Origin of the sequence: Kitasatospora sp. NPDC094016, from assembly GCF_040304045.1 — a bacterium.
Lineage (GTDB): Bacteria > Actinomycetota > Actinomycetes > Streptomycetales > Streptomycetaceae > Kitasatospora.
Genome location: NZ_JBEOUK010000049.1, coordinates 1 through 57,671, shown reverse-complemented (window position 1 = coordinate 57,671; position 57,671 = coordinate 1). Strand labels below are relative to the sequence as shown.

General features: G+C 71.8%; 48 protein-coding genes and 4 pseudogenes (1 of these 52 running past the window's edge). 34 read left to right on the top strand and 18 right to left on the bottom strand.

Annotated features, from left to right (window positions below):
* The 3 genes and pseudogenes from ABT015_RS32035 to ABT015_RS32025 form a co-directional block, all read right to left on the bottom strand.
* On the bottom strand, nt 1-1,736 hold the 5' portion of the coding sequence (locus ABT015_RS32035) for a hypothetical protein (protein ID WP_350885403.1). The gene continues 496 nt to the left of window position 1, outside the view; 1,736 of the gene's 2,232 nt are visible here — the first part of the coding sequence; it begins with the start codon at nt 1,734-1,736; the stop codon falls past the left edge of the window.
* 53 nt (nt 1,737-1,789) lie between these two features.
* Entirely contained in the window at nt 1,790-2,074 is a 285-nt protein-coding gene (locus tag ABT015_RS32030) for a hypothetical protein (RefSeq protein ID WP_350885411.1), read from the bottom strand.
* Between the two features lie 76 nt (nt 2,075-2,150).
* Nucleotides 2,151-2,264 (bottom strand): annotated as a pseudogene (locus tag ABT015_RS32025) (restriction endonuclease); the annotation flags it as partial.
* A gap of 225 nt (nt 2,265-2,489) precedes the next feature.
* Between ABT015_RS32025 and ABT015_RS32020 the strand changes: the two are divergent.
* A complete protein-coding gene (locus tag ABT015_RS32020) occupies nt 2,490-4,091 on the top strand; it encodes a restriction endonuclease (protein WP_350885401.1) in 1,602 nt (533 codons plus the stop codon).
* 116 nt (nt 4,092-4,207) lie between these two features.
* Here ABT015_RS32020 and ABT015_RS32015 read toward each other — a convergent pair whose 3' ends face one another.
* The 5 genes and pseudogenes from ABT015_RS32015 to ABT015_RS31995 form a co-directional block, all read right to left on the bottom strand.
* A complete protein-coding gene (locus ABT015_RS32015) occupies nt 4,208-5,050 on the bottom strand; it encodes an SDR family oxidoreductase (RefSeq protein ID WP_350885399.1) in 843 nt (280 codons plus the stop codon).
* 93 nt (nt 5,051-5,143) lie between these two features.
* A complete protein-coding gene (locus ABT015_RS32010) occupies nt 5,144-5,563 on the bottom strand; it encodes a (R)-mandelonitrile lyase (protein WP_350885397.1) in 420 nt (139 codons plus the stop codon).
* A 50-nt stretch (nt 5,564-5,613) separates the two neighbouring features.
* A pseudogene (locus tag ABT015_RS32005) lies at nt 5,614-6,213 on the bottom strand (zinc-binding dehydrogenase); the annotation flags it as partial.
* A 285-nt stretch (nt 6,214-6,498) separates the two neighbouring features.
* Nucleotides 6,499-7,242, bottom strand: coding sequence for an anti-sigma factor (locus ABT015_RS32000; protein WP_350885395.1), 744 nt, complete (start codon nt 7,240-7,242; stop codon nt 6,499-6,501).
* Nucleotides 7,239-7,823 (bottom strand): sigma-70 family RNA polymerase sigma factor, encoded by a 585-nt coding sequence (locus ABT015_RS31995; RefSeq protein WP_350885393.1) that lies wholly within the window; start codon nt 7,821-7,823, stop codon nt 7,239-7,241. The genes ABT015_RS32000 and ABT015_RS31995 overlap by 4 nt, the downstream gene beginning before the upstream one ends.
* 453 nt (nt 7,824-8,276) lie before the next feature.
* On the opposite strand from ABT015_RS31995, the gene ABT015_RS31990 reads away from it, so the two are divergent.
* From ABT015_RS31990 to ABT015_RS31935, 12 genes are all read left to right on the top strand, one after another.
* Nucleotides 8,277-8,516 (top strand): hypothetical protein, encoded by a 240-nt coding sequence (locus ABT015_RS31990; RefSeq protein WP_350885391.1) that lies wholly within the window; start codon nt 8,277-8,279, stop codon nt 8,514-8,516.
* Between the two features lie 181 nt (nt 8,517-8,697).
* Complete coding sequence (locus tag ABT015_RS31985; protein ID WP_350885389.1) at nt 8,698-10,032, top strand: NAD(P)/FAD-dependent oxidoreductase; 1,335 nt, start codon at nt 8,698-8,700, stop codon at nt 10,030-10,032.
* Nucleotides 10,029-10,808, top strand: a complete 780-nt coding sequence (locus ABT015_RS31980) for a DUF1365 domain-containing protein (RefSeq protein WP_350885387.1) — start codon at nt 10,029-10,031, stop codon at nt 10,806-10,808. Before ABT015_RS31985 ends, ABT015_RS31980 begins: the two co-directional genes overlap by 4 nt.
* Nucleotides 10,805-12,094 carry a class I SAM-dependent methyltransferase gene (locus ABT015_RS31975; RefSeq protein ID WP_350885385.1) on the top strand — a complete coding sequence of 430 codons (1,290 nt, stop codon included), beginning with the start codon at nt 10,805-10,807 and terminating at the stop codon, nt 12,092-12,094. The genes ABT015_RS31980 and ABT015_RS31975 overlap by 4 nt, the downstream gene beginning before the upstream one ends.
* Entirely contained in the window at nt 12,091-13,371 is a 1,281-nt protein-coding gene (locus tag ABT015_RS31970) for a class I SAM-dependent methyltransferase (RefSeq protein ID WP_350885383.1), read from the top strand. Before ABT015_RS31975 ends, ABT015_RS31970 begins: the two co-directional genes overlap by 4 nt.
* Complete coding sequence (locus ABT015_RS31965; RefSeq protein WP_350885381.1) at nt 13,368-14,162, top strand: DUF1295 domain-containing protein; 795 nt, start codon at nt 13,368-13,370, stop codon at nt 14,160-14,162. The genes ABT015_RS31970 and ABT015_RS31965 overlap by 4 nt, the downstream gene beginning before the upstream one ends.
* Nucleotides 14,159-14,872 carry an alpha/beta fold hydrolase gene (locus ABT015_RS31960; protein ID WP_350885379.1) on the top strand — a complete coding sequence of 238 codons (714 nt, stop codon included), beginning with the start codon at nt 14,159-14,161 and terminating at the stop codon, nt 14,870-14,872. Before ABT015_RS31965 ends, ABT015_RS31960 begins: the two co-directional genes overlap by 4 nt.
* A gap of 539 nt (nt 14,873-15,411) precedes the next feature.
* Nucleotides 15,412-16,218: a ferritin-like domain-containing protein gene (locus ABT015_RS31955; RefSeq protein WP_350885377.1), complete on the top strand. Its 807-nt coding sequence runs from the start codon at nt 15,412-15,414 to the stop codon at nt 16,216-16,218.
* Nucleotides 16,215-17,039, top strand: coding sequence for a ferritin-like domain-containing protein (locus ABT015_RS31950; RefSeq protein WP_350885375.1), 825 nt, complete (start codon nt 16,215-16,217; stop codon nt 17,037-17,039). The genes ABT015_RS31955 and ABT015_RS31950 overlap by 4 nt, the downstream gene beginning before the upstream one ends.
* A gap of 95 nt (nt 17,040-17,134) precedes the next feature.
* Nucleotides 17,135-17,506 (top strand): cupredoxin domain-containing protein, encoded by a 372-nt coding sequence (locus ABT015_RS31945; protein WP_350885373.1) that lies wholly within the window; start codon nt 17,135-17,137, stop codon nt 17,504-17,506.
* Nucleotides 17,507-17,543: 37 nt separating this feature from the next.
* On the top strand, nt 17,544-17,984 hold the full coding sequence (locus ABT015_RS31940; RefSeq protein ID WP_350885371.1) for a hypothetical protein: 441 nt from the start codon (nt 17,544-17,546) through the stop codon (nt 17,982-17,984).
* A gap of 193 nt (nt 17,985-18,177) precedes the next feature.
* Entirely contained in the window at nt 18,178-18,732 is a 555-nt protein-coding gene (locus ABT015_RS31935) for a sigma-70 family RNA polymerase sigma factor (RefSeq protein ID WP_350885369.1), read from the top strand.
* 219 nt (nt 18,733-18,951) lie between these two features.
* On the opposite strand, the gene ABT015_RS31930 is transcribed toward ABT015_RS31935, so the two are convergent.
* From ABT015_RS31930 to tatA, 3 genes are all read right to left on the bottom strand, one after another.
* Nucleotides 18,952-19,326 (bottom strand): twin-arginine translocase TatA/TatE family subunit, encoded by a 375-nt coding sequence (locus ABT015_RS31930; protein ID WP_350885367.1) that lies wholly within the window; start codon nt 19,324-19,326, stop codon nt 18,952-18,954.
* Nucleotides 19,327-19,393: 67 nt separating this feature from the next.
* Nucleotides 19,394-20,272, bottom strand: coding sequence for a twin-arginine translocase subunit TatC (gene tatC, locus ABT015_RS31925; RefSeq protein WP_350885365.1), 879 nt, complete (start codon nt 20,270-20,272; stop codon nt 19,394-19,396).
* A 29-nt stretch (nt 20,273-20,301) separates the two neighbouring features.
* Nucleotides 20,302-20,571 (bottom strand): Sec-independent protein translocase subunit TatA, encoded by a 270-nt coding sequence (tatA, locus tag ABT015_RS31920; RefSeq protein WP_350885363.1) that lies wholly within the window; start codon nt 20,569-20,571, stop codon nt 20,302-20,304.
* Nucleotides 20,572-20,997: 426 nt separating this feature from the next.
* Here tatA and ABT015_RS31915 point away from each other — a divergent pair, with 426 nt between their 5' ends.
* From ABT015_RS31915 to ABT015_RS31905, 3 genes are all read left to right on the top strand, one after another.
* On the top strand, nt 20,998-21,315 hold the full coding sequence (locus tag ABT015_RS31915; RefSeq protein ID WP_350885361.1) for a hypothetical protein: 318 nt from the start codon (nt 20,998-21,000) through the stop codon (nt 21,313-21,315).
* Nucleotides 21,316-21,404: 89 nt separating this feature from the next.
* On the top strand, nt 21,405-22,781 hold the full coding sequence (locus ABT015_RS31910; protein WP_350885359.1) for a DUF4331 domain-containing protein: 1,377 nt from the start codon (nt 21,405-21,407) through the stop codon (nt 22,779-22,781).
* A 90-nt stretch (nt 22,782-22,871) separates the two neighbouring features.
* Nucleotides 22,872-23,258: a hypothetical protein gene (locus ABT015_RS31905; RefSeq protein ID WP_350885357.1), complete on the top strand. Its 387-nt coding sequence runs from the start codon at nt 22,872-22,874 to the stop codon at nt 23,256-23,258.
* Nucleotides 23,259-24,105: 847 nt separating this feature from the next.
* Here ABT015_RS31905 and ABT015_RS31900 read toward each other — a convergent pair.
* Nucleotides 24,106-24,678 (bottom strand): TetR/AcrR family transcriptional regulator, encoded by a 573-nt coding sequence (locus ABT015_RS31900; protein WP_350885355.1) that lies wholly within the window; start codon nt 24,676-24,678, stop codon nt 24,106-24,108.
* An 83-nt stretch (nt 24,679-24,761) separates the two neighbouring features.
* Between ABT015_RS31900 and ABT015_RS31895 the strand changes: the two genes are divergently transcribed.
* Nucleotides 24,762-25,682 (top strand): NADP-dependent oxidoreductase, encoded by a 921-nt coding sequence (locus ABT015_RS31895; RefSeq protein ID WP_350885409.1) that lies wholly within the window; start codon nt 24,762-24,764, stop codon nt 25,680-25,682.
* A gap of 398 nt (nt 25,683-26,080) precedes the next feature.
* Here the strand turns inward: ABT015_RS31895 and ABT015_RS31890 are convergent, their stop codons facing one another.
* Complete coding sequence (locus ABT015_RS31890) at nt 26,081-26,377, bottom strand: hypothetical protein (protein ID WP_350885353.1); 297 nt, start codon at nt 26,375-26,377, stop codon at nt 26,081-26,083.
* A gap of 280 nt (nt 26,378-26,657) precedes the next feature.
* Here ABT015_RS31890 and ABT015_RS31885 point away from each other — a divergent pair, with 280 nt between their 5' ends.
* From ABT015_RS31885 to ABT015_RS31860, 6 genes and pseudogenes are all read left to right on the top strand, one after another.
* Nucleotides 26,658-27,344 (top strand): hypothetical protein, encoded by a 687-nt coding sequence (locus ABT015_RS31885; RefSeq protein ID WP_350885351.1) that lies wholly within the window; start codon nt 26,658-26,660, stop codon nt 27,342-27,344.
* A gap of 276 nt (nt 27,345-27,620) precedes the next feature.
* Nucleotides 27,621-28,439 (top strand): hypothetical protein, encoded by an 819-nt coding sequence (locus ABT015_RS31880; RefSeq protein WP_350885349.1) that lies wholly within the window; start codon nt 27,621-27,623, stop codon nt 28,437-28,439.
* 341 nt (nt 28,440-28,780) lie between these two features.
* Entirely contained in the window at nt 28,781-28,999 is a 219-nt protein-coding gene (locus ABT015_RS31875; RefSeq protein ID WP_350885347.1) for a hypothetical protein, read from the top strand.
* 381 nt (nt 29,000-29,380) lie between these two features.
* Entirely contained in the window at nt 29,381-30,166 is a 786-nt protein-coding gene (locus ABT015_RS31870; RefSeq protein ID WP_350885345.1) for a tyrosine-type recombinase/integrase, read from the top strand.
* A 65-nt stretch (nt 30,167-30,231) separates the two neighbouring features.
* Nucleotides 30,232-30,630 (top strand): annotated as a pseudogene (locus ABT015_RS31865) (tyrosine-type recombinase/integrase); the annotation flags it as partial.
* A 379-nt stretch (nt 30,631-31,009) separates the two neighbouring features.
* Nucleotides 31,010-31,486: pseudogene (locus tag ABT015_RS31860) on the top strand (transposase); the annotation flags it as partial.
* A 56-nt stretch (nt 31,487-31,542) separates the two neighbouring features.
* Here ABT015_RS31860 and ABT015_RS31855 read toward each other — a convergent pair.
* Together ABT015_RS31855 and ABT015_RS31850 are read right to left on the bottom strand one after the other, a co-directional pair.
* Nucleotides 31,543-32,829: a wax ester/triacylglycerol synthase domain-containing protein gene (locus ABT015_RS31855; RefSeq protein WP_350885343.1), complete on the bottom strand. Its 1,287-nt coding sequence runs from the start codon at nt 32,827-32,829 to the stop codon at nt 31,543-31,545.
* Between the two features lie 3 nt (nt 32,830-32,832).
* The gene (locus tag ABT015_RS31850; RefSeq protein ID WP_350885341.1) at nt 32,833-34,440 is read right to left on the bottom strand and encodes a thiamine pyrophosphate-dependent enzyme; all 1,608 of its coding nucleotides are present in this window, start codon (nt 34,438-34,440) and stop codon (nt 32,833-32,835) included.
* Between the two features lie 528 nt (nt 34,441-34,968).
* On the opposite strand from ABT015_RS31850, the gene ABT015_RS31845 reads away from it, so the two are divergent.
* The 5 genes from ABT015_RS31845 to ABT015_RS31825 all read left to right on the top strand — a co-directional run bounded on the left by ABT015_RS31845 (nt 34,969) and on the right by ABT015_RS31825 (nt 42,092).
* On the top strand, nt 34,969-36,342 hold the full coding sequence (locus ABT015_RS31845) for a cytochrome P450 (RefSeq protein ID WP_350885339.1): 1,374 nt from the start codon (nt 34,969-34,971) through the stop codon (nt 36,340-36,342).
* A gap of 187 nt (nt 36,343-36,529) precedes the next feature.
* Entirely contained in the window at nt 36,530-37,006 is a 477-nt protein-coding gene (locus tag ABT015_RS31840) for a hypothetical protein (RefSeq protein WP_350885337.1), read from the top strand.
* Nucleotides 37,007-37,451: 445 nt separating this feature from the next.
* Entirely contained in the window at nt 37,452-38,870 is a 1,419-nt protein-coding gene (locus tag ABT015_RS31835) for a DUF1214 domain-containing protein (protein ID WP_350885335.1), read from the top strand.
* A 51-nt stretch (nt 38,871-38,921) separates the two neighbouring features.
* Entirely contained in the window at nt 38,922-40,409 is a 1,488-nt protein-coding gene (locus ABT015_RS31830) for a DUF1214 domain-containing protein (RefSeq protein ID WP_350885333.1), read from the top strand.
* Between the two features lie 324 nt (nt 40,410-40,733).
* Nucleotides 40,734-42,092: a YVTN family beta-propeller repeat protein gene (locus ABT015_RS31825; protein ID WP_350885331.1), complete on the top strand. Its 1,359-nt coding sequence runs from the start codon at nt 40,734-40,736 to the stop codon at nt 42,090-42,092.
* Nucleotides 42,093-42,248: 156 nt separating this feature from the next.
* Here ABT015_RS31825 and ABT015_RS31820 read toward each other — a convergent pair whose 3' ends face one another.
* Nucleotides 42,249-43,478 (bottom strand): aminotransferase class I/II-fold pyridoxal phosphate-dependent enzyme, encoded by a 1,230-nt coding sequence (locus tag ABT015_RS31820; protein WP_350885329.1) that lies wholly within the window; start codon nt 43,476-43,478, stop codon nt 42,249-42,251.
* A 177-nt stretch (nt 43,479-43,655) separates the two neighbouring features.
* On the opposite strand from ABT015_RS31820, the gene ABT015_RS31815 reads away from it, so the two are divergent.
* From ABT015_RS31815 to ABT015_RS31805, 3 genes are all read left to right on the top strand, one after another.
* Nucleotides 43,656-44,420, top strand: a complete 765-nt coding sequence (locus tag ABT015_RS31815; protein WP_350885327.1) for an SDR family NAD(P)-dependent oxidoreductase — start codon at nt 43,656-43,658, stop codon at nt 44,418-44,420.
* 145 nt (nt 44,421-44,565) lie between these two features.
* Complete coding sequence (locus ABT015_RS31810) at nt 44,566-45,408, top strand: class I SAM-dependent methyltransferase (protein ID WP_350885325.1); 843 nt, start codon at nt 44,566-44,568, stop codon at nt 45,406-45,408.
* 398 nt (nt 45,409-45,806) lie between these two features.
* Nucleotides 45,807-46,922, top strand: a complete 1,116-nt coding sequence (locus ABT015_RS31805) for a site-specific integrase (RefSeq protein WP_350885323.1) — start codon at nt 45,807-45,809, stop codon at nt 46,920-46,922.
* 116 nt (nt 46,923-47,038) lie between these two features.
* Here ABT015_RS31805 and ABT015_RS31800 read toward each other — a convergent pair whose 3' ends face one another.
* On the bottom strand, nt 47,039-48,109 hold the full coding sequence (locus tag ABT015_RS31800; protein ID WP_350885321.1) for a hypothetical protein: 1,071 nt from the start codon (nt 48,107-48,109) through the stop codon (nt 47,039-47,041).
* A gap of 1,157 nt (nt 48,110-49,266) precedes the next feature.
* Here ABT015_RS31800 and ABT015_RS31795 point away from each other — a divergent pair.
* Both ABT015_RS31795 and ABT015_RS31790 read left to right on the top strand, forming a co-directional pair.
* The gene (locus ABT015_RS31795; RefSeq protein ID WP_350885319.1) at nt 49,267-49,794 is read left to right on the top strand and encodes a site-specific integrase; all 528 of its coding nucleotides are present in this window, start codon (nt 49,267-49,269) and stop codon (nt 49,792-49,794) included.
* 12 nt (nt 49,795-49,806) lie between these two features.
* Nucleotides 49,807-50,286, top strand: coding sequence for a tyrosine-type recombinase/integrase (locus tag ABT015_RS31790; protein WP_350885407.1), 480 nt, complete (start codon nt 49,807-49,809; stop codon nt 50,284-50,286).
* A gap of 380 nt (nt 50,287-50,666) precedes the next feature.
* Here the strand turns inward: ABT015_RS31790 and ABT015_RS31785 are convergent, their stop codons facing one another.
* Nucleotides 50,667-51,653 carry a hypothetical protein gene (locus ABT015_RS31785; RefSeq protein WP_350885317.1) on the bottom strand — a complete coding sequence of 329 codons (987 nt, stop codon included), beginning with the start codon at nt 51,651-51,653 and terminating at the stop codon, nt 50,667-50,669.
* A gap of 904 nt (nt 51,654-52,557) precedes the next feature.
* On the opposite strand from ABT015_RS31785, the gene ABT015_RS31780 reads away from it, so the two are divergent.
* Nucleotides 52,558-57,168, top strand: a complete 4,611-nt coding sequence (locus ABT015_RS31780; protein WP_350885315.1) for a sacsin N-terminal ATP-binding-like domain-containing protein — start codon at nt 52,558-52,560, stop codon at nt 57,166-57,168.
* The last annotated feature ends 503 nt before the right edge of the window (nt 57,169-57,671 follow it).

Sequence of the window (57,671 nt, the reverse complement as noted above, 5' to 3'; positions counted from 1 at the left end):
GCTTCGAACGGTTCGAGGTCGAGGGTTTCCTCGGCGAGCAGACCGTGCCACACCGCGCTGGGCATTGTCCGACTGTGGTCGTCACGATCGCGGCCTCCGTCCAGGATGCGCAGGTCGTGCACGCCGCGGGCGATGGCGAGGAGCCGCAGGTTCCGTTCGCGGTCCCGGTCGTCGAAGGCGAGCCAGGCAGCCCGCGGCTCGCCGTACTCCAGCCCGAGTTCAGCGCCGAAGCGCGGATCGTCCGCGTCCAGTACGGGCTGGGGCCACAAGGACGTGCCCGTCTCGGGCCGGGCGCCGATGCGCTCGGCCCAGGGCTTGATCAGGCCGGCCGGCAGGTCGGATGCGCCGGCGACGATCACGCCCTGCCAGCCGTCGGCCAGTCGCTTCTCGATCACGGTCAAGGGCAGGACTTCGGCCCCGCCGCTCGTCGAGAAGACGATGAAGAGTCGGTCGGCGTCGGGCGCGAAGGCGCGAAGGGCACGCAGGTGCTCCACGGTGACCGGTCGGCGTTCGAGGACCGGGGCGTCGTCGAACACTCCGGGTTGGAGGTGGCTCGTGGGGTTGTGCGCGTGGCTGTTCCCGGGCTCGGTGCCGTCTCTGACGGGCTCGCAGGACAGCGGCCAGGACTTGGTGAGGAGTCGGTCCGCGATGAGTGCGGGGACGCGGAGAGTGAGGGTGCGGCGGCGCCAGTCGGCGTCGGTGAGGTGGGTGAGCAGGACGCCGAGCGTCCACGAGTCGATGTCGTGGAGGAAGCCGTGCTCGGGCCGGTGCGGGGTCCTCTCCTTGATCTCCGACAGCGTCACCTTCACCAGCCGTGTGGGCGTGGGGTCCGCCGTGGCGACGACGGTGCGCATGTGCTCCGTCCAGGAGGCGACGAGCAGTTCGGCGGCCTCGCGGGTCTGGTCGTACCCCTTGCGGTTGCTCCGGATTCCGTGCATGAGGTTCGCCACGACGTAGGACGGCCGCGTAGAACCGTTCCCGCTGCGGGCGGCTTCGTGCTGCCAGCCGCGCCAGAGCGCCGCGAGGCCCTTGGCGATCTCAGCGCTCTTACCGAGCGCTCCGAACGCGGGATCGCTCACCGGGAGGTCGGGTTCGCTCATGCCGGCCGCGGCCGCGCCGGCGAGGAGTCCCGTTGGGTCGACGAACAGTGCTGCCTGGTGCAGGAGTTCCTCCAGGTGGTGCTTCTTGGCCGTCAGCTTCGGCTTCGCCCAGTCCTTGAGCCAGGGGAACACCGCCGCGGTGCTCTCTGCCTGGTGCAGGCTCTGCGCGGCGGCGCGCCATCGGTCGAAGACGCGGTCCTGCAGCCACTCCGCGTCGCGACGGGCATCCTCTTCCGGGACTTCGTCGTCCTCGTCGTCTTCCTGATCCGCGGTCACCAAGCGAAGCAGCCCAGCCGCAGCTGAGGCCTCCCCGCTGTCCCAGTCGACGTCCTCGTCGGGCCCGTCGTAGCGCTGCAGTTGGGACAGCAGCCCACCCCCGCCGAGTGCCCGCAGGAAGACACCCAGCCCGCTCCCCGGCCTCGTCCACGGCCCCCAGGACCAGCACTGGGCGCACAACCGCCCGACCGTAGCAGTGTGCAGCAGGACCCTGGCTTCCGTGACCGCTGCGGTCCGGAGCTGGGAGCAGTCCGTCGTGGTGTGCAGCTTGGCGTTCCTGCCCTTGGCCGAGTGAACGGTGACTGGTGTCCCCTCGAACGGGCCGAGCGGGACGTCGACGGTCAGCGGATTGTCGTGCACGAAGCCCCCTGTCGATGGCGGTCTCGAAAGCCTAGTTCCCGGTACCGACAACATCAGCCGGTGCCATGGATGAGGCACGCGCCGGCACCGCTACTGGTAACAGGCCGTCCGGTGATGACAGCTGGCAATCGGGTCCGCCGCCCCGGACCGCACTCGATCTCCAGGGCGTGGTAGCGGTGCTGGCCTGCGCCCCGGCGCGGCAGGCACTCGCGGTCGACGAGGTGGATCCGCTGCCGGGTGGCGAAGCCGCCCTCGCGGTCGGTGAAGCCGTTGAGGGCGACGACGACCGGGACCGCTGCTCCGTACGCCGGCCGGGCAGTGCTGTCGAACTTCTGCACCGGTTCCGGCCCCACCATTCGCGTACTGCTTGCACCGCAGGACCACGCGCCGTCCCAAGTGGTCGTCGGCGACGACATCGGCACCGAGGTCGCCGGCCCCGCCCACCCGCTCTGCGTTGGCGAAACCGTCGAGTCCCAGCAGATCGCGGCGCTCCTCCCCGAACCGGACCGGTGTGGCGGCCTGGAACACTTCCACCGCACCGTCGAGATGTTGCTCACGGACCGCGAGTTCGTCGTCCGCCGGTCCTCTCCACCCACCTATACGGTGTCTGTCGGCTGCGGCGAACGACGACGGACCAACCGGCGGCCGGGCGGCCAACCGTTGGATCACCGTTTAGTCGACTTCGCCGTATGACGCCGGGTCGATTAGGGCAAGGTGGTAGCGGCACGAAACACATGAGCATGGGGAGGGCCAGTGGCGGGAGGGTCGGCGCGTCCGAAGCGGCAGCCGGATTACGCGGCGCAGGCACGGCGGGCCGAGACCGAGCAGCGCAGGCTCCAGCAGCAGGCGGAGCGTGAGCGCAAAGCCACAGAGGCCCGTGCCAAGCAGGCTGAGCGGGAGCAGCGTGCTGCCTACGCAGTGGCGCGGGCCCAGGAGGCGGTGGATCTCACGAGCGTGGCGGAAGACGACACCGAGAAGCTGCGGACCCTCCTGATCCGGTCGGTCCGGCACGCGGCGCGGCTGTCGTTCAGCGCGCTGCGCCAGCAGTTCACTCCTACTCCCTTCGTGCCCGGCAAGTTGGACCGTGCGGTGGCCGCACCGCGGTGGGAGGACTTCGAGCCGCCCGCCCGAACTGGCCTGCTGGCCTCGCTGGGTTTCGCGAGCCGACGCTACGACGCCGAGGTCGAGGAATCCCGGCAGCGTTTCGACCGGGCGCTGGGCGAGCACGCCCGGGCGGACAAGAGGCGGGTGGCCAAGCTCACGGAGCGCCGGGCCGCACACGACTCGAAGGTCCGGGAAGCCGGCGAGCGGGTCCGCGAGTTCAACGCCGCGCTGGCAGAGCGCGAATCTGCGTACCGGGCCGGGGACGTCGAGGCCGTGGAATGGTTCGTCGACCAGGTACTGGCCGCTTCCGTCTATCCCCTCGGCTTCCCGAAGCGGCACCAGGTGTCCTACCAGGCCGACACCGGTGATCTCCTAGTGCAGTTGGACCTGCCGCTGGAGGACGTGGTGCCGGCGGCCCGCTCCTTCAAGTACGTGAAGACACGGGACGAGATCGTTCCCGTGCCGCGGCCCGAGAAGGAGCGAAAGGAGCTGTACGCGTCGGTGCTCGCCCAGAGCGCGCTTCGCACTCTGCATGAGGTGTTCGCCGCCGACCCGGACCGGGTCATCCGGTCCATCGCCCTCAACTGCCACGTCGACACCATCGACCGTGCCACGGGCCGCAGTGTCCATCCGTGCCTGATCACCCTGCAGGCCAGCAGGGAGGAGTTCGAGGCCCTGGTGCTGACCCAGGTGGAACCGCGCCTGTGTCTCCAGCGGCTTCGGGCGCTCGTCTCCCCGAACCCCTACGAGCTGGAACCGGTGCGTCCGCTGGTGACCTTCGACCTGTCGAAGTTCAAGCTGATGGACAGCATGGACGTGGTCGCCGGCCTCGACAGCCGCCCGGTGCTGATCGACCTTTCGCCCCTTGAGTTCGAGCACCTGGTCCGCCAACTCTTCGAGGCCATCGGCATGGAGGGGTGGAACACACAGCCGTCCAAGGACGAGGGGGTGGACGCCATCGTGATGAACACCGACCCCGTGATGAAGGGGCTGTGCGTCATCCAGGCCAAACGCAGCCGCAACGTGGTGCCCTTCGAGACCGTCTCGGCCCTGGCCGGCGTCGTCGAGCACAAGCGGGCGGCGAAGGGCATCCTGGTCACCACCTCCTGGTTCGGCAGGGCCAGCCAGGCGTTCGCCCAGGACCACGGTCGACTCGAGCTCCTCGACGGCGCCAACCTGGTGCACCTCTTCAAGGAGCACCTGAACCTCGACGTCATCCCCGGTCCGGTTCCCCCCAAGCGCCGCGCCTAGAAGCGCAGTTCGCCCCACTGCATTGCTGTCTCACTCCTTCACGCGTTCCGTGGGCCCGGGGGTGGGTTCCTCCGCCGGCCCGGGGCCCGCGGGTGCTGATCGGCTGTGGTTCCTCGTCAGGAGGACATGGTCAGTTCCCCGGTGCGCAGAGCGGCGGTCACGCCGCCGTCCATCAGCAGGTCGGCTCCGGTGATGAAGCCGGCCTGCGGGCCCAGGAGGAAGGCCGCGACGTCGCCGACCTCGTCGGGGGTGGCGAACCGCTTGGCGGCGCAGACCTCGCGGACGTGGGCGAACCACTGGCCGCGCGGTCCGGAGAGTTCGTCCAGGGCCAGCGGGGTGATGATCACGCCGGGGCTGATGGTGTTGGCCCGGCCTCCCCGCTTGCCCCAGGCCGCGGCGGCACTCTGGACGCGCAGGGAGTTGGCGCGCTTGGACAGGGCGTAGGCGTGGACGGTGGTGCCGATCCGCTCGGGCGCGAGGAACGGCAGCGTCAGCAACTGGTCGGTCGGGGTGGTCGCCAGGGCCTGCTCGATGTCGCGGTCGTAGGGGCTCTCGCGGTGCCCGGCCATGCTGGCGACGACGATGCCGGCCCCGCCGGGAGCGAGGACCTGGCCGAAGGCGTCGAGGATGTAGGCGGTGCCGAGCAGGTCGACGTGCAGGATCCGTTCGACGCCGGCCTGGGTGGGTGAGACGCCCGCCGCGTGGATGACGTGGGTGACGGCGCCCATCCGGGCTGCGGTGGCCGCGAGCTTGTCGACCGCGTCGCGGTCGGAGATGTCGGTGGCCTGGACGGCCGTCTCGAAGCCGTCGCCGGTCAGCTGCTCGGCGATCTCCTTGGTCTGCTGCTCGTCGTGGCCGGCCAGCAGCAGGGTGCGGCCGGAGCCGACGCGGCGGGCGATGGCCCGGCCGATGCTGCCGGGGCCGATGACGACGACGATGTCCTTGCGCTGCGCGCTCATGCCGGTCGTGTTCCTCACGCTCGTGTTCGGATCTGGTTCGGGTCGGTCTGGTTCGGGTCGGGCGGGTTGGGGCTGGCGGCTGAGCCGTTCGGCCTACGCGGACGGGGAGCGGGGCATGCGGTATTCGGCGTCGGTGACCTTGTCCCCCCACACGGTCTCCGGGCCGCCGTCCGGGCCGGGGCTCTCCCACAGCGCCAGGTGTTCCATGAAGCTGTCGGGGGCCGCGCCGTGCCAGTGCTCCTCGCCCGGTGGGGTGTGGACCGTCTGGCCGGGGCGGGCGTCGATGATCGGGCCGCCGCGTGCCTGGACCAGGGCGATACCGGAGACGATGTGCAGGGTCTGTCCCATCGCGTGGCTGTGCCAGTCGGTGCGGGCGCACGGCGCGAACCGCACCAGGTTGGCGCGGATCCGCGAGGGCTCCTGCCCCGCGTGGACGACGTCCCACCACACGTCGCCGGTGAACCATTGGGCCGGTGCCTTACTGGTCGGCTGCCGCTTGAGTACCTCGGTCATGACCGCCACCTCTCCTCGGGCGTCTCCGTGTGTCGATGCGTGTCGATGCGTTACGGGCGGATGAGGACCTTGAGGGCCTCGCGGTCGGCCATCGCCCGGTAGCCGGCCGGGACCTCGTCGAGGGTGACGGTGCGGTCGAAGACGCGGCTGGGCTGGACCCTGCCCTCCAGGACGTCGGGCAGCAGTTCGTCGATGTAGGCGCGGGCGGGGGCGACGCCGCCGGTGAGGGTGATGTTCTTCAGGAACAGCGGGAAGTCCATCTTCACCGTGGGGTACTGGGGTGCGCCGACGCGCGAGACGGTGCCGCCCGCTCGGACGACGCCGAACGCGGTGTCCAGGGCCGTTTCCAGGCCGACGCACTCCAGCACCGTGTGGGTGCCGTCGCCGCCGGTCAGCTCCCGCACCCGCTCGACGCCCTCCGCGCCGCGTTCGGCGACCACGTCGGTGGCGCCGAACTCCCGGCCGAGGTCGGTGCGGGCCCGATGGCGGCCCATCAGGATGATCCGCTCCGCGCCCAGCCGCCTGGCAGCGAGCACGGCGGACAGGCCGACCGCGCCGTCGCCGATCACGGTGACCGTGGTGCGCTCGTTCACGCCGGCGGTCACCGCGCAGTGGTGGCCGGTGGGGAACACGTCGGACAAAGTCAGCAGGACCCACCGGCTACGGATGGTGATCTTCCGGACGGTACGTCGTCTTGAATGTCTCGTCGGCGCGCAGTACGGCAGCACCGTGTACCCGACCCGCACCAGTAACAGAAAACCTTCCAGTAGTCGGCCGGCGGCCCGGCAGGGCACGAGACCGTCGCCCCGGCACAGGCCGCGAGAAGCTCGGGGGTGACGTCGCGGCGGATTACCACGACCGTGCGCCCGAAGCCGCGGCTCGCGGGCCGCCCGCAGTGGCCCGGCCGGCCGGGGAGCCGGCCGGGCCCGCGCGGCTCAGGTGAAGGACAGGAGCATGACCGGCGCCGTGGTGGGGTGGGCGGAACCGCCCGCCGGTTCGACGGTGACGCCGATGCCGCGCGCCCCGTCCAGCGGCCCGGTCAGCAGGAGTACACCGTCGCCCGTGGGCAACAGACCCGCCGGCCGCATAGTCCCCGCGTCGTTGAACCACAGCTCGTACGTGCTGCCCCCGGCTGGGGCAGGCATACCGGAGGCCAGGAACCCGGCCTGGCCGCGGCTGTTCGACCACACCACCGTGCCCACACCGACTCCTGCAGCAGCGGTACCGGTGGAGGTGCGGGCGTCGGGCGCGGTGAGCAGTGCGGCGAAGCGGTCCTGCTGCTGCTGGAGAGCGGTGGCGCGGGCCCGGGCCTGCCCGGCCTCCTGGTGCTGCTGCACGGCCACAGCCCCGGTGCCCACGGCGAGTGCGAGGCAGGCCGCGAGGGCGAGCTTCGGCCAGCCTCTGGCGAGGCGGCCGCGCGGGCGCCCCGGGGTCGGAGCGGTGTGCGGGGCCTCCTGGCGCAGCGTCGGCAGCGCGGCCATCACGCGGGTCTTCAGGGCCGGCGGGGGCAGAACGGCCTGGGCGGCGCCGAGCCGGGCGAGGGTGGCGGCGAACTCGGCGACCTCCTGTGCGCAGGCCGAGCAGTGGGCCAGGTGGCGTTCGAAGTCGGCGCTCTCGGCGGGGTCGAGGGCGTGGGCGGCGTAGGCGCCGGTCAGGGTGTGCAGGTCGGCGGTGCTCATGCTCCTACCCCCAGGCAGTCGCGCAGGCGGATCAGTCCGTCGCGCATGCGGGTCTTGATGGTGCCCAGCGGGGCGCCGAGGACCTCGGCGACCTGGGGGTAGGTGTAGCCGTGGTAGTACGCCAGCGTCAACGACTCGCGCTGGAGTTCGGTGAGTGTCTTCATGCAGCGCCGGACCTGTTCGCGTTCGAGCCGGCCCTCGACCTGCTCGGCCACTTCGTCGAACACCGGGGTGTGGGAGGCCGTCGCCGCGCGCCGGTCGCGGTCGGCGGCGGCCTGCGCGGAGCGAACCCGGTCCACCGCACGACGGTGGGCGATGGTGAGCACCCAGGGCATCACCTCGCCGCGGTCGGCCCGGTAGCGGGCAGCGGTGTGCCAGACCTCCAGCAACACCTCCTGGGCGACCTCCTCGGACTGCGCGGGGTCCCGTAGCACCCGGCGCACCAGGCCGAGCACCGGGGCCGCGACGGTGTCGTAGAGCCGGGAGAAGGCGTCCTGGTCGCCGCGGGCGACCTGGGTGAGGAGTTCTTTGAGGTCCGGGCCCGGCCTTCCGGGGCCGGACAGGTGGACGACGGTACTCATCCGGCCGCTCCTCGGGGGCGGTGGGCGGGCGGCGAGCCCCACGGGCGGACGGCGGGCATCACGGGCCTCCCCAGGACGCGGCCGGAGGAAGAAGGTACCGGCCAAGTGAACAGAATTGCTGGCGTGTGGTCTTCGGGACCGGAGGCCCACCGGATTGGCCAGAGGCCGCCGACAGTTTCGCCGCCGCCGTCAGGCCGCGGACGGCAGCAGGGCCGAAGGCCGACGAACGTGAACCAATCCGGCGGGAACCGGAAGCCGAATCCCTCACAGGAAGGCCGGTGCGCCCGTGTACCGCAACGGGCGGGCCGCGAAGCTCCTCCCTGTCGGTGACCATCGCACCGGCGGCGACGGTCACCCACGGAGCGGTCCCGCCGCCGCGCTGCACGGTGGGACCGTTCCGTCCACCCGCGACCACGTTCGGCCGTTTCCCGCACGAGCGGAGGAGACACGGTCATGACAGCCACACGCCTCGCACGATCCCCCGACGGTTTCGGCGACGACCTGGCGGAGCGCATCGCCCTCGCCGTCACCGAAGGCGACGGCGCCACCTTGGACGTGCTCCTTGCCGTACTGGAGGCCGTCGCGGACGAACCCGTGCCGGCCGGCCGGCCGCCGAGATGCAGCACACGCCGACACCGGCCGGGCCACAGAAGGCCACCGCCCGCCATCGGTCGCGCACTGGCACTCCAGTAGCGTCACGTACCCGCTGGTGGCCGTGCTGCCAGGACACCGGCCTCGTCCGGGCAGGAACCCGGCACCGGCGCCTTCGGTACTGCTGCTCCGTCTGGAGCAATCCCCTCCCCTGTGCGCTCCGAAGAAGCAGTGAGCACAAGGTGGCGGGCCCTCGAAGGCCGCCCGCGATGTGGAGGGCGCAATGACGTTCGCAGTGGACACGTGGCGCACGGACGCGCCTGCGCGGCATTCCGGTGGCACCGGCGGCGGCACGGTCGCCGTGGTCGGCGCCGGGGTAGCGGGGCTGACGGCCGCGTTCCGGTTGCACCGTGCGGGACGTGCGGTGGTGCTGTTCGAAGCCGACGAGCGGCTCGGCGGGCACGCCCACACCCAGCAGGCCGTCGGCGCGGACGGCCGGACGCTGGCCCTGGACACCGGGTTCCTGGTGCACAACGAGCGGACCTACCCGCACCTGGTCTCGCTGTTCCGGGAACTGGGGGTCGCCACCCGCGAGAGCGACATGAGCATGTCGGTGCACTGCGACGGCTGCGGACTGGAGTACGCGGGCGCCCGCGGGCCCGGCGGGCTGATCGCCCGGCCGGGCTCGCTCACCCGCGGCAGGTACCTGCGAATGCTGAGCGAGGTGCCACGCTTCCACCGCCGTGCCCGTGCTCTGCTGGCCGCCCCGGGCGCGGGTGAGCCGACGCTGGCCGAGTTCCTGGCGGCGGGAGGCTTCTCCCGCTACTTCACGAGCCACTTCATGACCCCGCTGGTCGCCGCGGTCTGGTCGTGCGCACCGGAGGCGGCCGGTGACTACCCGGCGCGCTACCTGTTCGCGTTCCTGGCCAACCACGGCCTGCTCTCGATCACCGGATCGCCCCGCTGGCGAACCGTGGTGGGCGGCTCGCAGACCTACGTGGCGAAGATCGCCGAGCAGCTGGCCGTGGTCCACCGCGCTGCTGCGGTGCGGGCGGTGCACCGTCACGCCGACGGAGTGACGGTGACCACTCAGGACGGCCGCACCACCGAAGTCGACGCGGTGGTGGTCGCGACCCACGCCGACCAGGCGCTCGCCCTACTGGCCGACCCCACCCGGACGGAGCGGGAGGTACTGGGGGCGTTCCGCTACTCGCGCAACCCCACCGTGCTGCACCGCGACGCCTCCCACCTGCCCACCGCTCCTCGGGCCCGGGCGTCGTGGAACTACCGGATGGCGCAATGCACCGACGACGCGCAGGGCGTGCGGGTCAGCTACCACCTCAACCGCCTCCTCGGCCTCGATGCGGCCGAGGACTACCTGGTGACCCTGAACGAGGACCCGGACCACCCCGTGGCGGCCGAGCACGTCGTCTCCCGCACCGTGTACGAGCACCCGGTCTACACCCGCCGCAGTGTCGCCGCCCAGGCGCGGCTTCCCGAACTGGCCACCGGGCAGACCGCGTTCGCCGGCGCCTACCACGGCTGGGGGTTCCACGAGGACGGCTGTCGCTCGGGCCTGACCGCGGCCCACGCCCTGCTCGGGGTGAGCGCACCATGACCGCGCACCCACCCGACCCCGCGGCCGAGAGCCCGGCGGCTGCCCTGCCGGGGCCGTGGGGCGCGGCGCTGTACGAGTGCCGGATCGCCCACGTGCGCACCGCTCCGGTGCGCAACGCCTTCACGCACCGCACCTACCTGTGGCTGGTCGACCTCGACCGCCTGCCCGCCATCCCGCGACCGCTGCGATGGCTGGCCTCGTTCCCCTCCGGTGAGCGGGGTGCGTCGCTGCGCCGCGACATCGACCGCTACCTCCTCGACGAGGGCGTGGACCTGGCCGGCGGGCGGGTGCTGATGCTCGCCCACGCCCGCTCGCTCGGGCACGCCTTCAACCCGCTGACCGTGTACTGGTGCCACGACCGCACGGGCCGCCCGGTCTGCACGGTCGCCGAGGTCCACAACACCTACGGCGGCCGGCACCGCTACCTGCTGCGCCCCGACGAGCGCGGCCGGGCCGAGACGGCGAAGGAGTTCTACGTCTCGCCGTTCTTCCCCGCCGGCGGCCGCTACCGGATGGTCCTGCCGCAGCCGGGCGAGCGCCTGGCCCTGACCGTGCAACTGGAACGCGAGGGCCGGCGCCCCTTCACCGCCGCCCTGCACGGCACCCGCCGCCCCGCCACGGCCGCGCGCCTGCTGCGGGCCGCCGTCCGTCACCCCTTCTCCACGTGGGCGGTCAGCGCCCACATCCGCCTCCAAGGCAGCTGGCTCTGGCTGCGCGGCCTGCCCGTCCACCCCCGCCCCGCCCCCGCCGCCCAGACGAAGGTTTCCGCCCCATGACCCTGCCCGCCCAGTCCATCGCGCCCTCGTCACCTGCGCGGGTCGACGCCCGGCAGTGGCCCGACGTGGCCCGGATCCCGCACGTCCCGGCCCGCGCCGCGGTGGCGCGGCGGCTGCTCGGCCGCATCGCACGACGCCGCGGCCTGCGCGTCGAACTGCCCGGCACCCGCCTGCTGGTCCCCGCACCCGCCGGCGCTCCGGTGCTGCGCCTGCACCGTCCCGGCTCGTTCTTCCACCGGATCGGGAAGAGCGGGCTGATCGGCTTCGGCGAGTCCTACCAGGCCGGCGACTGGGACTCCCCCGACCTGGTCGCGCTGCTCACCGAACTGGCCACCGCCCCCGAGACGCTGGTGCCCACCGGGGCGCGGTGGCTGCGCCACCTGTACGTCGAACACCCGCCCGCCGCCGAACTGAGCACGCCCGACAACGCGCGCACGAACATCCACCGGCACTACGACCTCTCCAACGAGCTGTTCGCACTCTTCCTCGACGCCACCCTCTCCTACTCGTCGGCTGTATTCCCGACCGGACCGGGCGGGCTTCCGGCCGCGTCGTGGGACGGCCTGGCCGCAGCCCAGCACCGCAAGATCGACCGCCTCCTGGACCTGGCAGGGGTCGGTGCGGGCAGCAGGGTGCTGGAGATCGGCACCGGCTGGGGCGAACTCGCGATCCGCGCGGCCTCCCGCGGCGCCCGGGTGGTCAGCCTCACCCTCTCCGAGGAACAACTGGCCCTCGCCCGCCGCAGGGTCGCCGCCGCCGGCCTCACCGACCGGGCCGAGGTGCGGCTGTGCGACTACCGCGCCGCGCACGGCGAGTTCGACGCGGTGGTGAGCGTGGAGATGATCGAGGCCGTCGGCCGGCCCTTCTGGCCGGTCTACTTCGCCACCATCGACCGCGTGCTCGCGCCCGGCGGCCGGGTCGCGCTCCAGGCGATCACCATGCCGCACCAGCGGATGCTCGCCAGCAGCGACACCTACACCTGGATCCTCAAGTACATCTTCCCCGGCGGGCAGATCCCCTCCCTCGACGCGATCCGCCAGGCCACCGACCAGCACACAGACCTGCGGATCGCCGCGTACGACTCCTACGGCCCGCACTATGCCGAAACGCTGCGGCTGTGGCGCGAACGCTTCACCGAACGCGCCGACGAGGTCGGCGCCCTCGGCTTCGACCAGGTCTTCCGGCGCATGTGGGAGCTCTACCTCGCCTACTCCGAGGCCGGGTTCCGTACCGGCTACCTCGACGTCCAGCAGATCCTCCTCACCCGCCCGGAGCCCGCCCGATGACCCCCGCCACCCTCCTCGCCCGGCTCCTGACGGGCATGCTCGGCCGCCCGCTCCCGCTGCGGATCAAGGCGTGGGACGGATCGACCGCCGGTCCCGCCGCCGACGGCGCGGTGCCGACCGTGGTGCTGCGCAACCGGCGCGCGCTGCGCCGACTGCTCTGGCAGCCCGGCGAACTCGGCCTGGCCGACGCCTGGATCAGCGGCGACCTCGACGTCGAAGGCGACCTGGCCCCGGCCCTGGCCCGGGTGCGCGGCGCCCTGCTCGGACACGGTCCGATCCGCCCGGGGCCGCAGGACTGGCCCAGACTCCTCGGCGCCGCCGCCCGCCTCGGCGCCCTGGGCCCCCGCCCCGCACCGCCCGGCGGCCGCGCCCGGGTACGCGGCACACGGCACAGCCGCTCCCGCGACAAAGCGGTGATCAGCCATCACTACGACCTGTCGAACGAGTTCTACGCCCTGCTGCTCGGCCCCGCCATGGCCTACTCCTGCGCCTACTGGACACCCGGCAGCGACAGCCTCAAGGCCGCGCAGGAAGCCAAGTTCGACCTGGTCTGCCGCAAGCTCGCCCTCCACCCGGGCACCCGCCTGCTGGACGTGGGCTGCGGCTGGGGCGCACTCGCCATCCACGCCGCCCGCCACTTCGGTGCCCAGGTCACCGCCGTCACCCTCTCCCAGCGCCAGCACGCCTTCGCCACCGCCGCCGTGGAGGCCGCGGGCCTCGCAGACCGGGTGAGCGTGCTGCTGCGCGACTACCGCGAGATCACCGACGGCCCCTACGACGCAATCAGTTGCATCGAGATGGGCGAGCACGTCGGCGACCGGGAGTACCCCGCCTTCGCCCGACGCCTGCACGGCCTGCTGCACCCCCAGGGCCGCCTGCTGGTCCAGCAGATGTCCCGCTCCACGGTGGCACCCGGCGGCGGCGCGTTCATCGAGACGTACATCGCCCCCGACATGCACATGCGCCCGGTCGGCGAGACCGTCGCCGTGCTCGAGCGCGCGGGCCTGGAGGTGCGCGGCGTCGAGGCGCTGCGCGAGCACTACGCCCGCACCATCGACGCCTGGCACGAACGCCTCGACGAGCGCCGCCACGAGTTCACCGCGCTGGCCGGCGAGGCGACCGTGCGGCTGTGGCAGCTGTACCTGGCCGGCAGCTCACTGGCCTTCGCCGAGCACCGGATGGGCGTGGACCAGATCCTCGCCGTGCGCCCCACGGCCGCGGGCGCGAGCGGGGCTCCCGCCACCCCCTCCGACTGGTACCAGGGCAGGCCGTCGTGAACACCGCCGCTTTCGCGATCAACCTCGCCGCCGCGGCCGGGGCCGCCCTCGTGGTGCTGCTGGCCGCCTTCACGATCGGGGTGCGCACCGGCCGCCACCGGGGCGTGGACGTCGCCTGGGGGCTGGCCTTCACTGCCGTCGTCTGGACCACCTGGGCACTGTCTGCCGGGCACGGCGATCCGGGGCGCCGCCTGCTGGTCGCCGTGCTGGTCACGGTGTGGGGGCTGCGGCTGTCCGGCCACATCTGGTCGCGCTCGCGGGGCCACGGCGAGGACCCGCGCTACGAGCGGATGCTCGCCAAGGCCCCGCCGGGGCGGCGCAGCGCCTACGCCCTGCGCACGGTCTACCTGCTGCAAGCGGTGATCGTCTGGTTCGTCTCCCTGCCCGTCCAGGCGGCCCAGTACCTCGCCGCGCCGCTGGGTCCGCTCGCGCTGGCTGCGCTGGCCCTGTGGGGGGTGGGGATGTTCTTCGAGACGGTGGGTGACTGGCAGTTGGCGCGTTTCAAGGCGGACGCGGTCAACCGCGGCAAGGTCATGGACCGCGGCTTGTGGGCCTGGACACGGCACCCCAACTACTTCGGCGACGCCTGCGTCTGGTGGGGCCTGTTCCTGCTCGCCGCTGGAGATCCGGTCGGCTGGGCGTTCGTCCTCAGCCCGGTCCTGATGACCTACCTGCTGGCGTTCGGCAGCGGCAAGCCCCTGCTGGAACGTGGGCTCGGCTCCAGCAAGCCGGGCTGGGACGCCTACGTCGCGAGCACCAGCGGCTTCCTCCCGCGCCCGCCACGCCGGTGAGCCCCTCCCGAGCGGCGCCCCGTCGCCCGACAGCGGTACCGATCACCCGTTGCGGGACGGACCGGCTGCAGGTCCGGTACCTGCCCGAGCGGCCCGTCGCCGCGGTGCTGATGCTGCACGGAGGACGAGCGGACGGCCTCAAGCCGGTGCCGCGGCTGAGCCTGCCCGAGCTGCGCATGCGCTTCTTCGGCAAGCAGATCACACACCGCTGCTGGGGCGGCGACATCCTGCTCGCGCAGGTCCGCTACCGTTTCCGCGGCTGGAACGGGCACCGCGCCGATCCCGTTCGCGACGCAGGCCAGGCCCTCGACGCACTCGCCGACCTCGCGCCGGGGGTGCCGGTGATCCTGATCGGGCACTCGATGGGCGGGCGCGCGGCTCTGGCCGCCGCCGGACACGACACGGTACGTGGGGTGATCGCGCTGGCCCCGTGGTGCCCTCCCGGAGACCCGGTCGCCCACCTGCGCGGAAAAGCCGCTGTCTTCCTGCACGACGAGGCGGACCGTGTCACCTCGGCCGCGCAAACGCGGGCGTACGCACACCGGGCGGCCGCAGCCGGAGCCGACATTCAGGTCGTCGCCATGGCCACCGGCGGCCACGCCATGCTCCGCGGCGCCCGGCACTGGCACCGGCTCGCCGCCGATCACATCGCCGCGGTCCTGTCCCTGAGCACGCACCAGGCGCCCGTCACCGGTCGCCACGGGAGATAGAGCCGTCCCCCGGCGCCCCGCACAGCCCCGTCTCCCCGGCAACCGGCCTGACGAGATTGTGAGGGGCGAGCTCGGGGTTGGACTGTCCGGGTGAACATCCCCTGCAGGCGCCGTCCGTCACGACCCCTGGCCCGAAATACGGGTGCGCCCTCGGCCGGGTTCCCGGACCAGCCGGCGGGAGGCGCGTGCCGGCGGGGCCCGGGAACTCAGGCCGGGGCCCCGCCGCTCACCACGACTCCTCGCACCGGCCCGGCAGGCAGCCGTGCCCGTGTTCTACGAACAGCGGCCGATCCGGTTTTCCCGGACGGATCACGCGTGGGTGAACATCCGCACGTGGCAGTGGCCTTCGGCCTGCGGCCCCGCGCGCCTGCCCTGCGCCGACGGGCGTGGTCGGCGGTCGGGCGCGGTGACCCGCCGTCACCCTGGTGGGTGAATCGCCGGACTTTCCGGTCCACAGGGCAAGCCGACGGCCGGGCAGCGCCGAAGGCATGGCGTACGAGCCCGCGAACCGGCGGGCTCCGGCCTGAGACGGGAGCATGATGGCCACTGAGCACATCGACACCCGGCTGCTCGAAGAACTCACCGAGCAGTCCGAGGACCTGAACAGCGACGCGTTGCGGATCACGCGCGGCGCGCTGATCGACTTCGGGCAGGCGGTCGCCCCCGTCCAGCGCCGTTGGTGGCAGCGCGGCGGTCTGATCGCCGGCGCCGCCGGGATGGCCGCCCTCCTCGGCGGCTCCCGGGCGTTCGCCGACAGTCCCTCGCCGTCCGGGTCCATGGCCGACGACATCATGGCGCTGCAGACCGCCGCGTCGATCGAGAACCTGGCCGTGTCCGTCTACCAGACCGCCGCCGGGCTGCCGTTCATCAAGGACGGCAACAAGACGGTGGCCGCGTTCATCGCCAAGACCACCGGGCAGCACCAGGCCCACGCCCAGGCGTTCAACGCCGCCGCCACCCAGGCCGGCGGCCAGGCCCAGAACGGCCCGGACCCGAAGTACAAGGCCGTCGTCGACCAGGCGCTGCCCACCATCAAGACCCCGGCCGACGTGGTGAAGCTCGCCATCACCCTGGAGGACGTCGCCGCCCAGACCTACACCAGGAACGTCTCCCAGGTCTCCGACGCCGACCTGCGCAAGCTGTTCGCCTCCGTCGCCCCCGTCGAGGCGCAGCACCGCGCCACCCTGCTGGCCGTGCAGGCACTGCTGGCAGGCAACGCTCCCGACCTGATCGCCATTCCGGTCGACCCGGCCAAACTCCCCGCCGCCGCCGGCAGCGTCGGCTTCCCCGACGCCTTCTACAAGACCGACAATGCCTCCCCGATCACCGAAGGGGCCGTGAAGTGACCACCGACCGCACCTGGGAGCCTGCCCTCAGCGAGGCCGAACTCGGCCTCCTCACCCGGGACATGGACGACGCGCACCGCGCCACTCTGCCGTTGATGCGGGCGTCCGCAGCCGACCTGACCGAAGAGATCCGCACCCGCCGCACCGAAGAGGGCGACGGCGGGCTGGACGCGGGACGGCGCCGCTTCCTCCTCGGCGCCGGCGGCGTGACTGCGGCCCTGGTGCTGGCCGCGTGTTCCAGCGGCAGGAACGTCAAGGACGCCGCGCCGACCAGCCCCGCCTCCGGCACGCCGGGCTCCCCGTCGGCGTCCGGCATGTACACGGGTGACCTGAAGGTGGTCGCCCTGGCCGTGGCGCTGGAGAACCAGGCCGTCGGCGCCTACCAGGCCACCCTGGACGCCGCGAAGGCCGGCAAGCTCGGCACCGTCCCTCCGGCGGTCGCCACCTTCGTCACCACCGCCATGGCCCAGCACGCCGACCACGCCAAGGCCTGGAACGCCGTCCTCACCGGCGCCGGCCTGCCCGCGATCACGAACGTGCCGCTGTCCAACCAGCCCGCCACCCTCAAGGCCCTCGGTGCCGCCACCGATGTCGGCACCGTCGCCAAGCTCGCCCTGATGCTGGAGGACCAGGCCGCCCAGACGTACCTCTTCGCGACCTACAACGTCACCAGCCCGGCGGGCATCGCCACCGCCGCCAGCATCGCCCCCGTCGAGGCCATGCACGCCGCGATCCTCAACTACGTGCTGGGCCAGTACCCCGTCCCCGACGACTTCCTCCCCGTCGACAAGGCCGCCAGCCCCACCCTGCTCACCGTCTGAGTGAGGAGACCGAAGACCGGTGCGTGCCCAGGCGCGAGACGTCGACACCCCCGCCCCCCTGGGCACGCACCTCCTTCCCCGAACGGACCACACCCGTGACCGCTGTTCGCCTCCGCGCCGCCCTGGGCGCGGCCCTGCTGACCCTTGCCCTCGGCGCCTGTTCTTCCGGCCCTGCCGGCTCCCGCACCTCGGCCGCCCCCTCCGGCCCGGCCCCCTCCGAAGCCCGGATCACCATCAAGGACTTCCAGTTCCAGCCGGCCCACCTCACGGTCCACCCGGGGCAGAGCATCACCGTGGTGAACGAGGACTCCACCGCCCACACCGTCACCGCGAGCGACAAGTCCTTCGACACCAAGACCGTGAACGGCGGGGCATCAGCCACCTTCACCGCCCCGGAGAAAGCCGGCGGCTACCCGTACATCTGCACCATCCACCAGTACATGCACGCCACCCTCACCGTCAGCTGAGCGGCAGCCGAGCATCCCGTCGCGTACCGAGGCCCACATGCCCTCCACTCACCCGAGCCGCACCTCCGCGCAGAGCCTGTTCCGGGGTGTCCTTCGCCTGGCTGCGACCGCTGGGCTCGCCCTCGACGCGGCCGTTCACGCACGCCTCGCGGGCCAGTACGATGCCGTCTCCGCGACGATCAGCGAAGGCGACCTGTTCCGCGCGCAGGCCGCCGCCGCGGCCCTGGCCGCACTCCTGGTGCTGGCCTGGCGCAGGCGACCCGGCGACCTCTTCGCCCTGGGCGTCGCCGCGGCGGGCCTGGCCGCACTCCTCGTCTACCGCTACGCGGACATCGGCGCCTTCGGCCCCCTCCCCGACATGTACGAGCCCATCTGGTCCACCGACAAGATCACCGCGGCCGTCGCGCAGGGCGTCGCGATTCTGGCCCTGTCCGTCCTTGCAGCCCGCCCGGCCGGCCGTGCCACCCGCGCGGGCTGATCACCGGTCCGGCCAGAAGTCCCCGGCGGGCAGCCCCGTGCTTGCCCCGGTACTGCCCGCACATTCCGCGTTCCTCCGCCACCGATACCGCGCCGCGCCCGCCGGGAGGCGACGGCTTGTTCCTCGTGTCCGCGACGCAGCCCGTTGCGGTGAGTGGTAGCCATCAGTGACCTTCTCGAAGCCCCCGGAGCCCGTGCGTGCCGAAGCCGCCGTCGAGGATCTGGTCACCCGTGTCGGGCACGGAGACGAGAGCGCCTTCAACCTGCTCCACGACGCCGTCAGCGCCGCCCTGTTCCTGATCGTCCTGCGGGTGGTGCGCGACCGCGCCCAGACCCAGGAGGTCGTACAGGAAGTACTGTTGGAGATCTGGGACAAGGCTCACCGCTTCGAGCCGGCCAGGGGCACCGCCATGGCTTGGATCGCGACCGTGGCACACCGTCGCGCCGTGGACCGCGTGCGCACGGCGCGCGCCGCGGCCGAGCGCGACCTGCGGGCCCGCCTGCTCGACCACGTCCCGGACTTCGACGACGTCAGCGAACAGGTCGAGCACCGGCTGCGGCACGAGCAGATCCGCGACTGTCTGCTGGCCCTCACCGACCTCCAGCGCCAGGCCGTCGACATGGTCTATTTCCAGGGCCTGTCCTGCCAGGAGTTCACCGACCGGCTGAACCTCCCGTTGGGCACCGCGAAATCCCGCGTACGGGACGCACTGCTGCGACTGCGCACCTGCATGGAGGACGGAACCTGAAGGTCCACCGCTCTACCCCGTAGATGAGTGAGTGGCCCGCCAAAGCCGCCCGGGGAAGGGGATCACGAACTGGGCTGTCCCGATCCGCCGTGTTGGGCAGGCTCGTGCGAGCCGCGCAGGACGGGGCACGCCAACCGTGGGCGGCGCCGCCCGGGGGAGGTGCCGCCCGGGGGAGGTGCCGCCCGGGGGAGGTGCCGCCCAGTTTCGGTGATGCGGTGTTCAGTTCTTCGAAGCGGCCTGGTCGGGGGCGGGCGTCTGTGCGAGGCGCAGGCCGGCCTGGAGTTCCTGGCGCAGCTGGTCCCCGAGCGGCTGTACCGTCTCTCGGATGTCGTCGGTGAGGTCGGACAGTTCCGGAGCCGCGGTGGTGAGGGCGCGGGCCACCAGAGCTTTGGGGTGCAGGTCCTGGGGGCGCAGGTCGGCGAACTCCGGGCCCAGGTTCTGCTTCAGCTCCTCGGTGCCGTTGCGGGCAAACGTCTGGAGGTTGCGCAGCAGCCGCATCGCGTCGGCGATCAGGGCGGGCACCTTTTCCGGCCCGAAGATCATGACGGCCAGAGCCATCAGGACAGCGATCTTGACCAGGCTGAGGTCGAGCACGTGAAAGCCCCTTGATGTGGAAAGTGGACTCGGCGGGTTGACCGGTGCGGCACCCCACGGTGCGGGGTCACCGGACGGCGTCGGTGAGTTCGCTCGTCTCAACGGCCTGTGCGGTCGGCGTCGGCGATGCCTGGTCGTCGGGCAGGAGCGCACCGGGCCGACGGGCCTTGCGGTGGTCGTGCAGCGAGCAGATGCCGAGGGCTGCGAGGAAGAGCAGGCAGATCGGGACGGCCAGGACCAGCATCGTCAGCGGGTCACCGGTGGGCACGACGACGGCGGCGAACACGAAGATCAGGAAGATGATGATCCGCCACCATCCCCGCAGCCGGGCGGCGCTGACGATGCCGACCAGGTTAAGGACGACCAGCAGCAGCGGAAACTGGAAGGACAGGCCGAAGACGACGACCATCCGCAGGAAGAAGTCGAGGAACTCCTCCCCGGGCAGCACCAGGCCGAAGGAGGCCGGCGTGAAGGAGGCCAGCAGCTCGATCGTCTTCGGGAAGACGCTGTAGGCCAGGGCCGCGCCGGCGGTGAACAGGGGGACGGCCGCGGCTGCGAAGCCCAGGCCGTAGCGGCGCTCCCTGCGGTACAGGCCCGGTGCGATGAATGCCCACACCTGGTAGGACCAGACCGGGCTGGCCAGCAGCACACCGACCACGAGGGCGACCTTGAAGGAGAAGCTGAGCGGGCTCAGCGCGCCCTGCAGGACGAGCAGCCCGTTCGGGCAGGCGGCGGTGGCGGCGCCGACGCCGTGCACGCGGGTGATCCGGCAGGCCGGGCCCGTCAGGGCGTCCACGACCCGCTCGTGGAGGGCCCAGCCCACCGCCGAACCCACCAGCAGGGACAGCGCCACCTTCGTCAACCGGGAGCGCAGCTCCCGGAGATGGCCGCGCAGCGGCATCACGGCACTGTTCGGATTGTCCGCCTGCCGGTCTCGGGATTTCACGGTGGCCCTTCCGCGTCCACGGAGCGGGCTCAGCGCGCGGAGCGCGACGGCTCGCCGACGGGTGCGGGGACCGGCTCGATGCCGCCGCCCTCCAACGCGGCCGCCTCCACCCGCGGGCCGGAGCCGGAGGTGCCCTCGTCCGAGTGAGCGCTGTCCTTCTTCAGCGCGTTCGTCTCGGCCTTGAGGATGCGCAGCGACTTGCCCAGTGCCCGTGCCGAGTCCGGGAGCCGCTTGGCCCCGAACAGTACGAGGACCACCAGGCCGATGATGACGATCTCCAAGCCGCGCGTCTGGAACATTCCCCAGTACCTCAGATCTCCGTGGATGGCCGATGGCCGCCGCGACGATGCCCGCCGGTTCCTGGGAGAGAGGCGGGAGCGTCCTATCGCATCGTCTTCGTGCCCCGCCGGACGGAAGATGGGTCTCCGCACGGCTCAACTTCTCCTTTCACCCGCTCGGGTGAGCGCCGGGGCGTTGAGCTGCGGCGCAGCTGGTCCGGCCGGGTGAAGAACGCTCGCGGGCGGTTGCGAGCCGCCTTGACCTGGGCCGTGCGCCCACACTTCACTTCCGGTGACCGCCCGGCGCCTGGGGCCATGGCCGTCACCTTCGATCGCCTTCCCGCCGGCGCGCATCTGGCGGCGGCGGGATCGTCCACCGTTGCGGGCGGCAATCAGGCCGAGCGGGCGGCCCGCCCATTCACTCCACACCGTTGTGAAGGAGAACCCATGTCCCCGGACATTCCCGCAGCCGACACCCCGCCCGACGGCCTGTCCCGCCGCCGCCTGATGCGCCAGGCCGCGGCCGTCGGCGCCGCCGGCCTGGCCGCGACCATGGCCACCGGCGCGGGCACCGGCTCGGCCGCCGCGGCCGAGACCGCCCCGGTAGCCGACGCGCACCACACATCGGTGCCCGCCCACGACGAGCCGATGATCGTGCACGTGCGCGACATCCGCTCCGGCCACCTCGACCTGTACAGCGGAGAACGCCACCGGCGCGTCCAGGACCCGGTCCTGGCCGCGGCCTTGGCCCGCGCCCTGGCCTGACCCTCCCCCGAACACCGGCCGGCTTCCGGCAGCTCCACCGGGAGCCGGCCGGTCACCCATCCCTGCCCGCACACCCCTGTGAGGTTGAAGTGTCCTCCCACCGCGAAGCCCCCGAGATCTCCAAGGACCCGGTCGCCGACAGCACCGACGTCTACGCCTTCGTCAGCCCCGACGACTGCGACACCGTCACCCTCATCGCCAACTACATCCCCCTCCAGGGCCCGGCCGGCGGACCCAACTTCTACGAGTTCGGCGACGACGTCCTCTACGCCGTCCACATCGACAACGACAACGACGGCCGCGCCGACGTCACCTACGAGTTCCGCTTCCAGGTCGAGGTCCGCAACCCCGACTCCTTCCTCTACAACACGGGCCCGATCACCTCCCTGGACGACCCGAACTGGAACCGCCGCCAGACCTACACCGTCACCCGCGTCGAGGCCGGCGAGCGCCGCCGCGTCCTCGGCGAGCGCCTGGCCTGCCCGCCGTGCAACATCGGCCCGCTCTCCACCCCCGACTACACCTCGCTGGCGAACATGGCGGTGCACCAACTGGACGGCGGCAGGAAGGTGTTCGCCGGGCAGCGTGCCGAGGGCTTCTACGTCGACCTCGGGTCGATCTTCGACCTCGGCACCCTGCGCCCCTTCCAGCAGCTGCACGTCATGCCCGCCTTCAGCCAGGGCGTCCCCGGTGTGAACACGACCAAGGCCCTCAACGTCCACAGCATCGCCCTCCAGGTCCCGATCACCGACCTGACCTGGAGCGGACGCAAGCCCGGAAACGTCACGGACCCGCACGCCACCATCGGCGTCTGGACCACCGCCTCCCGCCGCCAGGCCCGCATCATCAACACCACCGGCCACGACACCGAATCCGGGCCCTTCGTCCAGGTCTCCCGCCTGGGCAACCCCCTGTTCAACGAGGTCATCGTCCCCATGGGGAAGAAGGACCTGTGGAACTCCCAGCCCCCGGCCGACGACAAGAACTTCGCCCAGTACGTCGCCATGCCCGAGCTGGCCAAGCTCCTCCCCGCGCTCTACCCGGGCGTCTTCCCCAACCTCGCCGCCTACACCAAGCCCCGCGCCGACCTGCTCGCCATCCTCCTCACCGGCATCCCGAGCGGCGTCGTCCCCGGCTTCCAGAACTACACCGGCGACACCCAGGCCGACATGCTGCGCCTCAACGTCGCCGTCCCCCCAGCCGCCAACCCCAATATCCTCGGCCTCGTCGCCGGCGATCCGGCCGGCTTCCCCAACGGGCGCCGCGTCTTCGACGACGTCGTCACCGTCGAACTGCGCGCCGTCGCCGGTCTCACCCTCCCGCTGGTCGACCCGTCCTTCACCCCCGACGCCGCTACCAGCGCCATCACCGACGGTCTGACTCCCGCCGACGTCAAGAACCCCTACCTCGACACCTTCCCCTACCTCGGCGTCCCCTACGACGGCTACCACAACCCGTCCAACTGACCGGCCACGTGCTGGGGCGCGGGTGCCTGCACCCGCGCCCCAGCAGGAGAACGACGCCAATCCCCCGGACCGACGAGCGAAGACGAGCCCATGACCCACCCGCACGCCCATCCCCACCCGCACACCCACGCGCCACTGCCCGCCCCCTCCCGCGAAGGCAGCGTCGTCCTGGAGATCGGCGGCACCCTCGGCGCCCTGGTCATCTACACCGGCCCGGCCGACGACGGCCTGGAGATCGAAGTCAGCCCCATCGGCGTCGACACCCCCCGCACCCACGCCGCCGTCCGGCCTCGCCACCTCACCGCACACACCACCCACTGCGCCGTCATCTCCCCTCTCCCCGAGGGCGACTACACGATCTGGCGCACCCCCGACAGCCCGGACACCACCTGCACCATCCGCGGCGGCGAAGTCACCGAGCACCGCTGGTCCTCGGTGCCGAGTAGCAGCGGTACAGCGGTTGGCGCCAAGGGATGATCTTGGTTCCGGGGCGGCCCGACTGGAAGGGTCGCACGCTGGAGGTGTGGCCGAGGACCGGAACGCCGAGCTTGCCGCCCTCGCCCGCCAGGCTGTGGCCGCCGCGGGCGGCCTGCGGCTGCCGCTGGAGCGGATGGGCGATCTCGGCTGGCAGATGCAGGACTACAGCGACGAGGACCTGCTGAACGTCACCTCCGCCCTGCGCGGCACCGCGATCCTGATCGCCCTCGACGCCGGCGTCATGGACCTGTTCCACGAACTCACCGGCCGCCGGGTCCACAAGGTCCAAGACGCCGCCGAGTGGTTCCGAGAGCACGGCGGAGGCGACGACCGGTCATTGCCCGGCCGACCCGTGTCCGCTCTCCCGGCCGCCGGGGATGACCCGCAGGACGGGGCCGGAGGGGCGAACTCGCCGAGGTCGAGGGCGGCGTCGTGTGCAGCAGCCGGGCGGTGTCGTCGGGGAACGGCGGCGCCTTGGTGCCGGGAACGACGGGCTGCAGGATCGCGGCGACGAGCCGGACGGAGTGCAGAGCGGTGGTCGCCCGCGGGTCGATGCCGCCGCGGCGTGGCCGACGTGCCGCAGGGCGTCGAGGCGCTTCTCCAGTTCCAGCAGCATGTCCTGGGCCGGGACGTACGCCGGGTTGCTCCACTCCTCGCTCACCGCGCCTCCTCCCGGCCGGCGGCATCGGTGTCCCCGACGCGAGCTCCGGTCGGCTCCGGGTCGTCGGCCCAGGTGCCGACCGAGCAGGTCTGGCGTGAGTCGAACCCGGAAACACCGTCGAGGGCACCTGTCTCCCGGTGGCCCAGCGACTGTCGGCCGAACGGCTCCGGCCCCACTCGGCCGAGTTCAGTCGCGCACGGCTCCGGCCGCACGTACTTCGGCGAGCGCTTGCCGTGCCAGCGGGCCGAAGCCCTCGCCGTTGCCGGTGTCGATCCACTGGTCGTAGGCGATCTCCCAGACGAGCGCGCCCAGTTGCGCGGCCACGCGCGCGGTCAGGCTCGGGACTCCGCGGCGGTTCAGGGCCTCGATCATCGAGGCTGTGAGGTCGATCCTTTTCAGGGCTTCGCGTTCACGCAGCTCCGAATGGGCGTCCAGCACGGCCTGGCGCCGGGCGCTGTACTCGCGGCGGTCGAGCGTGAAGAACGTCCGGCCGAGCGCATCGAGGGCGTGGGCCACCGCGTCGAGGGGCCCGGCCGCCGGCGGTGCCGAGGCGATCCCTTCGACGAGCAGACCGGCCACCGCGCCCCCGTCGAAGAGCACCTCACGCTTGTCCGGGAAGTGCCGGAAGAACGTGCTCTTGGTGAGCCCCGCGCGCTCCGCGATCTCGATCACGGTCGTGTTCTCGTAGCCGCGCTCCTCGAAGAGGTCGAGAGCGGCGGCGGCGAGTCGTCCTGGTGCGTCGGGTTGCCAGCGAGCCATGGGAGCAGTGTACGGGACTTCATCCCATCACTGATGTAGGGTCCATGAGACCAAGTCCCATCACTGGCCAGGAGAGGTCACCGATGAGCAAAGCTGTGCGTTACCGGCGTTTCGGCGGTCCCGAAGTACTCGAACTGCAGGAGATACCCGAGCCGCACGCCGCCCCGGACGAGGTTCGCGTCCGGGTCACGGCCGCCGGGCTGAATCCGATGGACTGGCAGATCAGCGCCCAGCCCGACATGGCGGCGCGGTTCGGCATCACCTTGCCGGCCGGGTTCGGCAGCGACTTCGCCGGAGTGGTGGACGAGGTGGGCGCCGACGCCACGGGATTCGCGGCCGGCGACCGGGTGTACGGGGCGGCGATCGGCCGGTCCGTCGCGGATTTCGTGCTGGTCAAGACGGCTGCGGGAACGCTGTGGCACACCCCGGAGGGCATCGGCGACGAGGTGGCGGCCACGCTTCCGGTGGCTGCTCTGACGGCCGCCGCCGCACTCGCGGCGATCGGGCCCCGCCCCGGGGACACCGTCCTGATCGGTGGGGCGGCGGGCGGTGTGGGCGTCTTCGCCGTGCAGTTGGCGAAGCTCGCGGGTGCCCGGGTGCTGGGCACCGCCTCCGAGGGCACGTTCGGATTCCTGCGCGGGCTCGGCGCCGAGCCCGTGGCGTACGGCCCCGGCCTGACGGACCGGGTGCGCGCCGTGGCGCCCGAGGGGATCACCGCCGCGACCGACCTGTTCGGAAGGGAGGCGGCCGAGGCGGCGCTCGAGCTCGGCGCGGCACCCGAGCGGATCTCCGTCGTGGCCGACGGCCCCGCCCCGCCGCCCGGTGTGCGCAAGATGGGCGCCCTCGATGCGGATCCGGGCGCCCTGGAGCGGATCGCCGATGCGATCCATGCCGGTGAGATCACGGTGCCGATCGCGGCGACCTTCCCGGTCGAGCGGATTCGCGAAGCCGTGACGCTGCAGGCCGACAGGCACGTTCACGGCAAAATCGTGATCGCTCTGTGAATCGGCACGAGGCGGACTCGGCGACCAGGATTGACAGTCAAGCTGAATCCGCAATTCAGCCCGCAAACTCACGAGGTCGTGTGTGCTGGGCGGTGGCGCGTCGACGCCGTGATCGTTGACTGCGACCTGGGACGGGGGCCCAGTCGCGGTTGGCGACAGAGCTCCAACCGTCACCCCTAGTCCCTGGGGCCGCCGGATGCGGGCACACGGACGCGGCGCGAAACGCCGCGGTGGGCCGTTCGGGTGGTCGTCCCTCGTTCCGGCAGTCCGTCGGCGGAGCGGGTTCGAACGGGAGATGTGCGCGCCGGGGGCACGTACCGGTGTCGCGGTGCGCACGGGCGGGGTCCGGTCTCGGGGTCGGGCCTCGCCACCCCGCGCAACGCGGGGTCGTGGGGCTGTCAGAGAACGATCAGACCGAGCCCGAGAAGGCCGTGCCCGTACCCGAGGCCGTTGCTGCCGTGGTGGCCCTGGCCGTAACCGCTGTGGCTGCCATGGGAGTCTTCGCCGTAGCCGGTGATGTACGAGGCCTGGCTGCTCTCGCTGTAGCTGACGTCCCCGGCCGTAGCCGACACCTGGTGGCTGTAGTCGAACTCGCCGCCCCGCGAGGAGGCGAAAGCGGACCCCGCGGTGGGAACGGCGACGATCCCGGCCGTGAGCAGCACGATGGCGGCGGTACGGGCTATGTACTTGTTCATGGTTCCTCAATTCTCTTGTTGCGGGCGGCTGATGCCGTCGGCTGTGCCCGACGCTAGGCGGTGTGCAGTGGGGCCGCTCGCCGGGAGGCCCGAAAGGCTTGAGCGCGGACGGGAAGCGGCTGGCCCTGGTGCTCGGGGGTTCGTGGCCCGGGCCGGGCAGGGGGTGTGCTGGGGGACTTGGTTGCCCCGTTCGGGTGGTTGGGGCGGGGTGCGCCCTTCCGTCCCGACGCTGGTGTCGGAGTCACAAGAAAAGGAGTTCGGCGGCAACGGTGGTGGGAGTGTGGTCGCAGTGGTCCTCAGGACGCGACCGGTGTGGGTGCGGCCCGCGGCTGCCGGGGACCGGCAGCAGATCGCGGGGCTGATCGCGGCGGACCAACTGGCCTCCCCCTTGGCCACCATGTCGCGGGCGCAGGCGTTCGATTTCCGGCGCCCGGACGGGACGGTCGTTGTCGCCCACGACGGCTTCGGTATGGTCCTGGGCGCAATGGCACTGCGCCGCCGGGCGGCCGCAGGCCGTCTGACCGGGGGTGTGGCGTGGCTGCACTGCCGGGAGAACCCGGAGGCCGCGACCGCCCTTGTCCGGGCGGCGATCGAGAGGGGTTCGGCGCTCGCCGCCATCACCGCCTTCACCAACCCGGGCCCCGCGGAACCCGGCTTTCCCGGTCTGCCCCTGCATGACCGGCCGGTGAGCACCGAAGTATTCGGTGACGCCGGGTTTCGCACCATGGACCAGTGGCTCCTGTTCCACCGGCCAGGGCGGCGCGGTGCGTCCGTGGCCTGCGGTGGCCCGTCGCCGTGGGTCACGCCTGAGGGCGTTCTCCCCGCCCAGCGTCGCCCTGCACTGCCCGCTCTGACCCTCGCCGAGTGGCGTGAGCGTCTCCACCGTTCGCTGGAACGCTTCGACCAGACGGGCGGGGACGGCGCGCTGGCCACCGTCGACCTGCTGCGGTCACTGGCCCTGACCTGAGCCCCGCAGGCCCGGCCCGTTGCCCGGCGTGGGCGGACCGCTCTGGTTCGCCGACGGTTCCGCGCCCGCCGCGGTGCCGCGCGTTCGGGCGGACAGAACCGGGGCCATTGGGGCGGAAAGCCCACTGGAGCCGGCCGGACGCGGAGCGTGGTGCGCTCCCCGGGTCGGTGTCGCGTGCCTTGATGAAAGACCCGGCCCGGCGGCAGAGCCAGCCGGGTCGTCACCTCCGCGCCCGCCTTCCCGCGGCGCGGGGCACCACACGAAGGAGAACTCCGGATGCGACTTCGCGTCTCCACCCGCCGACACCTGGCCCGCTCCGGCACCTGCGCCGTCAGCGTTCTGCTGGCCGTCGTCTCGACCGTGGGCCTGGCCACCGCCACCGGCACCCGGGCCGCGGGCGACGGGTTCGGGCCGCCGCCGATGGGCGAGCACACCGTCCAGCCGCTGAAGAACGCCTGCGCCAGCGGTGAGCCCGAGGACCTGTGCCGAAACATCGGCGTCACCGACGGCTGGTTCAACGGCCACGACGTCAAGTTCCTCTATACCCAGAACTACTTCTGCGACCCGAGCGTCGCCTCCGGCGCCGACAGCGGCTGCGAGGTCGGCCAGAAGTTCAACACCGTCCCGCCCGGCACCACCTCGGAGGAGTTCACCGACCCGCTGTTCATCCCGGTCCCGCTGTTCAGCCCGACCCCGGCCAACCTCCAGTGCCCCGCCGGACCGTGCGTCGACCACCCGATGACGATCGACCTGTCCCGCATCGCCGCGGCCCTCGGCGCCAGCCCGGACGCGCTCAAGAACGTGCCCGTCCCCGGGCACGACCACATCATCGCCGACCGCAACATGGACCGCCCCGAATGGTGGCCCGTCTACGTCATCGGTGTGACCAACCCCGACTCCTTCGCCAAGATCCGGCAGGGCAAGGACCTCGCCACCGCCACCCGCCTCGCCCAGGACCCCAATTCCGGCGTCACCGCCCCCATCCCCACCAACCTCTTCCTGTGGTTCCAGACCCTCGCCGGGACCAGCGACGACTGCCCGCCCGACGGCCCGTACGGCACCAGCGTCGACCACGGAATCCCTGAGAAGAGCTGAAGGCGCAGCACACCGCCACGGGCCTGACCGGTCCGCCGGGCAGCCGGATTCCGAGACCGGACTCCGGCCTCACGCCGGCGCCGCCGAGGAGATGACCTGACGCTCCGTCCGGTAGCGCCCGTGCCGCCCCGACCTCCAGGCCCGGCGGCACGAGCACCCGGTCTTCGGCGCCCGCCCCGCACCGGACAGGCCGCTTGCCGAAACATCACCCGTTCGGCCCATCCACACCGGTGTCACCCAGGGCCCCGCACCCGGCGGCCCGGATTATCCGTGCCTCACGGCGGGCATCGTCCAGGCGGGCGCGCACCGCGTCCGAGCCCACCCCTTGCGAGGCGATTGCCATGCGCGACACAGAACCCGCGCCCGCCGCCGTCTTCTGCGGCAACTGCAACTGCGGCTGCCCCGAACTCTTCTTCGACCCCGCGGCACCGGCCGACCGGCGCATCCGCATCACCGACGACTTCGGCCAGCAGATCCACATGAGCACCGAGCAGTTCGCCGACATCCTCACCCAGGCCAAGAGCGGCTCGCTCGACCACATCACCGCGCAGGGCGCGTAACTCCCGCACACCACCGTGGAGCCAGCCGGGGATCGCCGTTCGGCACGCTCAGTTGCAACCGGTCCGGCGCTTGTCCCGCCGCCCCCGCTCACACCCTGGGCGTGCACGAACTGGCCGAGATGGCAACCGCGATTTCGAGCAGGGCCTCGTCGATCCCGACCAACCCCATGTCCGGGTACACAACGCGTTCCCCGACATCCACCGGCGCCGCGCCCGGCGGCGTGAGACCTGCCGCGGCCACGGGCCCTCACCGCGAGCCGCAGGTCAGGGGCCTGATTCGGCGTTGGTGATCGCATGGTGGTCGCAGGCGACCCTCCGGGTAGTCGTACCGCTAACCTCCGCGAGCCGATCAAGAACCAATGGCCGCTGGAGGAACAAGAAGTGCGCAAGTCACGACGTCCGGGCCGGGTCTACCGCCGCTTCGGATGCCGGGACGCCGACCGGCGCCAGCTCGGCGCAGCATGCCCGCGCCTGCCCGAGGAGGAGCACGGCACGTGGACGTTCGCCGTCGACGTCCCCTCCCTCAGCGGCCGCCGGCGCACCGTGCGCCGTGGCGGCTTCGAGGACGACTTCGCCGCCGAGACCGCGCTGCGGCGCTTCCTCGAAGGTTGCCGGCTGGGCTTCGATGCCGACCCGCACGAGACGGTGGCCGCCTACCTCGCCAAGTGGCTCAAGAGCATGGAGTTCCTGCTCAAGCCCACCACCTACGCCCGCTACCGCACCTACGTGCTCTGCGAGTTGATACCCGTCTTCGGCAAGCTGCGCCTGGAGGAGCTCGCCCACGACCACATCGCCACCTACACCCGCGAGCAGCTCGACGCCGGCCGAGGCCGCCAGGCCGTCTACCATTGCCTCGCAACCCTCTCCAGCGCCCTGGGCACAGCCGTGCGCGCCCACCGCCTGCCCTTCAACGCCGCCCAGCCCCTGCCCATGCGCAGGCCCCGCCCCGACGAACGCGTCCCCTGGACCGCAGAGCAGGCCGTCGCGTTCCTCTCCCATTGCCGCAACGTCGACCCCGCCTTCGCCGGCCTCTTCGAGGTCATCATCGGCACCGGTCTGCGCAAAGGCGAAGCCCTCGGCCTCCAGCGCCGTGCGTGCGGCTCGACGACCGCGTCATGTACATCCGCCACACCCTGTCCTCGGTCGACAACCACGAACTCGTCCTGACCGCCCCGAAGACCAGGAAGAGCCGCAACTGGGTGCCGCTGTCCTAGCGGGTCGCCGCCGCCCTCCAGCGGGCGATGGACCGCAGCACCGCCACTATCAACGGCCACGTCTTCCAGGGCCCCGACGGCCAGCCCCTCCACCCCGCCGCTGGCCACCGGCGCTTCCACGAGCTGCGCGAACAGGCCGCGCTGCCCCACGTCACCATCCACGACCTGCGTCACCTCGCCGCCACCCTCGCCCTGGAGGGCAACGTCTCCATGGCCGTCATCTCCAAGACCCTGCGGCACTCCACACTGTCGGCCACCGCGAACATCTACAGCCATCTGACCTGGGACATCGCCAGGGCCGCCGTGAACACCATCGAGGCCAGGCTCCACCTCGTCGAAGCCCGCACCCGGCACGGCCCGGACGCCCCCGGCTGCCACGTCGGCCCACCCAACCCGCTCTTCAGCCACGCGGCCTGACAGCCGCACCGCTGAAGCCGGCTCGGCTCTCCCAGCCGCTCCGGCCCCCAGGACCGACAAGCAGCCGGGATTCCCGGCTCACAGCTGACACCCGATAAACGTGCAGACCGTCGAAGCAGATGACGCCGCAGGTTCTGTCGGCATGCCCATTTCCCGCGAATCCGGGCCCGTTTCCGCGCCGAAGAGGCAACCAGTCCGCGATCGACGACGCGCGGATTCCCAGACGAATGAACAAATGCCCATCGAAGCCCTCCCCCACGAAACCCCCACCCTCGTCCTCCAGCTCCTCGACGCCGGCACCGCTCACCGCGACCGGCTCGTCTAACCAACCTGCGTCGGCCACAGAAGCCAGCCGACGATCAGCTGCCCGCAGGCCCCTTGTCGGGAGATCAAGGAGCTGGGATACATCGGCAGCCTCAACCTGCTCTACCGCTACATCACCCAGGGGCGCGCCGAGGGCGACAGGCCGGTCACCACCCCGCAGCGCTTCGCCCGCCTCCTGCTCACCCGCCCCGGGAACCTGCGCGACAAGGACACCGCACTCCTGCGGGAGCTAACCCAAGCCTGCCCCGAGATGACCGAACTCGCCCGCCTCACCGCCGAGTTCGCCCAGCTACTGAAACCAGCGGAGGGAAACGACGCCAAGCTCACCGACTGGATCACCACGGTCCGCGCCGCCGACCTGCCCCACCTGCACTCCTTCGTCAACGGCCTGGAACCCGACCACGCCGCCGTCGACGCCGGACTCACCCTCCCGCACCACAACGGCCGCACTGAGGGAACCAAGCGGATCATGAGGCAGATGCACGGCCGAGCCGGGTTCCCCCTGCTCCGCCACCGCATCCTCCTCCGCTGATCACTACACAGCGCTACCACCGATTACGGGACAGAGCCGGAATTCTGATACTCCCTTCAGCCGGGATCGGCGGGCACTGTGTCGAGTGCGTCCAACCAGTTCTCCGGCAGTGCGGTGGGCGGGCGAACGGATCGGTCGTGGACGAGGGTGAAGCGCACCCGGCCGCACGCGCGGGTGAAGGAGATGTAGGCGGTCAGGGTCTCGTCGGGTGGGAAGAGCGCCGAGGCGCCGGTCATGCGGGCGCCGGCGACGCGGGCGGGTTCGGGGTACGTCATCGAGGTCACGACGGCCGCGGTGGCGCGGGTGTGGGCGCCGGCGGCTGCCGTGGCGAGCCTGTCCGGCAACAGGGCGAGGGCGGCGCGGCGGGAGTCCTTGGCCCGGTGGCGACGCAGTGGTTCGGTCGTGCGGCGCACCAGCCGTACGGCCTCGCCCAGGTCCCGGGCCGTGGTGGGCAGGAGGAGCCGGTATCCGAGCATCCGGTTGCCGGGGGCGTGGCGTTCGGCGTTCGTGCGGTACGACATCGGGACCGCGACGGGGAAACCGCCGGGGCCTTCGGCGGGCCGGGAGCCGCGGGGGGCGCGCCCCAGGGCCAGGGCGAGGGCGGCGAGGCAGACGTCGTTGACGCTCGATCCATGGCGGTGGGCCAGCTCCCTCAGGTGGCGCTCCGACGCATCCCGCTCGTCGACCGAGTAGCGGCCGGACGTTGCGGGGTGGCCGGTGGCGGGGTCGCGCGGCCGTGCCGCGCGGGACGCGGCGGCCAGTTCCCGGGCGGCGTGGAGGATCCCGCGCACGGTCGGCCGTGCGGGCGGGTGCGGGAACGGGCCGGGGGTCGGGTCGTCGGCGGCCAGGGCAAGGAGCGTGTGGGCGCCGCCGATCCCGTCCTGGACGGCGTGGTGGATGCGGTAGCACAGGTGGAAGCGGTTCACGTGGCCGACGCGGATCACCCGCAGGTCCCACGGGGGGTGCGGCGGGGCGGGCAGGGGCCGGGCGAGGAGATCGGCCAGGAGGAACGGCAGGTCTGCGGCCGTCGCGGCCTGTTCGTAGCGCAGGTGGACGTCGGGGTCGGGCGGCTCCGCGCAGACGGGGAACACCCGGGCGTCGTGTTCCGGGCGCAGCACGGTCAGTGCGGGCAGGTGCGGGGCCCGCTGCCGGATCCGGGCGGCAAGGTGTTGCGGGTGCGGGGCCCGGCCGTCGAAGTCGAGTACGAGCATGGCCATCGGGACGCGCCCTGGCCTGTCGGGCCCGGGCGGGAGGAAGAGCCGGTCGAACGGGCTGAGCGGGTGGGCGGTCGGCGGCCGGCCGCTCGGCCCGGTGGCCGTGTGGCGCTGTGGGGTGCGGTGCACGGTTCAGCGCACCCTGGGCCGGTGGATCTGCGGCCACGGGGTGGGCATCTCGCCGACGGGCACCTCGATCACGGTGGGCAGGCCGCCGTGGGAGAAGGCGGTGCCGATGGCGGTACCGAGGTCTTCGGGAGTCTTGACGCGTACGCCGTGGGCGCCGAAGGACTCCGCGAGGCGGACGAAGTCGGGGTTGTGCAGTTCGGTGGCCACGGTGTGGCCGAACCGGTTGCGCTGGGAGCGGGCGACGTTGCCGAACGCGTTGTCGTTGAACACGACGGCCACGACCGGGATCCGGTGCAGGACGGCGGTGGCGAGTTCGTTGCAGGTGTAGAGGAAGCCGCCGTCCCCGGAGACCGAGAGGACCGGCCTGTCCGGGTTCGCGATCCGGACGCCGAGGGCTGTGGCGAAACCGAAGCCGAGGCATTCCTGGTAGGTCGAGATCACGTACGTGTACGGCCGCAGGACGGGGAAGGCCAGCCGTGCCGCGAGGCCGATCTGGGTGAGTTCCTCGACGAAGAAGCCGTCGGCGGGCAGTGCCGACCGCATGGCGGCGAGGTACTCCAGCTGGGGCTCCAGTAGTCTCACCTCGGCCGCGGTGTCGCGGCGGGCCTGTTCGACCGAGGCCCACCACCGCTCGCGCGGCGCGTGCTGCGCCGTCCCGTCGGCCAGGGCCCCGAGCGCCCGGGCGGCGTCGGCGAGGAGGCCGGCCGCGGGTGCGGCGACGCGGTCGAGTTCGGCCGGGTCGAGGTCGATTCTGATGACCTTCAACCGGTCGTCCAGGCCCCACTGCAGCTGAGGCCGCATCAGGCGGGTTCCCGCGGCGAGCACCACGTCGACCTGCGGCCAGAGGCGGTGGGCGGCCTGGAGGGGGATCGCGAGTTCGTGGTCGTCGGGCACGATGCCGCGTCCGCCGGTGTCCGCGGTGACGGGCGCGTGCAGCAGGCGGGCGAGCCGGGTGATCTCGGGGGCGGCTTCGCGGGCGCCGCTGCCGACGAACAGCAGGGGCCGCTCGGCTTCCGTGAGCAGCCGTCGTGCGTGCCGGACGGCGTCCGGATCGGGCGGCCCGTCGGCCGGCGGGGCCGGCCAGGGCTGGGCGGCGGCGGCCCGTGCGGTGAGCACGTCCGCGGGAATCTCGACGGCGACCGGACGCGGACGCCCGTGGCGCAGCCGGTGGAACGCCTGCCCGAGCACGGCGTCGGTCTGCTCCGGGCGTTCGACCCTCGCCGCCCAGCCGGTCAGGCTCCGCAGGATCGTCAGCTGGTCCGGGAGTTCGTGCGGCAGGCCGTAGCCGCGGCCGATCGCCGGTGCGGCGATCTGCCCGGCCAGGCAGAGCATACGGGCGTCTCCCGAGTATCCGAGCGCGAGTCCGGCCGAGGCGTACAGCACCCCGGCGCCGGAGACGCATGCGAAGACGCCGATCCGGCCGGTGGAACGTGCGTACCCGTAGGCCATCATGGCGGCCGCCTGCTCGTGCCGGGAGTGCACCAGGCGCACACCGGCACGGGCGAGTTCCCCCAGCAGCGGGTCGATCTGCTCGCCGGGCACGGTGAAGACCACGGACACGTCCTGCTCGACGAGCCGGTCGGCGATCCGGGCGGCGACACTCACTGCCACCGGCTGCTCCTCCCCTTGTGTCCGGCTCCGCCGGCCCATCCGCCGGCCGATCGGGCGGGTCCGCGCAGGCTCGTGTCCGGACCACGATCCGTGTGACCGGGGGACCGCCGGTGCCAGTGTCCCGTCGCCGCCCCGGTGCCGACGGACGCGCATCACCCACATGGCTCACCTTCCACCGACTGATCACCCGTCCGGGCTACGGATCGAGGGCGCCATGACGCGCCGGCTGCTCAGCGGGTACCGGACGGCGGGGACCGTATCCGGCCCGGACGGTGCCGACCACAGTCTCGGCGGTGGCCCGGACCACGGCGGATGGCGTACGGCGCACCGGCGCGGTCCACTGGAGGACCGGCCCCTCGTCGGGCACGGCCGCCGCCGTCGTCGCGGGCGGACACGCCCGGGCGCTCACCGGCAGCACGACCGTTTCCCGACCCCACGCCCCGGGCGGGCCCGTCGCGCCCCACCGGGCCGGCCGTGCCCGCCCGGGACCGCGCGCCCGAGCCCGCCCCGTCTTCAAGGAGCGCCTCCATGATCCCCGTGCTCATCGCCGCCGCCGCGGCCCTCGGCATCACGTACGCCGCACGTCGCCTGTGGGCGCTGTCGTCGGCGGTCCGGCTCCGGGGATTCGAGCGGATGAACAGGGGGCCGCTCGTCATGGTTCCGGGCGAGAGCGTCGGTGCGGACTGCTTCAAGACGCTCTACCGCCACCCCGCGACGCGCCGCCGACGCCAGGGCGCGGCCCTGTCCAACCTGCACTTCTACTGGCTGTGGCCGAGTGCCGGGATCCACCAGGAGAACCTTGAGGACGGGCCCGGGTACGACCGGGTCGCGGCCGCGACGCGGCGCCTGCTCGCCGTCCCGCCCGCCCGGGCACACCGGACCGCGGCGCGGTTGACCACCGAGGCCCTGGAACGCCTGGACGCGCGCAGGCCCACCGCACTGCGCGTGCGTGACCTGATGACGCCGGTCTGGGCCGAGTTCTTCTACGAACTCGTCTTCCGCGAACCCTGCCCCGCGGCCACCCGCGCGCTCATCGTCGCCAACTCCGACAACGTCCTGGGGACGATCAAGCACATCACGCCCCTCGACCTGCGCGTGCGCCGGCGGCTCGTGGCCGTGCTGTCCGAGCGGCTGGCCACCGGCCGCCCGGTGCCCGCCCTCCCGGACGCCCTCACCACCCGTCAACAGGCCCTCTACCTCCAGGGTGTCTTCTTCGGCACCGGCGTCGCCCAGATGTCGGAGGCGGTCGCCCACCTGTGCATGAACCTGGCGACCCGCCCGTCCCTCCAGCACAAGATCACCGCCGATGCCGACGGCCGGCTGCTCGACGCCGCGATCCAGGAGTCGCTGCGGCTGTTCCCGCTGTTCGGCATCGCCCACCGCGTCACCACCGCGGACATCGAGATCCCCGGCTTGAGCATCCCCCGGGGCACCGTGCTCTGCTTCGACTACACCGCCTACCAGCGCCAGGGTTTCGAGCGCCCCCACGACTTCCTGGCCGAACGCTGGCTGCACCAGGACCCGCGCACCGCCAACCACGCCCCCTTCGGCGTCACGGGCAACCGGCCGTGCCCGGCGCGCGGCATCGCGCCCGGCCTCATCGGCGCCGCCGTACGCGAGATCCTGCGGTGCCACACCCTCGACACCGCCGCCCGGCACACCCGACCACTGCACAACCGGGGCCCGTGCATCCTCACCCCGCGCCCCGCCACAGCGGCCGCAGCGCCGTCGAGCCGCGACGGCACCGGACTGCTCCGTCTGCGCATGCGCGTACGCGACCAGGCTGACGAGATGTACTACCGCATCGCCCAGATCGTCATCGGCACCCGAACCGTGCGACGGGCGGAGCGAGCCGGACTCTGCGACCGAACGTTCGAAGACCGGGAACGGACCTCCACCTGACAGGGCCACCGGCCCCCCGGAGGCCGGAGCAGCGGGTCCGGACAGCGCGTCCGGCTCGGGCGAACGCCGGACAGCACACCCGGCGTGTCCTACGGTTGCCACGAGGACCGGCATGTCGTCGTGCGGCAGCCGCCGTCGCGGCGAGGACCGGTTCGCTCCTCACCGTCAGCCGAACGGAGAGCACCTCATGCACCGCAGAGTATCCACTGCCCCTGCCGCGATCACGGCCCTGCTCACGGCAGGACTGCTCACGCTTGCACAGCCCGCCCACGCCGCGGGCACCGCCGACCTCTACGCCACACTGAGTGCGTCGGCGGTCGCGGGGACGGTCACCTACCGGACCCACTTCGACAACGCGGGCCCGGACAGGGCCGCGGGCACCGTCACCGCCACCGTGACGCTTCCCGCCCAGACCACCAGCGCCACCGTCGACCTCGCCGACTGCGCCTACGACAACGGCACCAAGACCGTCACCTGCGACCTGTCGGGCATGCCCGTCGGACAGGGCGTCATCCCCGTCGTGACGGCGCAGATCAGCCCCCTGGCCCTCGGCACCCTCACCGCCACCGCCCGCATCACCGGCACCGACCCCGATCCCGACCCGGCGAACAACACCGCCGCAGCGCCCTGCACCGCCCTCACCGGCCTCCTCATCCTCTGCTGACCCCGCGCCGGGACGCGTACACCGGCCGAGCGCCGCTCGGCGGGGAGGCCTGCGATCCCCCGGGGCCGAGTCGGCCGGTCCCCGTCGCCGGGTGTCGGCCCCCAGGCCGTCCGCCGAGGCCGAACACCCACTCCGGGCCGACCGCGCGGGCACCGCTCGCGCTCGTCGGACCGCCGCGGGGCGGTGTTCCTCCGCCCTGCCCCGGGGGCCGGTCAGCGCGGACCGGAGTGCTCCGCGCGGCCGGTGTCCTTCGGCGGCTGGCCTGAAGTGGTCTTCCCGTGGCCCATCCAGAGGAACTACTCTGCGCGTACGGATGGTTGCTGAACGTGTCCGACGGTGTGTCGTGGGTCGGGCGGGATCCCGTCCGCCCTGCGGCACGAGCGCGCCTGCCCGCGTGCTCCTTCACGGACGGTGACCAGGAGAACAACGTGATGGGAGTCCGCAGGTGACGAGTCCTCGCGATGCGTCGTTGACCGGTGACGAGACGATCGAGACGTCGTTCGGCACGATCCGCCTGGAGCAGAACTACCCGACCGACGAGTCCTCCGCCCTGCTGCTCGACCAGCTCGACCTGCAGCGGGCCTGTCAGGCGTACCTGTGGTTCCTGCCGCTGATCGGCGCCGCGACCTGGCGCGACCAGGCCGCGGAGACCTTCGGTGCGAGCGGGTTCGGCGACTTCGTCGTGTACCAGACGCTCCGCGAGAAGCGCGGCATCCTCACCGCGAACCTGACGACCCCGTACATCGGGAGCTTCCTGAGCCTGGCGGACGGGCCGGTGCTGTTCGACTACCCGGCCGGACCCACCGCCGGCGGGGTGTTGGACTTCTGGCAGCGCCCCGCAGTGGACCTGGGCCAGACCGGGCCCGACGGCGGCGAAGGCGGCGGGTACGTCGTCCTGGGCCCGGACGCCGACGCCACCCCGTACGAGGACTCCGGCCGGGTCGTGGCGCGCTGCGCGACGGTGAACTGCCTGATCCTCTTCCGGGTCCTGGACTCGGACCCCAAGACGATGGAGTCCATCAAGGACAACTTCCGGATCTGGCGGGAGGGATCGGACCCGGCGCCGGCGCGCTTCATCGAGGACGTGGACCGGGAGTGGAGCGCCACGCCCGCCCGCGGCCTGCGGTTCTGGCAGGACCTCGACGCCGCCCTGCAGCAGGAGCCGGTGCGCGAGGTCGACAAGGGCGTCATGGCGATGCTGGAGCCGCTCGGCATCGCCCCCGGGCAGCCGTTCGCGCCCGACGCCCGGCAGAAGCTGATCCTGGAGAACGGGGCGGCACTCGGCGAGCTGATGGCGCGCGCCAACCAGGTCAACCCCCGCTACACCTCCCCGTACTGGGAGGGCACCGGCTGGTACAAGAGCTTCGACTTCGTCCTGGAGCAGGAGACCGACACCGTCCTGCAGCTCGACGAGCGCGCCACCTGGTTCTACGAGGCCGTCGGCAGCAGCGAGGGCATGGTCAACCCGAGCCCCCGGGTCGGCCAGGTCTACATGACCACCAAGCGCGACGGCGACGGGAAGCTGATCCGCGCCGACCGCACCTACCGGCTTCACGTTCCCGCCGGCGTCCCCGTCGCCCAGTTCTGGTCCCTCACCCTGTACAGCGAGGCCACCCGCCGCCCCTACGACAACGGCGGCACCGAGATCCGCGACGTCAGCCTCGACAGCCGCGACGACCAGCTCGCCTTCAACGACGACGGCAGCATCGACCTCTACATCGGTCCCACCGCCCCCGACGGCGCCGAGAGCAACTGGATGAAGACCACCGGCGACGACGGCTGGTTCGTCTACTTCCGCCTCTACGGGCCCACCGAGGCGTTCTTCGACAAGACCTGGGCCCTGCCCGACTTCACCGCCCTCTGACCCACCCCGCCCGACCGCCGTCTTTCCGTACCGTACCGGGAGGTTGTACTGATGACGTCCATGTTCGAGCGTTACCGGGAGCTGGCGTCGCTGCCGTTCGACGGGGGATACCCCACCCACAGGGCGGCGCGGACGCTGGACGAGGAGCTGTACTTCCAGCGGGCCGTGCAGACGTACCTGTGGGCGCTGCCCGCGGTGAACGTGTGCGCGATGCGCGACGGCCTGGGTGGGGCGTTCGGCTACGGCTACCAGGTGGTCGCGGTGTTCGAGCAGCGGCTGAAGCCGCGCACCGTCATCACCACCCCGAACTGCGACGTCATCTACGGGATGGCGTTCGCCGACCTGAGCGTGACCGGCCCGCTGGTGGTCGAGGCCCCGCCCGGCATCCAGGGCCTGGTCGACGACTTCTGGCACCGCCCGCTGACCGGGCCACTGATCGACGGCGTGCAGTACCGCGGGGACATCGGCCTGCCCGGCCCGGACGCCGGCAAGGGCGGCCGCTACCTCGTCGTCCCCGACGGCCTGGAGCCGGAGAACGAGGGCGACTGGGACGACTACTTCGTCTACCGCAGCACCACCGACGGCATCTACTTCCTCCTGCGCGGCTTCTTCACCTCCGTCGACGACCTGTCACCCGGCGTCGAGTCGGTCGAGAGCATCCGCTTCCACCCCCTGGCGGGCGACACCGCCCCGATGCAGTTCGTCCACGCCTCCGACACCCCCGTCGACGCCCTCTTCCCGCGCGACGCCGCCTTCTACGACGCGCTCGACGCGTTCGTCCAGGCCGACCGGGTCGACCAGGTGGACCCGTACATGCACGGCGTCCTGGCAGCCCTCGGCATCCGCAAGGGCCAGCCCTTCGACCCGACCCCGCGCCGGCGCGAACTGCTGGACCTCGCCGCCCGGACGGCCTGGAAGATGGCCAAGACCGCCGCCGCCGAATTCGACCGCGAACCGGACGCCCTGTGGTGGGCCGACCGCCAGTGGGTCGCCCACGCCAAGACCAAGCAGGACGACTTCTGGCACACCCTCCTCGACGAGGAGTTCCGCGACCGCACCACCGGCCACACCGACGTCAACGCCAAGGCCCACATGTTCGTCAACCACTACTCGGTGAGTACGGGCATGATGGGCTCCACCGTGGGCGCGGGCGCCAAGTACGCCAACGCCTACCGCGACCACGACGGCGACCTGCTGCGCGGCGAGGACACCTACCGCATCGACCTGCCCGCCGACCCGCCCGCCCAGCTGTTCTGGTCGCTGACCCTCTACGACGCCGACACCGCGGCCGAGGTCGATGCCGACGGGCAGACCTTCTCCTCCCTCAACGGCATGAACGACATCGTCTTCAACCCCGACCAGTCCATCACGCTCCACACCGGACCCGAACGCCCCGACGGCGCCCCGAACTGGATCAGGACCGTCCCCGGCCACGGCTGGTTCGCCATCATCCGCTTCTACGGCCCCGAGGAAGCCTTCTTCGAAGGCCTGTACAAGCCCGGCGACTTCGTGAAGGTCACGACCGACCCCGCCGCCTGACCGGCCCCTGCCGACGAACCCCCGCGGTCGGCCTCCCGAACCTCACGGTCGGGAGGCCTACCCATCCGCTCCACGAGGCCCAACGGCTCCACGAAACCCGAACGCGACAAGCGTGCGGCGGGGTGACGCACTGTTCCGGTCGTGCCCCGGACCGTGCGCTCTCGTTGATCCGGTGCGGACGCGGTGCGTCCGGCGGGGGGCGGGCGTCGAGGCCAGCCCCGTCCCTCGGTCCGTGATCCTCTCCGAATCGAGGCACCCGTGCACCCCTGGACACCTGCTGCGAACGTCTGCCCCTCCCCGCCCGGCGAACCCCGCAGGGCCGCCGTGACCGGAGCCCTGGTGGGGGCGCTGGCCGTCGTGGTCGCCGGCCTCGCCGCCCCGTCGGCCGCCTTCGCGGCCGCGAAGGCGGCCGGCCCGGCGCACCCGACGGCGTACGTGGCGAACTTCAACGGCAACAGCGTCTCGGCCATCGACACCGTCACCGGTGACACCGTGGCCACCGTCCAACTGGGCAAGCACGCCGAGAGCGTGGCCATCGCCCCCGACGGCACCCGCGCCTACGTCGCCCACGGCTCCGACCGCGCCATCTCGGTGATCGACACCGCCACCAACCGCGTCACCGCCAGCTTCCCCTTCGGGCAGTACCCGGCCGACATCGCGATCGCCCCCGACGGCACCCGCGCCTACGTCGCCGACAACTTCGCCGGCACGGTACGGGTCCTGGACCTGGCCACCGACACCCAGCTGGCCTCCATCCCCACCCCCGACAACCCGGTCGCCGTCGCGGTCACCCCCTCCGGCCGGGAGGTGTACGCCGCAAGCGCCACGACCGGCCAGGTCCGCGCGATCGACACCGCCACCGACACCGTGACCGCCACCATCGAGGTCGGCGGCGGTCCCCAGAGCCTGGCCGTCTCGCCCGACGGCCGCCACGTCTACGCCGGGGACGTCGCCGGCGGCGCGGCCGTCGTGATCGACACGGCCACCCACACCGTTACCGCCACCGTCCCCACCGGCAAGAGCCCCAGCTCCGTCACCGTGTCCGCCGACAACTCCCGCGCCTACGTGGCCAACGCGGACGACAACAACGTCTCCGTCATCGACACAGCCACCAACACGGTGACCGCGACGGTCCCGGTCGGCCGGCAGCCCGCAGGCCTCGCACTCACTCCAGACGGGCGCAGCCTGTACGTCGCCGACTTCAACAGCGCCAGCGTCTCGGTCGTCGACACCGCCACCAACGCGGTCACGGCCACCAAGGCGGTCGGCCGCTCCCCGCGTCGCGTCGCTATCACCCCGCCCGCGGACCTGGGCCTCGCCCTGAAGGCCACCCCCGTTCCGGGAACGGCCGGCCGGATCGACTACACCGTGACCCTCACCAACCGGGGCCCCGCCGCCGTCACCGGCGTCACCGTCACCGCCACCCTGCCCGAGGGACTCACCGCCGACAGCACCGGCTGCGCCACCGCCCCGGGCACCGTGACCTGCGCCCTGGCCGATCCGGCCCCGCGGACGAGCGAGACCCGGGCCTTCAGCATCCCCGTCGCGCTGCTTCGCCTCGGCACCCCCTTCACCGTCACCGCGGCCATCTCCGCCTCCACTCCGGTCGATCCGAACGCCGGCACCAAGTCGGTGAGCCGCACCTGCACGGCGACGACCGCTCTCGTCATCACCTGCACCTGATGGACCGAGAGCGCAGCCGCCTCCGCCTACAGCCACGCCCCGGAGGCCTGCTGAACCGACGCCCCCGATCCCGCCGTCCCGCGCCGGGTGAGGGTGTTCGCGCCGGTGAGGCGACACACCACGCCATGGATCATCGCCCGACACACGGTGTCTTCCTCACCTCGTGTTGTGGAAGGCGCCGGCGAAGACGTCGACCGCACGGTCCAGGAGTTCGGGGGTGTGCCGGGCGGTGATGTTCACGCGCAGCCGTGCTCGTCCTGCTGCCGCGGCGGGGTGGACGAACGGGACGACCATGACTCCCCGGTCGCGGCAGTGCGCGCCGATCCGCAGGGCCCGCTGGTCGTCTCCTACGAAGACGGGGATCACACCGCTGTGGTGTTCGGGGAGATCGGCCGGAACCAGCGCCTCCTTCTGGGCCCGGGTGATGAAGTGCGCCACGTTCCGACGCAGCGTGCTCCGTCGGAGGTCGCCCTCGGGGCTGCCGATGAGGTCGAGCGCCGCCAGGGCCGCGGCTGTTGACGCGGGCGACATCGCGGCGCTGAAGACACAGCCGGGGGCGGCGATGCGCAGGAGTTCGACGAGTCCGCGGGGGCCGGCCACGAAGCCTCCGCTGGCGGCGAACGCCTTGCTGAGCGGAGACATGATCAAGGTGGTGCGGTCGGGCGTGAGGCCGTAGTGCTCGTGCACGCCTCGGCCGCGATGCCCCAGGACGCCCAGGCCGTGGGCCTCGTCGACGTAGAGCAGCGCACCGTGGGCGCGGCACAGTTCCACGATCTCCGGCAGGGGCATCAGGTCGCCGTCGGCGCTGAAGACCGAGTCGCTCACGACCAGCTTGGTCCGGTCGGCGGGTGCCTGGGCGAGCAGTTCCCGCAGGTGTTGGACATCGTTGTGCCGGTACGGGTGCACGTGGGCGCCGCGTGCCCGCGCCAGTTGGCAGCCGTCGATGATGCTGGCGTGGTTGAGTTCGTCGGACAGGATCCAGTCGCCGCGTCCGGCGAGCACGGGGATGACCGTGCTGTTGGTCTGGTACCCGGAAGGGAAGAGGACCGCGGCCTCCTGCCCCGCGAAGTCTGCGAGCCGTCCTTCGAGTTCGCGGTGCGGGCGCAGGGTCGCGGAGGCGACCGCGGTGCCGTGCCCGCCCGCGCCGTGGTCGTCGATGGCCTGCTTGGCGCGGGCGTTGATGGCGGGGTCGCCCACGAGGCCGAGGTAGTCGTAGGTGGTCATGACCAGTTGCTCGGGTTCACCCGGATAGGTGACGGAGATGCCGTCGAAGTGCTCCGCTGCTCGCATGTAGAGGTCGGGCGCGGTGCCCTGGCCGACACTGCGGGCGCGGACGGTGCGCTCGACCCGCTCCAACGGGTGGGCCTGGTTGGAGGCCTCGTGCATGTGGGGTCTCTCCTGTCGATTCGATCGCATCGGCCAGGATGCGGCGGCCGTCCAGGGGTCCGGCCGCACGACCGATGTCGGGCAAGGCTAGGGGGAAGCGGGCGGCCGAGCGGAGCGGTCTTTCGCCACACTGGGCCCGAGCGGCCCGCACACCAACGGTTCAAGGGAGTTCACCCCATGGGTGTTTTCGACGACAGGATCTGCGTGGTCACCGGTGCTTCCTCGGGGATCGGGCTGGCGACGGCCCGGCTGCTGGCGGGCGAAGGCGCCACGGTGGTGCTGGCCCAGCGCAGCGACGGCGGCGCACTCGCTGCCGAGCTGGGCGGGATGTACGTGCCCACGGACGTCAGCGACGCGGTGAGCATCGAGGGCCTGTACCTGAGGGTCGGCAAGGAGTTCGGCCGGGTCGACGTGCTGGTCAACAACGCGGGAATCATGGCCGAGGTCGAGCTCGACGATCTGGACGGCGCCGAGTTCCACCGCGTCCTGGAGGTCAACTCCACCAGTGTGATGCTGGGGATGAAGCATGCCGCCCGCCTGATGCCCGCGGGTTCCGCGATCGTCAACAACGCCTCGATCGCCGCCCGCCTCGGACTGACGGGGTACGCACCGTACGCGGCGTCCAAGGCCGCCGTCGTGTCGCTGACCCAGGTGGCCGCCATGGAGTACGGCCACCGGGGCATCCGGGTGAACTGCGTCTGCCCCAGCTCGGTGGAAACGCCCATGCTCCAGAAGTCGGCGGGCGGCGACCTGGAGCGGGCGGTCAGCCGGCTCGCCTCGCCCCTGGGCATCACCATCACCGCCGGGCAGGTCGCCGACGTCATCGCGTTCCTGGCATCGCCGTCCGCCGCCGCCCTCACCGGCCAGGCCCTGAACGTCGACGCGGGCATGTCCGCCGGCTACGCCAACCCCCTTCTGGAGACCGTGGCCGCCACCCTGTGAGGCGACGCATCCCCCTGGGAACGGGCCGCCGCAGGGGGTGACCGGCCCGTCCGTCGCGCCGTTGTAGCAGTGGCGGGGCCGGCGCGGACCGGCTCCGCCCGGACGCCGGGCACGGCGGACGCGGGAGCTGACAGGAGGAGCGCAGATGGTGACGGGCGAAGTGCGCGAGGAGCGGTCGGGTATGCGGCCGGTGGTGCGGGAGACCTACGGTCCCGAGAACCTGAGCGCGGATCCGGCCTATGCCGGAGGGTTCATCAACTTCGGCTACTGGCACGACATCGACCTGGAGCAGCCACTCACACAGGCGGACCGGATCCGTAGCGAGGAGAACGTCTACCGGCAGCTCCTCGAAACCGTCGGCCCGGTGCAGGGGGCCCGGATCCTGGAAGTGGGCTGCGGGCTCGGCATGGGCTGCGCACTGGCCCTGCGGGAGTACGCGCCCACCGAGGTCACCGGCCTCGACATCCACCCGGAGCAGCTGCGACGGGCGCGCGAGACCCACGCCGGTCTCCTGCAGGAGGAGCCGGGACGGCTGCGGTTCCTCCAAGGAGCCGCGGAGCACATGCCGGTGCAGGACGGCGCGGTCGACGTCCTCCTCACCGTGGAGGCCGTACAGCACTTCCCCGAGCTCGAACCCTTCGCCGCGGAGGCCTTCCGGGTGCTGAGGCCGGGCGGGCGGGTGGCGGTCGCCACCTTCCTCGCCGCGGACGACGCCCCCGAGCGGCCCGCGCAGCTGGCAAAGCTGCTGGAGAACTACGAAGACGGCCTCGACCACGCCCGTCCGGCCAAGGCGCTCACGGACGCACTCACGGCGGCCGGACTCACAGGTGCACGTGCCCACTCCATCGGCTCCCGCGTATGGCCGGGATTCGATCTCTGGGTGAGCAAGGCGTGGGCACCGGACAGCTGGCCGCGCAACTTCCTGCGGGCCTACAAAGAAGGGATCCTCGACTACTACGTCATCACGGCCTGCCGGCCAGGCCGGTAGCGGGCAGCGCCCGGGCCATGGTGGACCCATCGCCCACCCGGCACCGGGCGCCGGCCCCACCACAGCATGCCGCGTGCCGTTTGCGGAATCAGAGGTCCCGGCGGATCAAACCGGCGCCCTGAAGCAGACAGCGGCGGCGCTCCCCCGACACGCTCGCCATTGATGTACCGGGGGCCGTCCTATGCTTCGCACGCCGCTCCCCCCTGCTCTTGGGCCGGTGAATGGTGGGCACTTGTCTCACCAGGATCACCTGACACAGGGAGAACTCGATGAGCACCTGTCCCACCCGTGGCCGTGTCTACCGCCGCTGTGGCTGCCGTGACGAGAGCCGACGACAGTTGGGGGCCGCATGTCCGGGCCTGCAAACGGGAGCAGAGCACGGGAGTTGGGCGTACGCGGTGGACCTGCCGTCTCCGGAGGAGGGACGCAGGACCCGCCGCCGCAGCGGCTACCGCTCGGAACAGGACGCGCGGCACGCGCTGGAGCTCGTGCTGGCCGCGGAGCGGATCGGAGTCTTCGAGGACCCGAAGATCACCGTGGGCGCCTACCTGCTCGAGTGGCTCGCGTTGAAGGAGAAGACCCTCAAAGCCTCCACCTACGCGAACTACCACGCGTACGTCCACAAGGACCTGCTGCCCACCTTCGGGCGGATCAGGCTGGTCGACCTGAAAGCCCTGCACATCGAGAAGTGGAGCACCGACCAGCGCGCCGCCGGGCGCGGGCCCGTCGCCGTCTACCGGGCGGGCGCCGTCCTGCGCAGCGCGCTCGGCCAGGCTGTGCGCGGCAAGCGCCTGACCTACAACCCGGCCCGGCGGGCGATCACGGCACGGCCGGCCTCACCCGAGCGCCTGTGCTGGACCCCGCTGCAGGCCGCCGCGTTCCTTCGCCACAATGCCCGGCACTACGCGGACCAGCTCGGGGACCTGTTCGAGGTGATCCTTGGAACCGGTCTGCGGCGCGGTGAGGCACTGGGCCTGCACTGGACGGACGTGCACTTCATGGAGCGCAAGGTATACGTCCGCTGGACCCTGTCCGCGGTCAACAACAACGAGCTGCACCTGGGGCCGCCGAAGACCAAGGCGAGCCTGAACTGGGTCAGCCTCAACGCCCGCGCCATGGACGCGCTGCGGCGACAGGCCGACCACCAGCAGGCACTCCTCCCGCCGGGCGCGCCGCTGGAGGGACTGGTCTTCGCCGGGGTGGACGGCGCGCCGCTTCGGCCCCAGCACGTCCTGAAGGAGCTGCGGCGCCGCTCGGCCGAGATCGAGCTGCCACGGATCGGCGTCCACGACCTGCGACACACCGCTGCCACCATCATGATCACCTCCGGTGTGCCCATGGCTGTGGTCTCCAAGACCCTGCGGCACTCCACGCTGGCGACGACCATCAACATCTACGGACACCTGCTCAAGCACGCCGCGGACGAAGCGGTCCACGCCCTGGCCGACGCCCTCGCGCACGCCGAGGCCGACCTCGACTCCGGCCGCCCCGACCGCTTCGGACGGGCCGCCTAACAACGGAGGCCTCCGGGCGCCATCGCTTCTCTCATACCGGGCTTGGAGCAGGACCGAACACGGCCGGCTCCAAGCCCCGAGCGTTGTGCCGCGCTCATGGATTTGCGATCCGGTGATCACGAGCCCGGATGGTCGCGGCCCTCCACCACCGAGGCAAGCGAACTGCTGCGAAGGAGTTGATCGGCGACGGGCCCGGGCACCAGCAGGTCGATGCTCCCGGCCGACCAGTGCACGGCCACCTGATACACGGCGAGGACACCGGCCTCCCATCCGGTGAGCCCATCTCCCTCCCCCTCTTCATTGTGGGTGCGGACGAGCGGGGGAAGATCAACCGTGAGCGAGCGGCGTGGAGCCGCCGCGTGCTGGGCGGCCAGCGCACGCGCCTGGGCGTCCCAGTCGTCGACGAGGCGATCCAGCGCTTCGAGAACCTCCGCGCGACCTCGCCGGCGGGACCCGAACGCCTCATAGACCACCGCCGTCGCCGCGCTCCTGCCCGCCTCCAGCCCGTCCCAGCCCGTAGCGCACTCCTGCTGCCAGCAGGCCCACGCCTCCTGCATCAGCCATGAACCACTGGGGCCCGGACCAACCAGAGCCGACCCACCCTCGCCGAACTCTGGAGCCGACAAGGCAGCGGCACAGGCCACATCGAGCAGAACAACCTCGTCCAATAGCGAGGCCATGTCCCGACGTGCGCAGTCGACGGCCCCGGCGAGAGTGACCTGCATCGGCTCGACCCACGACGCAAGCCACGGGTACGCCGCCGCGACCGTGTGGCTCTCCAACAACTGCGTCTGCAGGCGCCACCACCTTCGACACTGTCCCTCACGCGCAGCACGCGGGTCCGCCCGTCCCGACCCCTCCGTAACCGGGCGCGGCTGGAACCCCGCCCACGCCCTCAACGGCGTCAGAGATGACACCGCTTCAGCGAAGGCGACGAGCAGATGCTCACCCGGAACCGGCCACGCGCAATGCGTGCACAACTCCCCGACCGCAAGCAGCAGCGGCAGTTCCAGACGGTGAACCGCCGACGCGGATCGCAGCTGCGCGCAATCCGCTCCGCCATGAAGCCTTCCCAGGCCGGACGACGACCGGAAACACGACAGCGGCAGTTCCTGGAACACCCCCAGCGGAACATCGGCCGCGAAGATCTGGCCCAGCCGAAGCCGACGCATTTCCGGGCTCAACATCGCGGCCCCAGCCCGACAACACAAAGACGCAGATCGGGCTGCTCAGCCACCGCGCCCCGTGCGCTTGGAAGCACCTCTCGGCGCACGAACAGACGAAGAACGTTCCTTGACGCACTTTCAAGGGGTGGCAGCAGCTCAGCGAGCACACCCAGCCCCTGGTGATCGCGTGGTGGTCGCACCGAAACGATCACTCGACCGAACTGCGAGCGAGAGTTCAAGCCAAAATATCGGGACAGATCTGCACGAACCACTCGCCAGTGGGGAAGATCACGCATGGTGACCGTCAACTCGACAACCGCAGGTCACCCATTCAGGAGGGCCGAGCTCCTCCAACCGCGAGATACCACGCTTGACCATCCGGCCCCAACTCCAGCCTGACTAAGGCGAGTTGGTTAGCACCGCCTCATATCAGGCAGCATTCCCGGGCCGGTCAGGGCGCGACCACCATGCGACCACCACCCCGCGACACGCACAAAAAGGCGCTCCCATCATTTCGATGGAAGCGCCCTCCGACCTGCGAAAACTCGCGGTCGGGACGACAGGATTTGAACCTGCGACCCCTTGACCCCCAGTCCGTTTTCGCCCATCGGCGTTCATGGGCGCTCATCAGGCGTGGTCCCAAAATGGTCCCCAGGCCGACCACCCCGCCGCAGGCACTGCCTGTAACCGGGATCTGTCGGGCTTTCAGGAGGCGGCGTCACGCCAGCCCGACCGCCCTTGCGCCGAAGCCGCAGGCCGGTCCAGGGGGCCAGCGACTGCAGGCGGATCATGGTCGCTTACCCACTGGTCACGGATGGTGACCTTCCGGGCGGTGTGTCGTCTTGAGCGTGTCTTCGCCGTCTGGTTCTGAGTGCTTCGCGCACCGCCCCGCACGCTCTGCCGGCACACTGGAAACAGCAGCCACTCTTGCCCCAGAAGCACCACCCAGTCCGAGAGAAGGGGAAGCTCATGGGACAGCGTGCGCAGCGGGGTCGGGTGTACCGGCGGTGTGGTTGTTCGGACGGTTCGGGGCAGCAGTTGGGGCCGTGGTGTCCGCGGCTGGCCGGGGATCTGAAGCACGGGAAGTGGACGTACTGCGTCGACCTTGCCCCGAGGACGGGAATCGGAAGACCCGTCGACGTGGCGGGTTCGCGACCCGCGCCGAGGCGGCCCGGGAGATGAAGGCGGTGCTGAACGGTGAGCTGCGCGGGGTGTACGAGGACCGCCGCACGACGGCGGCGAGCTTCCTGCGGGAGTGGCTGGCAGCGAAGAAGGAGGAGCTCGCGACGAACACCTACGCCGGCTACGCGGACTGCGTCGAGCGGGATCTCATCCCCGTCTTCGGCCACTACCGGCTGCCCGACCTGTGTCCGAAGCACATCGACGACTGGGTGCGCGCCCAGCAGAAGGCCGGCCGCGGCCGGGTCAGGGTCTACCGGGTCGTGACCACCCTGCGCAACGCACTGAACCACCCGGTGCGCTCCTGGCGGCTTCGCTACAACCCAGCCAAGCCCCGCGCCGCCGAGCGCACCTGCTGGACCCCGGACGAAGCGGCGGCGTTCCTGCGCCACAACGCTGAGCACTACGCCGACCGACTGACCGACCTGTTCGAGGTCATGTTCGGCACCGGCATGCGCCGCGGCGAGATCCTCGCCCTCCACCGGTCCGACGTCCACCTCATGGACCGCAAGCTCTACGTCCGCTAGACCCTCACCGGCATCAACAACGGTGTCCTCCACCTCCGCTGGCCCAAGACCGAGGCCAGCCGCGCCTGGATCAGCCTCTCCCCCAGAGTCATGGCCGTCCTCCACGGCCAGGCCGCCCTCCGGATGGCCGCCCACCCCGAAGGACGCCTCGAAGGCTTGCTCTTTGCCAAGCCGGACGGCTCACCGCTTCGCCCCCAGTGGGTCCTCAACCAGCTCCGCAAACGCACCGCCGAGCTCGACCTCCCCAAGATCGGCCTGCACGACCTGCGCCACACCGCCAACAGCATCATGATCGCCGAAAGCATCCCCGTCGCCGTCGTCTCCAAGACGATGCGCCACTTCACCCTCGCCATCACCATCAGCCTCTACGGCCACCTTCTCAAGGACTCCGCCGACCAGGCCGTGCTCGCCTTGGCCCAGGCTCTCGACCGGGCCTCCGCCGGGCGGAGTCCGGCCGCCGGGCCTGGTGAGGTCCTCCGGCGGGCGGCGTAGCCACGCGTCGAACGACTTCGGCACTACGGCTTGGAACCGGGCGCGGGGCGTCTCTGGCCGCAGCGCCGGTCAGAGACGCCCAAGCCTCGTCAGCGGCAGGGGCTCGTCTTCCTCAAGGTCCGGGCGGAGGTTGTCGAGCAGGTCGAAAGCTGCCCAGTCCGGGAGGGTCATAGCCGGCGGGACCGGGATCCTGGCTTCGCGCCGCAGCAATCTTTCCTTGAAGACGGCTTCGGTGATCCAGTCGAAGGTGTCGTCGTCAAGGAGGTCCGGTGGCTGGCCGCCACGTCGGCTACGTCCAACGGATCAGCCCTTTGGCCTGATGGTCCGCAGCACCGTGTCGGCCGACCCGGGCTCGCCGTTGGCCCACTCGAGTTCCCCCGCTACTTCTGCCCGTCGCCCCCCGACGCCCTCCGGGCCCGTACCTTGCGAAGAACCTGTTCCAACGGCTCGCTCAGGCCCACACAATGGACCTCGCACCCGTCCGTCTCGATGGTCTCGATCCTCCGAAACTCGACCAGCTCCTCGATGGTCAGCGGCTCGTCCTCGAAGAAGGCCTTGAGCTTGCCAAGCCGGTCGAAGCCGGGCGCTTCCTCGCGCGTCAGCCGATCGACGATGCCACCGAGATCCACCTCCGGTCCGTCCTCGGCCCAGGTCTCCGTGAAGCCCCCTTGCGGGAAGTCCTCGGCGGTGCAGCCGCTCGGATGGTCCCGCACCACGCGCAGGACGAACTCCTCCACCGTCCGCGCGGCTTCCCTGTTCGGCACCACTCTCCGTTCGACCGGAACGCCGCCCTGCGCCGTGTGGGAGGCGAGCCGGTCGTGCCGCACTCCGGTACCGGTGATGCCCACCTTATAGGCGCCAAGCCTCGGGAAGTGCACGACGTAGACGAGGTGCGAAGCATCCGGGTCGGTGGTCGCAGCGTCGCAGGTGAGGCAGGGCGAAACCCCGCTCGCCAGCTCGGAGACGGAGGTCCTGCGCGCCGCCCCGCAGTCAGTGCAGTGCGCCTCGACTCGCTCACTTAGCCGGGCGTAGCCCACGTGATCGCGCGCGAGCCCGTACGCGGCGAAGAACTTGACCTGCCAGGCGGTCAGGGGCATGGCAGAGCAGTTGGAGCACCGGCTGCGCTCGGGCACGGCCCGGCTGCCGAGGCTCATCGACGCGCTCCACCTCTTGGCCGTCCCACAGACCGCGCACTCCACTTCCACGAGCGACCACACGTGCTCCATCCGCTGGGCGAGTCCGGACTCATCTACCACGGCACCGGCAACGTCACGCGCCAGGAACTCCTCCCCCAACACGATCCGCGCGGCCTCCTCCTTCGTGATGTCCCATTTCGCAGGCTCGCGCACGAGGCCCTGTTCGTACATCTTCCGGGAGGCACACGAATTGCAGTATCGGACCTGCTTGTTGCGAATCTCGCTGTACGGGATCGCGGTGGGTTGGTCACAAGTGGTGCACAGGCAACGACGCTCGTGTTCCGTGCAGACATGGGGCTCGCAGGGGTTCCAGCCGAGCTTCAGGTAGTGCCCGTCGATGCAAGGCACACACCTGCCGGGCTTTCCCTTGCGGTTGGCACTCGCCCCCTTCCCGCACTCCCTGCACTTCCGTTCCGCAGCCATACCGATCCCTCCCGCCCGAACCTCACCTCCGATCGGACGGTACCCGAGACCTCTGACACCGGCCACGTCTGCCATAGCTTGCCCGCAGCCGGTAGGCGACGTCCCGGAGCCCTGAAGGGTGTCAAAACTCCGATCAGGCCGCTGAACTGGACATTTCCGTCGGGTCGACGGGTGGGCGGGCTGGGGCGGCGTGGTACTCGTTATCGGCTCAATCGTGCGGAATCCTCACGCGGCGGCGTGGTCCCAAAGTGGTCCCGGGGCTTGTAGCAGGGTGATATCACTACCAGCGACGACGTCTCATACGGGCTCTTGCAGCGGCTCTTCGGGTCCCAAAGTGGAGAGGGCAGTAGCGCGTTGGGGGCCTCCCGGCCCCGGATGCTTGACCCGCTGGGGCGGCCGCGTCACGACCCGACACGCGCCGTAGCAGCCGACACTGACAGCCGCGACCTGCCGGGGTGTCCTTCCGGCCCGTCTCCCCGCCCGCTTCCCGACGGGGTCGGGTGGGGGCGACCGCGGGGTGACGGTCGATCAGGCGGTGCACGAGGGAGCGACCGTCCTCCCGGATTCGACGGGATTCCGCCGGTCGTGGTCGGCTGCTCCCCACCGGGGGGCCAGGATTTGTACCGGTAGGGGCACAGGGAAGGGGAGGCGTGTGGACGCCAACGATGCACTCGCGGCGGCGGTGGGGGTACTCCTTACCGATCCGAGGCGGGATCCGGGGTTCGAGGTTCGGGATGCCGAGCAGGCGGCCAGGGCGGTGGCCCTGCTCGACGAGGGGCTGCGCAACGGGCTCGGCGTATTCCGGCTGATGGCCGAGGGCGGGCAGCAGGGGGCCGAGACGCTCTCCTCGGACGGCCTGCAGATCCTGTCCGAGATGGTGCAGAACGCCGACGACACCGGAGCGCGGGAGATCCGCTTCGTCTGGCGGCCGTCCGAACTGCTGATCGCACACGATGGCCACGGTGTGCGGCTGGCGGACCTCTTGCTCCTGGGGATGCCCTGGCTGAGCGGCAAGACCCGCGATGCCGAGGCGACCGGACGCTTCGGCATCGGGCTGGCGACGCTGCGCGCGTTGTCCAGGTCCTGGGAGGTGCACTGCCACCCGTTCCACGTCCGCTTCACCGACCTCGAACTCGCAGTGGCGGAGCCGCTGGAGCTTCCGGCCGAGATCGCCGATGAGCGGTGGACGGTGTTCAGGATTCCGCTGGTGGAGGACGCCCTCCCGGCGGCTGGACTGGTCCGGTGGTTCGAGGGCTGGAGCGACGGTTCGCTGCTCTTCCTCCGTCACCTGGAGCGGATCACCGTGGCAGCGGACGGTGCCGAGGCCGACGGCGGACGGTCGAGCACGGTGCTCCGCCTGTCCTGGCGCGAGATCGGGCGCAAACGGCTCGTGGTCGGCGGCGCCGGAGCGGAGGTCGGCGTCCGGGAGGCCGTGACGACCGACGGTTCGGTGTGGCGGGTCTACGACACCCGGGTCGACTCGCCCGCCGGGGCGGCTCGCCGGAACAAGGCCTCTGGAGCGACCATGCCGGTCGCCGTGGCACTCCCGCTCCGTCCTGGGACGGAGGGCAGCGTGCACGCGGGCCTGCCGGTCGCGTCGCTGGACGTCGCGGCGCGGGTGCACGCCCAGTTCGACCCCGTCGCCAACCGGGAGGGATTCGCCGCCAGCCGGTTGAACGACGCCCTGGTCCCGCTGGTCGCCGACCTCTGGGAGGCGGCGGTGCTCGACGTCCTCGGCGGGGTGGCACCCTCGGCTTGGCATCTGATCCCGCTGCCCCCGCAGCCCGGGGACCTCGCGCCGGCGGGACTCCCGCACACCCTGCGGGCCGAACTGCTGGATCGCGCTCGCGGTACCGTGGCCGGGGCACTCGTCCTGCCGCTCGGGACCGGGGAGTCCGTGCCGCTGACCGACCTGGCGGTGGAGGCCGCCGTCCTGTCGGGGGTGCTCGACTCGGCGGACGTCGCCCGGCTCGGCGGGCTGCCGCACCCGTATCCGGCCACCGCCCGTGACGGAGAGGGGCGTTGGCGGCGGGTACTCGCCGACTGGCGGTCCCACGGCGGGGCCGCCCTTGGTGAGGAGGTGGACATCGCCCGGGCGGTCGGCCTGCTGAGCCAGCCGGAGTACGAGGTGGGGCACACCATCCGACTGTCGGCGGTGGCGATCGACGCCGGCTTGGGCTGGCTGATCGCCCGCGAGCCGTGCATCGTCACCGCCGACGGCCGCCGCCTGGTGCCGCAGAGCCACGCGCACGCGTTCGCGGCGTCCGAGGGCAGCGGTCCGCTGGACGTGCTGGGCATCGTGGCCGACCTCCACCCGGCGTACTGGGCGGAGGACCGGTGGGCCCGGTCAGTGGTCGGCTGGCTCAGGCAGTCTGGCGCTCTGCTGCGGCGGGACGACACCCGGGCGGTGCTGCGCCGGGTCGCCGAGCTGGGCGACGCCGGGGCCCGGCTGCAGGGCGATGACGACCGGCTGGTCGAGCAACTGGTGGCGCTGCAGAAGGCGTTGGGGGAGGTTTCGAAGAAGGACCAGGAGGCGTTCGGTCGACGGATCGGGCGGGCGGTGGTGCTGAACTGCTTCGGCTACGGTCCGGACGGGAAGGAGAAGCACAGGCAGAATCCCCCCGGTGAGGTGTACCTCTCCAAGCCCCTGGAGACCACGGAGGGAGACCGGTTCGCCGTCGCCGCCGGGAAGACGCCGGGCCTCTGCTGGGCGGACCGCTCCTACGCGCGCTCACTGGTGCCGTCCACCCGGAACAACGGACTCGGCCCGGGAGGCTTCCTGCGCCTGCTGGGCGTGGCCGACGTGCCGCGTCTGGTGCCGGTGGTCGAGGTGCTGTCCCGGTCCGGGCGCCACACCAAGGAGTACTGGGGGGACCGACGGGTGGGCCTCGCGCGTGAGTTCGCCTCCTCGCTGGAGGGCCGCCAGACGGACCTGCGGAAGCTGGCAGCCACCCACACCCTGGACGACCAGGTCAGCCCCGTCCTCCGGCTTGTCGTCCAGCACATCGTCGCCGAGCCGGACCCGCACGAGCGCCTGCGCCGTACTGCGGCCCTGCTGGCGACCCTGGGCAAACCCGGCATGCTCACCTCGCCCGACCACGCCCGGGTCAAGGCGGCGTGGGCATACCACAAGTGGGAGGTGCGGGGCAGCACACCGGCGCTCTGGGTCTGGCAGCTGCGGAAGACCGCCTGGCTGGAAGACGCGCGGGGGCGCCTGCGCACTCCTGTCGAACTGCGGTTGCGGACAAGGGACTCGGAGGCTCTCTACGGCCACGACGACCCTGGCTACCTACACCCCGAGATCCAGCGCCTGACGACCTCCTGGAGGGAGGTGCTGGCCGCGCTCGGCGTGGCCGCCGACCCCGACGTGCCCGAGCTGATCGCGCGACTGCGAGAGCTGCGGCGCCGGCCGGCGAACGGGCCTGAGGGAGAAGCCCTGGAGGCCGAAGTCCTCCTCGTCTACCGGGCGTTGGCCGGGCGGTTGGCGGACGGGCCAGCCGATCCGGCCCGGACGGCAGCAGAAAAGGAGATTAGGACCGCGTTCCTCGGCCAGGTGGACCTGGTGCTGACCGACCGAGGCTGGCAGCGGCCGGCTGCCTGTCTGCGGGGAAGGTCGGTGCTCCGGGGATTCCGGCCCTACGTCCTCGCCGGGCCCGAGCTCGCCCCGTTGTGGACCGCACTCGGCATCCGGGAGCCGGGGGCCGATGACCTGGTGGACGTGCTCCGGGAGATCGCCGAGGACGACGCCCGGCCCACCGGGGCACGGCAGCAGGTGATCCTGGAGGCGCTGCGCTCCCTGTCCGGCCTGGTCGGCGGCACCGGTTCGATGGTGCCGATCGCGCTGCGCAACAGGCTGCGGGCGCTGCCGCTGTGGACCGGCGCCGGTTGGACGAGGAAGCGTCCGGTCCACGCGGTGGACCACCCGGGCATCGCGCGCGCCCTCGCCGACCGGGTTCCGATCTGGCAACCGGGCGGTGAGGTAAGCCAGTTCACCGCCCTGCTGGGCCTGCTCAAGGTCACCCGGCTGGAAGCGGCCGGGGCGCGGGTCCTCGACCCGGACGGCGCGGTGCCCAATCCGGAGCTCACCCACGCGTACCGGCGGGCGGTCGCGGGGCTTCAGGACATCCTGGTGCGGGACGAGCCGGCCGCGGCGGACGCCTTCACCGGCTGGGGCTGGCTGCCCGAGCTGGAGGTGCGGATCCTGCCGGGGCTCCACATCCGGCTCGACCTCGACGGCGGCGGGGAGGCCTTCGAGGTACCGGTCGAGGCGCAGATCGACCTGGAGGCCAAGGCACTGTTCGTGGCGAACCGTGAGGCACTGCGGACCACGCACGGCGGCGGCACGGCCGTGGCGAGCCTCTTCGACGGCGAGCGGACCCGGGTCGGTCACCGCTGGCGGGACTTCTGGGAGGCGGAGCTCCTCGACCGACCGCCGGGCGCGGAGCCGCTGGTGTCCGCGCGTCAGCAGGACCACGAGCAGGAGCAGCGGCTGCGCGAACTGCTGGCGCACCGCGAACGGCAGCTCCCTGCATCGCCGTCGGTGCCCGCGACGGCACGCCGGGCACCGGCCCCTGCGCTGCCGAGGCCCAGGAACGGTGCCGCCCCGGTGCCGCCCCCTGTGCCGCCGGTACCTGTGCTTGTGCCGGCCGCGGTTCCGGTCCCCGCACCGGCGCCGCCGACCGGCTCCCGCGAGCTGTACACCGCGGCCGAGTTGGCCCGCCGCCGGCAGGAGGCCCGGCCTGCACTCTCGGAGGGCGCCCCCCGGCCCGGCGGTGGTGCGACACAGCGGCGACGGGCGACCTCGCTGCCGAAACCCCGACCCGGGGCGGGCGCGCCCCAGGAGCGGTCCGGACCGCTCGGCTACGCCGACCGGGACAAGGAGAAGCTCGTCATCGAGCTGCTCGGCGAGGCCCTGCGCCAGGACGGGATCACCCTCGACGACCAGCGCGGCGTCCAGGGGTTCGGCGCAGACGCCATCGACTCGACCGGGCACTATTACGAGATCAAGACCCACGGCGGGGCGTTGCCGGCCGAAGTCTCGCTCACCAGGCAGGAGTTCGTCCGGGCGCTGACCGAGGGGGACAACCTCTCCCTGGTCCTCGCCTCCCACCTGGAACGAGGGAAGGGAGACCCGACGCTGCGCATCGCGCGGGACCCGGTGCGCCACTTCGAGGTAGAGCCGGTCGCGGAGATCCGGCTCAAGGTGACACAGGAGGTGGCGGAGGGCGAACGCGTGCTGCGGTATCCCGACGGAGGGGCCTGAGTGGGGCGCAGCAGCAAGGGGGCGCGGCGGGCCAGCAGCGCCCGGGCTGCGCCACACGATCAGTCAAGTCGGTTGTATTGAGAAAAATTTGGCGGTCCGTCAGTGACGTGGCGAAGATGTGCGGTCATCGGTCCGTCAGGTGCCCGGCCACCCCAGCGATCGATCGTCATCGCCCGCGCCCGAGAGGTTTCCCGCCATGCGCAGGCCGCTGGCCCAGATGCTCACCCGCCGCCCTCCTGTTCGTCGGCTCGCTGTCCGCCACGGGCGCTGCGGGCGCCGTCGGGGCCGACTCCGACGTCCGCCCTGCCCCGCCGGTGGGGCAGGGCCTGAGCTCCCGCTACCTCTGCGTCGCCACCAACATCACCGGCGCCCTGCCGGGTGCCGCGGTCGCGGCCCCTTGACCCCCAGCGCGGGCGGGTCACGGTCTACCGGGTGGTCTCGACGCTGCGCAACGCTCTGAACCACGCGGTGCGCACGTGGCGGCTGCGCTACAACCCGGCCAA

Excerpts from the sequence above, each read along its gene's own strand:
- ABT015_RS32015 (WP_350885399.1), bottom strand. The coding sequence starts at position 5,050 with ATGAGCGCGCAGCGCAAGGACATCGTCGTCGTCATCGGCCCCGGCAGC.
- ABT015_RS32010 (WP_350885397.1), bottom strand. The coding sequence starts at position 5,563 with ATGACCGAGGTACTCAAGCGGCAGCCGACCAGTAAGGCACCGGCCCAA.
- ABT015_RS32000 (WP_350885395.1), bottom strand. The coding sequence starts at position 7,242 with ATGAGCACCGCCGACCTGCACACCCTGACCGGCGCCTACGCCGCCCAC.
- ABT015_RS31995 (WP_350885393.1), bottom strand. The coding sequence starts at position 7,823 with ATGAGTACCGTCGTCCACCTGTCCGGCCCCGGAAGGCCGGGCCCGGAC.
- ABT015_RS31990 (WP_350885391.1), top strand. The coding sequence starts at position 8,277 with ATGACAGCCACACGCCTCGCACGATCCCCCGACGGTTTCGGCGACGAC.
- ABT015_RS31985 (WP_350885389.1), top strand. The coding sequence starts at position 8,698 with ATGACGTTCGCAGTGGACACGTGGCGCACGGACGCGCCTGCGCGGCAT.
- ABT015_RS31980 (WP_350885387.1), top strand. The coding sequence starts at position 10,029 with ATGACCGCGCACCCACCCGACCCCGCGGCCGAGAGCCCGGCGGCTGCC.
- ABT015_RS31975 (WP_350885385.1), top strand. The coding sequence starts at position 10,805 with ATGACCCTGCCCGCCCAGTCCATCGCGCCCTCGTCACCTGCGCGGGTC.
- ABT015_RS31970 (WP_350885383.1), top strand. The coding sequence starts at position 12,091 with ATGACCCCCGCCACCCTCCTCGCCCGGCTCCTGACGGGCATGCTCGGC.
- ABT015_RS31955 (WP_350885377.1), top strand. The coding sequence starts at position 15,412 with ATGGCCACTGAGCACATCGACACCCGGCTGCTCGAAGAACTCACCGAG.
- ABT015_RS31940 (WP_350885371.1), top strand. The coding sequence starts at position 17,544 with ATGCCCTCCACTCACCCGAGCCGCACCTCCGCGCAGAGCCTGTTCCGG.
- tatA (WP_350885363.1), bottom strand. The coding sequence starts at position 20,571 with ATGTTCCAGACGCGCGGCTTGGAGATCGTCATCATCGGCCTGGTGGTC.
- ABT015_RS31915 (WP_350885361.1), top strand. The coding sequence starts at position 20,998 with ATGTCCCCGGACATTCCCGCAGCCGACACCCCGCCCGACGGCCTGTCC.
- ABT015_RS31905 (WP_350885357.1), top strand. The coding sequence starts at position 22,872 with ATGACCCACCCGCACGCCCATCCCCACCCGCACACCCACGCGCCACTG.
- ABT015_RS31900 (WP_350885355.1), bottom strand. The coding sequence starts at position 24,678 with ATGGCTCGCTGGCAACCCGACGCACCAGGACGACTCGCCGCCGCCGCT.
- ABT015_RS31895 (WP_350885409.1), top strand. The coding sequence starts at position 24,762 with ATGAGCAAAGCTGTGCGTTACCGGCGTTTCGGCGGTCCCGAAGTACTC.
- ABT015_RS31890 (WP_350885353.1), bottom strand. The coding sequence starts at position 26,377 with ATGAACAAGTACATAGCCCGTACCGCCGCCATCGTGCTGCTCACGGCC.
- ABT015_RS31880 (WP_350885349.1), top strand. The coding sequence starts at position 27,621 with ATGCGACTTCGCGTCTCCACCCGCCGACACCTGGCCCGCTCCGGCACC.
- ABT015_RS31875 (WP_350885347.1), top strand. The coding sequence starts at position 28,781 with ATGCGCGACACAGAACCCGCGCCCGCCGCCGTCTTCTGCGGCAACTGC.
- ABT015_RS31845 (WP_350885339.1), top strand. The coding sequence starts at position 34,969 with ATGATCCCCGTGCTCATCGCCGCCGCCGCGGCCCTCGGCATCACGTAC.
- ABT015_RS31840 (WP_350885337.1), top strand. The coding sequence starts at position 36,530 with ATGCACCGCAGAGTATCCACTGCCCCTGCCGCGATCACGGCCCTGCTC.
- ABT015_RS31830 (WP_350885333.1), top strand. The coding sequence starts at position 38,922 with ATGACGTCCATGTTCGAGCGTTACCGGGAGCTGGCGTCGCTGCCGTTC.
- ABT015_RS31820 (WP_350885329.1), bottom strand. The coding sequence starts at position 43,478 with ATGCACGAGGCCTCCAACCAGGCCCACCCGTTGGAGCGGGTCGAGCGC.
- ABT015_RS31815 (WP_350885327.1), top strand. The coding sequence starts at position 43,656 with ATGGGTGTTTTCGACGACAGGATCTGCGTGGTCACCGGTGCTTCCTCG.
- ABT015_RS31810 (WP_350885325.1), top strand. The coding sequence starts at position 44,566 with ATGGTGACGGGCGAAGTGCGCGAGGAGCGGTCGGGTATGCGGCCGGTG.
- ABT015_RS31800 (WP_350885321.1), bottom strand. The coding sequence starts at position 48,109 with ATGTTGAGCCCGGAAATGCGTCGGCTTCGGCTGGGCCAGATCTTCGCG.
- ABT015_RS31795 (WP_350885319.1), top strand. The coding sequence starts at position 49,267 with ATGAAGGCGGTGCTGAACGGTGAGCTGCGCGGGGTGTACGAGGACCGC.
- ABT015_RS31785 (WP_350885317.1), bottom strand. The coding sequence starts at position 51,653 with ATGTACGAACAGGGCCTCGTGCGCGAGCCTGCGAAATGGGACATCACG.